Raw genomic sequence first — 57245 nt, 5'->3', positions numbered from 1 at the left:
GTTTCGCCCGACCCGGCCAGATACGCCGTCAACGTCTGGCGCGCGGTCGGATTGGTGGCGGCCTGATCCAGCATGGCCCTGACCTGCGCCACCGAGATCTGTCCGCGCGATGTCGAAGGCTGCGCCTGCGCGGCTGTCGCCAGTAAGAGAAGAGCGCAGATGGCGTGCGCCGGACAATCGAGCATGAGGTGGACCTTTCGAGGCATGTTGACTTGCAGATATTAATTATCGTAAAACAATAATATCAGGTCAACGGTCCCGAGGTCGAGCATGTCTGTGTCCCTCTCGTCAGAACTTTCCCGGTCGACACGGCCGGCCCGGCTCGCGCGCATCAGCGCGATCAGCCGCCTGCTTGCCTATGCCTGCACCGGCATCTCGTTCGTGCTCGCCGTGGGATTGCTGGCCTATTGGCTGGCGAGCCCGGATGAGGCGATCCTGCGCGATGCGGGGCTGACCGGCATTGCGTTCCATCCGATCGGCTGGCTGGTCCGCCTGATCGCTCTCGTGGTCTCGGCGCTGCCGCTGGCCGGTCTGATCTGGGGACTGTCGCGGGTGCGGCGCTGCTTCAATTCGTTCGCGGCGGGACGCTTCTTCACGGCGGATAATGTCGCGGGGTTGCGCGACCTCGCGATTGCGATGCTGGCCTCGACCGTGATGAAGCCGCTGATCGGCGCGTTGCTCTCGATCCTGCTGAGCTGGCAGACCTACGCGGTGGGGAAGTCCGTCGTCATCGCATTCGGCTCCGACACGCTGCTGGCGCTGTTGTTCGCGGGTCTGGTCGCGGTCACGGCCTGGGTGATGGCTGAAGCCAATGCGATCGCCGACGAGCACGCGCAATTCGTCTGAGGCGGTTGCGATGCCGATCCGGGTCCGGCTCAACGTGATGCTCGCCGAGCGCAACGTGAAATCGAAGGAGCTTGCTGAATATGTCGGGATCACCGAGGCCAATCTGTCCCTGCTCAAGCAGGGCAAGGTGAAGGGCGTCCGGTTCGACACGCTGGAGCGGATCTGCACCTATCTGAAGTGCCAGCCCGGCGACCTCCTGCGCCATGAAGACGACGATGCGTCAGCCTGACACGGCGATCCGTTACCCAAGCATTAACTTTCGCGCGCTACCTAAGGTCGAACTTGGGAGTACCGCGTATGGACACGATGAGCATGGTCAGCAGCATCCTCTCGATGCAGCAGGGCAATCTGCAGGGTGAGATCGCGACCCGCGTGACCAAGCAGAACCTCGACGCGGAAAAGTTCGCGGTTCAGACCCTGCTCGGCAGCCCCTCTACCGCGAATCTGGCGCCCGGCGTCGGCGGCAACCTCAACGCCGTCGCCTGATCAGAAGCCGGCCGCGGCAGGCTGTAGAGCCGCCTTCACCAGCTTGATCGCATCGTCGCTCGCCCATTCGGCGGGGCCGGCGATATTGGCGATTTCGCAGCCCTTGCCGTCGACCAGCACCGAGGTCGGCATGCCCAGCGCCTTGCCTATGTTCTTAAGGTCCTGGAATACCTTGGCTTTCTGGTCGCTGAAATAGCCGAGATTGGTCAGGTTGGCCTCTTTCAGGAAGTTTTTCGGCTTGTCCGGGTCGCGGGTGTCGATGTTGATCGCGACCACCTCGAAATCCTTGCCGCCGAGCTTGGTCTGCAGGCTGTCGAGCGCCGGCATTTCCTTGCGGCAGGGCACGCACCAGGTCGCCCACAGATTGACCAGCACGGTCTTGCCGCGCCAGTCCGACAGCTTCTTGGGCTGGCCGTTGGCGTCCTCGAAGGCGAGATCGGGCAGCCTCAAGGGGGTGGTCGCCATGGTCAGCGCCGCGACCTCGCCATGGGCCAGCGGGGCGATCTTCTTGGCCAGGTCCACCGCGCTGTTGCAGGCGACGTCGCCGCCCGCCGGATGCCTGAGGCCGGAGACCCCGACATAGCCGAGCACGGCTCCGACCAGCACGGCGCCGATCACCAGCGGGATGCGCCATTTGGCCGTCGGCTTGGCGGTCGGTTCGGACGGGGTCGTCTCGGGCATATCGTTTGTCATCCTGGGTCAGATATGGCTATGCAGTGCCGGGAATACGTTAGGAACCGCCATGCTGTTTCGCCGCCACGGCCAATGAAACAGCACGGCCTGAAATACAAATTCGTGAGCGAGATGTCATGAGCAACAAGATGTGGGGCGGCCGGTTCTCGGAGCGTCCTGACGCGATCATGGAGGAAATCAACGTCTCCATCGACGTCGACCGGCACCTCTATGCCCAGGACATTGCCGCGTCCAAGGCCCACGCCGCGATGCTCGCCGCGCAAGGCATCATCACGTCAGCTGATGCGAAAAATATCGGTAAAGGTCTAGACACGATTTTGTCAGAAATCGGCAAGGGCGATTTCGACTTCAAGCGCGCGCTCGAGGACATCCATATGAATGTCGAGTCGCGGCTGTCCGAGCTGATCGGGCCCGCGGCGGGCCGGCTGCATACCGCGCGCTCGCGCAACGACCAGGTCGCGACCGATTTCCGGCTCTATGTCCGCGATACCATCGACGAGACAAACGCGGCGCTGGCTGCGTTCCAGCAGGCGCTGGTCACCCGCGCGCTGGAGCATGCCGGAACGGTGATGCCGGGCTTCACCCATCTGCAGACCGCGCAGCCGGTGACCTTCGGCCATCACCTGCTGGCCTATGTCGAGATGGCCGGCCGCGACCGTGGCCGCTTCACCGATGCGCGCAAGCGGCTGAACGAATCGCCGCTCGGCGCCGCGGCGCTCGCCGGCACCTCCTTTCCGATCGACCGCGCCGCGACGGCGAAGGCACTCGGCTTCGACCGGCCGATGGCCAACTCGCTCGACGCGGTATCGGATCGCGATTTCGTGCTCGAGACGCTCTCCGCAGCCGCGATCTGCGCGGTTCACATGTCGCGCTTCGCCGAGGAGATCGTGATCTGGACCTCGCCCCTGGTCGGTCTCGTCAAGCTCAGCGACAAGTTCACGACCGGCTCGTCGATCATGCCGCAGAAGCGCAACCCGGACGCGGCGGAACTCGTGCGCGCCAAGACCGGCCGCGTGATCGGCGCGCTCACCGCGCTCCTGATCGTGATGAAGGGCCTGCCGCTCGCCTATCAAAAGGACATGCAGGAGGACAAGCAGGGCGCGATGGAGGCCTTCGAGGCGCTGTCGCTCGCGATCCGCGCCATGACCGGCATGGTCGAGGATCTGGTGCCTGATGAGGCGAAGATGAAGGCCGCGGCCGGCGAGGGCTACGCCACCGCCACCGACCTTGCCGACTGGCTGGTGCGCAGCCTGAAAATGCCGTTCCGCGATGCCCACCACGTTACCGGGCGGATCGTCGGCCTGGCCTCCGGCAAGGGCGTGGCACTGCACGAGCTGCCGCTTGCGGCCATGCAGGAGGTCGAACCGAAGATCACCGCCGACGCGCTCAAGGTGCTCAGCGTCGAATCCTCGGTGAAGAGCCGGACCTCGTTTGGCGGCACGGCGCCGAAGAATGTGATGGCGCAGGCCAAGGCCTGGGCCAAGCGGCTGGAAAAAGAGCGAAAATTGGGCTGAACCGCAAAATTTGGTCGTGATTTCTCAGGCCACCGCCTCTCGCCAGAGCACGCCAATGTTTGTATGGTGCCGCCCGAATTGGGGAATTCGTCGTGATTAGCAAGAACCGCCTGACCCCCTCGGGATGGGCCATGATTGTGCTGAGCGTGTCAGCGCTCGCGCTCGGCGGCTGCGGCCGCAAGGGACCGCTTGACCTGCCGCCGACCGCGAACGCCGCGCCGGGCGCAGCCGCGAGCGACACCGAGAGCGAGCGGGCGGCACAGCCCAGCGTGTTCAATCCGACCTATGGCTCGGATGCCGCGCCGGCCGCGACGCGTGGCAATAAACGGCCCTTCGTCCTCGATCCGCTGCTCGGCAATTAATATCTCGAGCATGACGCGGAAAAGTGCGAAGCGGTTTTCCGAAGAGATCATGCTCAAACAATAAAGCGCGTCATGAATCATTTCGACTATCGCAACGGCGTGCTGCATGCCGAGGCGGTCAATCTCATTGAGCTCGCGGACGCCGTCGGCACGCCGTTCTATTGCTATTCGACGGCGACGCTGGAGCGGCACTACCGCGTCTTCACCGAGGCTTTCGCCGGCGAGAAGGCGCTGGTCTGCTACGCCATGAAGGCGAACTCCAATCAGTCGGTGCTGCGCACGCTGGCCAAGCTCGGCGCCGGCGCCGATGTGGTGTCCGGCGGTGAGTTGAAGCGGGCGCTGGCGGCCGGCATTCCGCCGTCGAAGATCGTATTCTCCGGCGTCGGCAAGACCGAAAGCGAGCTGCGCGCCGCACTCGCTACCGACATTCTCTGCATCAACATCGAGTCCGAGCCGGAGCTCGAAATGCTGTCGCGGCTGGCGGTCGAGATGAAGACCACGGCGCGGATCTCGGTGCGGGTCAATCCCGATGTCGATGCCGGCACTCACGCCAAGATTTCCACCGGCAAGTCGGAGAACAAGTTCGGCATTCCGATCGCCCGCGCCCGCGAGGTCTATGCCCGCGCGGCGAAGCTGCCGGGCATCAAGGTCACCGGCACCGACGTGCATATCGGCAGCCAGATCACCGATCTCGGTCCGCTTGAGGCGGCCTTCCGGCTGCTCGCCGAATTCGTGCAGACGCTGCGCGCCGACGGTCACGATATCTCGCATGTCGATTTCGGCGGCGGCCTTGGCATTCCCTATTACATGGACCGCGCCGCGCCGCCGGAACCCAGTGCCTATGCCGCGATGGTCAAGCGCGTCACGCACAATCTCGGTTGCACGCTGATGTTCGAGCCGGGCCGCATGATCGTCGGCAATGCCGGCATCCTGGTTGCCCGCGTGATCCATGTGAAGCCGGGCGATGCCAAGAACTTCGTCATCATCGACGCCGCGATGAACGATCTGATCCGGCCGACGCTGTATGAAGCGTATCACGACATCCTGCCCGTGCGGCAGCCGGCGCCTGATACGCCCACGATGGTCGCAGACGTGGTCGGCCCGGTCTGCGAGACCGGCGACTATCTTGCGCTCGACCGCGCGCTGCCGCAGCCGAAGGCCGGCGATCTCCTCGCGATCATGACCGCGGGCGCCTATGGCGCGGTGCAGTCCGGCACCTACAACACGCGGCCGCTGGTGCCGGAGGTGCTGGTCAAGGACGAGCAGTACGCCGTCGTGCGCCCGCGCATCGACGTCGATGCGCTGATCGCGATGGACAAGCCGGCGCCGTGGCTGTGAGGCGCTGATGGCGCCTCACTAACGGCGTCGTCCCGGTGAAGGCCGGGACCCAAAACCACCGCTCCTGATTGTCATGCCGAGCTGGAGCTCCAGCCCAGCTAAACCACAAACGCCTGTGGTTATGGGTCCCGGGTCGCGCTTTGCTTGCCCGGGACGACGTCTTTTTTTTCACGGCGCTTACTTCGCGGCGTGACTACCGCCCTTGGCCCCGCCGACGATCACGCCCGCAGCTTTCTCGATCGGCTTGATCGCCGCGGTGAAATCCGACTCCGGTCCCTCGTCGCGGATGATGACCTCCCAGAGCCGGCCGACTGCTTCGGCGACTTCCATCGACAGCCCGAGCGCGCGCATCTCCTCGACGGCAAGGCGCACGTCCTTGACCATCAACCCGGTGGCGAAGCCGAAGTCGAAGCTGCGCGGCAAGACCGAGCGCGGAAACTTGTCGCGGCTCGCGGTGTTCAGCCCGGACCCGGCATTGATGACGTCGATCATGACTGCGGGATCGAGCCCGGACTTCACGCCCATCACGACGGCCTCGGATGTTGCGACCATCGCGGTTGCGGACAGGAAGTTGTTGGCGAGCTTCATGGTCTGGCCGGAGCCCGGCTTGGTGCCGATGAAGAACACCTTGCCGATGACGTCGAGCGCGGATTTCACCAGCTCGAAATCGGCGCGCGGGCCCGACACCATCACCGCCAGCGTGCCCTTCTCGGCGCCTGACACGCCACCGGAGACCGGGCTGTCGATCTGCACGATGTTCTTGTTCGCCAGCAGATCGTGGATCTTCACGGCCATCCGCGAGCCGACGGTGGAGAGATCGATGAAGCGCTTGACGCGCGTGCCCTCGATCACGCCGCCTGGGCCGGTCGCAACCTCGAGCGAGGCCTGCAGCGACGGCAGGCTCGCCATCACGGTCTCGACGCGGTCGGCGATGTCCTTCGGCGACGATGCCGCCGCAGCGCCGAGCGCAACCAGCCTGTCGAGCGCGTCCTTGCTGGTGTCGAACACGGTGAGCTTGTGGCCGGCCTCGATCAGCCGGCGCGCCATCGGGAAGCCCATCTTCCCGAGGCCGATGAATCCGATTTCCATGGGTCGTTTCCTTTTCTTTGTTATGCGCGATGTTCCGCGCCCCACATTCAGTGTCGTCCTGGCGAAAGCCAGGACCCATAACCACCGCTTTCGATTGTTGTGCGAGGCTGGCGCTCCAGCATCTCTAACCACGAAGGCCTGTGGTTATGGGTCCCGGCTTTCGCCGGGACGACGATGCGGAGGCAGCAGCGCCTCACGCCTTGTCGAGTTCGGCGAACACCTCGCGCGCGATGCGGAAGCTGTCGACGCCGGCCGGGATGCCGGCATAGATCGAGACCTGCATGAAGATCTCGCGGATCTCGTCGCGGGACACGCCGTTGGTCAGCGCGCCCTTGATGTGCGCCTTCAGTTCGTGCGGCCGGTTCAGGATCGAGATCATGGCGAGGTTGAGCATGCTGCGGGTCTTGCGCGGCAGCTCCTCGCGGCCCCAGACTGCGCCCCAGCAATATTCCGTGACGAGTTCCTGGAACGGCTTGTTGAAGCTGTCCGAGTTCTTCAGCGCATTGTTGACATAGGCCTCGCCGAGCACCGCCTTGCGGATTTCGAGCCCCTTGTCGTGCGTCTTCTGGTCCATATCGTTTCCTCGTGCGTTAAGGCGTTGGTTCGGGCCGGGAAGTTACGGGGTCGAACCGCCGCAGTCACGCCTTCGTGTTATGCGTATTTCCCGGTGTGGGTTACGCCCCGGAACGGGTGCCTCAAAGCCGCCGCCGTGCTAGGCTGACCTGCCGGCTACCCCGGAGATTTTATTGAGCGGAGCCAACATCGACCCGTCTGACAACGCCTCACGCGCGGTCCGCGACAGCGATGCGATCGCGCGGCTGAAATTGATCGAGGCTCTGCAGCGGGCAAGATTCGCGATTGCGTGGGAACGGGCCTGGCCGCATCTGGCGCGGTTCCTGACGGTCGTGGGTTTGTTCCTGGTCGCGTCCTGGGCCGGGCTGTGGCTGCTGCTGCCGTTTGCCGCACGCGTCGCCGGTGCCGGCCTGTTCGGCCTTGCCGCGCTCGCGGCGTTGGCGCCGCTGGCGCGCTTCCGCTGGCCGAGCCGCGAGGAGGGCCTGAGCCGGCTCGACCGCGGCGCCGGCATCCCGCATCGCCCCGCTACCACGCTGTCCGATACGCTCACCAACAAGGATCCGTTTGCGCTGGCGCTGTGGCAGGCGCAGCGCGAGCGCACGCTGGCTTCGATCAAGCGCATCCGCGCCGGCCTGCCGCGGCCGCGCGTCTCGCTGCACGACCCCTGGGCGCTGCGCGCGCTGGTCATCGTCATGCTGGTCGCAAGCTATATCGCGGCCGGCGACGAGCGCGGGCTGCGGGTCGCCTCCGCGTTCGACTGGAACGGCATCATGGCGCCGGCCAATGTCAGGGTCGACGCCTGGGTGACGCCGCCGAACTACACCGGCAAGCCGCCGATCATCCTGTCGAACGCCAACAAGGACGCCAACGCGGCCGACACCACCCCGCTCGCGGTTCCCTCGGGCAGCACGCTGCTGGTGCGCTCCAGTGGCGGCACCATCGACGTCGTGGTCGGTGGCGGCGTTGCCGAGGTGGCGCCGGAAGGGCAGGCGCCGAAGGGCACCAATGAGCGGCATTTCAAGATCACCGGCGACGGCACCGCGCATGTCCGCGCGCCGGCCGGCCAGCCGCAGTGGAAATTCACTGCGACGCCCGACCGCCCGCCGTCGATCGCGCTCGCCAAGGATCCGGAGCGGCAGGCGCGCGGCGCCCTGCAGATGTCCTACCGGCTCGAGGACGATTACGGCGTGACCGAAGCGCACGCGCAGTTCGCGGCGCGGCCCGCCGATGCGCCCAAAGACGCGACCAAGGATTCGACCAAGGATGCCGACGGCAAGGCCGCGCAGCCGCGGCCGCTGTTCGAGCCGCCGCAGTTCGCGCTGGTGCTGCCGAATGCGCGCACCCGCAACGGCGTCGGCCAGACCGTCAAGGACCTCAGCGAAGATCCCTATGCCGGCGCCGACGTGACGCTGACGCTGACCGCCAAGGACGAGGCTGGCAATGAGGGCAAGAGCGAGCCCTTCAACATGCGGCTGCCGGAGCGGCTGTTCACCAAGCCGCTGGCGCGCGCGCTGATCGAGCAGCGCCGCATCCTGGCGCTCGATGCCAACCAGAACGGCCAGGTCTACGCCGCGCTCGATGCGCTGATGATCGCGCCGGAAATGTTCATGCCGGAGACCGGCTATTATCTCGGCCTCCACACCGTGGCCCGCCAGCTCGAGGCGGCGCGCACCGACGATCAGCTGCGCGAGGTCGTCGCCAGCCTGTGGGCGCTCGCCGTCACCATCGAGGACGGCAATATCAGCGACGTCGACAAGGCGCTGCGCGCGGCGCAGGACGCGCTCAAGCAGGCGCTGGAGCGCGGCGCGACCGACGAGGAGATCAAGAAGTTAACCGACAATCTGCGCGCGGCGCTGGACAATTTCCTGCGTCAGATGGTCGAGCAGTTCCGCAACAATCCGCAGCAGCTCGCCCGGCCGCTCGATCCCAATGCCAAGGTGCTGAGCCAGCAGGACCTCAAGAACATGCTCGATCGCATGGAGCGGCTGTCGCGCTCCGGCGACAAGGATGCGGCGCGCCAGCTGCTCGAACAGATGCAGCAGATGCTGGAAAACCTGCAGATGGCGCAGCCCAACCAGGGCGACGACGACATGCAGCAGTCGCTCAACGAGCTCGGCGACATGATCCGCAAGCAGCAGCAGTTGCGCGACAAGACCTTCAAGCAGGGCCAGGACTCCCGCCGCGACCGCATGCGCGGCAAGCAGGGCGACCAGTCGATGGGCGACCTGCAGCAGGATCAGCAGGCGCTGCGCGACCGCCTGAAGAAGCTGCAGGACGAGCTCGCCAAGCGCGGCATGGGGCCGGAGCAGCGCGGCCAGAAGGGCCAGAAAGGTCAGAAGGGCGATCAGGCCCAGCAGGGCGAGCAAGGCGGCGATCAGGGGGATCAGGGCGACGACGGCGATGGGCTCGACCAGGCCGATTCCGCGATGGGCGATGCCTCCGGCCGGCTCGGCGAGGGCAACGCCGACGGCGCGGTGGATTCGCAGGGCCGCGCGCTGGATGCGCTGCGCAAGGGCGCCCAGAGCCTTGCCGATGCGATGCAGCAGGGTGACGGCGATCAGCCCGGCGATGGCCCCGGCAACCGCGCCGGCCGCCAGCAGAGCGGCGGCAACCAGACCGATCCGCTCGGCCGTCCGCTGCATGGCCGCGAATTCGGCGACGACTACACGGTGAAGATCCCCGGCGAGATCGACGTCCAGCGCGTCCGCCGCATCCTCGAAGAGCTGCGCCGCCGCCTCGCCGATCCGTCACGGCCGCAGATCGAGCTCGACTACATCGAGCGGCTGCTGAAGGATTATTGATCCGGCCATCATCTCGGCTGTCATCGCCCGGCTCGACCGGGCGATCCAGTATTCCAGAGACGCTAGTGCTTGAATCGAGAGGTCGCGGCGTACTGGATACCCCGCATGCGCGGGGTATGACACCGAATGTGTGTTGAACTATTGCGCCTTCCGCGCCGCCAGCGCGTCCGCCACAGCGGTGCGGATATCCGCCACCGAGAACGGCTTGGTCACCACGTCGTGCACGATCGCCTCGAGGCCGGAGGCGCGCTCGCGCTGATGGGCGAAGCCGGTCATCAGCAGGATCTTCAACTCCGGAAAGTCGCGCGCCGCGGTCAGCGCCAGCGCGATGCCGTCCATCACGGGCATCTGGATGTCGGTGAGCAAAAGGTCGAACGCGCCTTCGTCGCGCGTCAGAACCTCCAGCGCCTCGGCGCCGTCCTGCGCGGTCACGGTCTCGTGGCCGTCCATCGCGATGGCGCGCGCCACCAGCGAGCGCATCGAATCTTCGTCGTCGGCGATCAGAACACGCGTCATGGTGAGTGTCGGTTCCCGCAAGTGTTGGCGCGCAGCCTCAGGCGCGGCCGCCGGTGAGGTCATGCTTGTTGAAGAAGCGTACGTCGATATTGCGGCCTTCGGGCGGCGGCGAGGCGAGGCGCGACTTGAAGAAGGCGCGCTCGCCCGGATTGAGCACCGGCTGCTCCAGCACCGCATTCCAGGCATAGATCTCGGCGCCCTGCGCGTCGCGCACCGAGAAGCGCAGCCGCGGCAATTCGACCGGCTTCCTGGTCTGGCCGACGATCATGCCCTCGATGACCAGCACCGGCTTGCCGTCCACGGTCTCGTTGGTGATCTTGAGGTCCTTGAAGGCAAGCCCGCGCAGATTCACGTCGAGCCCGACCATCTTGTAGAACAGCGCCGTCTGCGGCAGCAGCCGCACTACGTCGTTGCGCCACACGAACAGCGCGATGATCAGCGCGGCCATCGCAGCGCAGGTGGTCGGCAGCGCGCCGATCACGGGCATGAAGGGAATCCGGGGCAGGGAAGGCAGGCGGAACAGGCGGGGAAACCGCGGCAGGCGGAAGCGGCGCTTTCCGGTGGCTTCCTGGCCGTCGGCATGGGCCGCGGCATCCGCCTCGGCCACCGCCGGCCACGCGGTCGCGGCATCGCCCTCGGGCAAATCGGCCGAAATCGACGGGCTCTCGACCACCGGGGTCTCGTCGGTCTCCTCGCGGCCCATCGCCTCCCATTCGGCGGCAAGATCGGAGCCGGCGGCCTCGTAGGCCAGGGTGGGCGCGGTCGCCCCGATCGCATCCTCCGGCCGGGCCAGCCAGACCTCGCGGCAGCGGGAACAACGGACGGTGCGTCCGGCCTCCCCGAGGGTGGCCGGATTGATGGCATAGGATGTTGTACAATGCGGGCAAACGATATGCATGGAGCCGAATCTCCACCGTGTGGTATGCCCGGATGCTACTGAGCGACCGTTAACGAATCGGAAACCATAACGGTCGCACAAGCTTTCGGTGCGGTTCGCGGCCGCTCGGCGGGGCGTTCGGGCCGCCGTCAGTGTTGGGTATTGGGCCACCAGGCCCTCTCGAACGGAGCTAGCGCATTGGTTCGGTTCGAAAATGTCGGTCTGCGCTACGGGCTCGGCCCGGAGATTTTGCGCGACCTCTCCTTCATGATCCCGGCGCACTCGTTCCAGTTCCTCACCGGGCCGTCCGGCGCGGGCAAGACCTCGCTGCTGCGGCTTTTGTTCCTGTCGCTGCGGCCGACCCGCGGGCTGGTCAATCTGTTCGGCAAGGATGTCTCCCTGCTGAGCAAGGACCAGGTCGCCGACCTGCGCAAGCGGATCGGCATCGTGCTGCAGGATTTCCGCCTGCTCGATCACATGACCACTTATGAGAACGTCGCGCTGCCGTTCCGCGTGATGGGCCGCGAGGAATCGACCTATCGCCGCGAGGTGATCGACCTGTTGAAATGGGTCGGCCTCGGCGAGCGGATGGATGCGCTGCCGCCGATCCTGTCGGGCGGCGAGAAGCAGCGCGCCGCGATCGCGCGCGCGGTGATCTCGCGGCCGCAATTGCTGCTGGCGGACGAGCCGACCGGCAGCGTCGATCCGACGCTCGGACGCCGCCTGCTGCGGCTGTTCATCGAGCTGAACAAGTCCGGCACCGCAGTCATCATCGCGACCCACGACATCACGCTGATGGATCAATACGAGGCGCGGCGGCTGGTGCTGCATCAGGGACGGCTGCACATCTATGAGTAGGAGCGGCGACGAGAAAGTGTCGTTGGTCGATCTCGGGCGCGAGCGTCCGCAAGTCCCGGCCACGGCGCGCAACATGTCGCCGATCGTGCCGCGCGCATCGATCTCCGGCCGCGCGCTGGTCGCCGTGGTCGCAATCATGACCTTCCTCGCCTCGCTGACGACAGGCACCGTGCTGCTGGTCAGCGCGTCCGCCGCCGAATGGCAGTCGGAAGTCTCGAGCGAGATCACCATCCAGGTGCGCCCTTCGCCGGGCCGCGATCTCGATCGCGATGCGCAGGCAGCAAGCGATGCGATGCGGGCGCAGTCCGGCATCCTCGAGGTCCGTCCGTTCAGCAAGGAGGAGAGCGCCAAGCTGCTGGAGCCGTGGCTCGGCAGCGGGCTCTCGATCGACGAGCTGCCGGTGCCGCGCGTCATCGTGGCGCGGGTGCAGCCCGGCACCACGCTCGATCTCGCGGGCTTGCGCGCGCGGGTGACGCAGGCGGCGCCGACTGCAAGTGTCGACGATCACCGGGCCTGGATCGAGCGCATGCGCTCGATGACCGGCGCCACGGTGTTCGCCGGCGTCGGCATCCTGATCCTCGTGATCATCGCCACGATCATTTCGGTGTCGTTCGCCACCCGCGGCGCGATGGCCGCCAACCGCCCGATCGTCGAGGTGCTGCATTTCGTCGGCGCCGGCGACAGCTTCATCGCCAACCGCTTCCTGCGGCACTTCCTCCGGCTCGGCCTCGAGGGCGGGCTGATCGGCGGCGGCGCGGCGATGCTGGCGTTCGGCTTCTCCGAGTCGATCGCCAACTGGTTCTCCGGCACGCCGGTGGGCGACCAGTTCGCGGCCCTGCTCGGCACCTTCTCGTTGCGTCCGTCGGGCTATCTGGTGCTGGCGTTGCAGGCGGTGCTGATCGCGGCGATCACGGCATGGGCGTCGCGGCGCACCCTGTTCGCCACGCTCGACGACATCGACTGACGGCCGGCGGCATCGCAATGATGGCGCCGATTTCGTGGTCGCAATTCGCGGGTTGAGTGTGATCCGGCGTGCATTCGCGCAGGTCCAGCCGCGGCAAAACCGGTTTCCACTTTTCCGGATCATGTTCTAAAATCGCCGGGGGGAAGGGTAGCCGCATCACATGAGTTTGCAGTCCGACGATACGTCGCCGAATGGCTATGCCGCGCGCCCGCGCGGCTGGCTGCGCGCCGCCATCGTCGCGTCGCTGGCGCTGGCGTTCGTCGCCGCCGCGGTCGGTTTCATCGGCTTCCTGTCGCAATTGCGCGGCGTCGAGACCGACCCGCCGCACAATGCCGACGGCATCGTGGTGCTGACCGGCGGCTCGTCGCGGGTCTCGGACGCGATGGAGCTGCTGGCGGCCGGCTACGGCAAGCGTCTCTTGATCTCCGGCGTGCACCCGACCAACGACGCCAGCGACATCTCCCGCTCGGTGCCGGACAGCCAGGGGCTGATGCGCTGCTGCGTCGACCTCGACCGCTCGGCGGTCAACACCCGCAGCAATGCGGCGGAGACGCGGCGCTGGGTCCACGAGCGCGGCTTCAGGTCGCTGATCGTGGTGACGTCGAACTACCACATGCCGCGCGCGATCGTGGAACTGTCGCATGCGATGCCGGATGTCACGCTGATCCCGTTCGCGGTGGTCGGCGACAAATGGCGCGACGAGCCGTGGTGGACGAGTGGCGGAACGTTCCGTCTCTTGCTATCGGAATACGCCAAATATGTCGCCGCGGAGATGCGGGTGCGGCTGGCCGATATCGGCCTCGACCTGACCTCCGATCTCGGCGAGCCGGCAGCCACGCCGCGCCGCCCGGCGACGGCGCAGGCGTCAAACAAGGACTGAAATGATCTTCCTGCGTTCGCTGATCTTCAACGTGCTGTTCTATCTGGTGCTGGTGCTGCTCTGCATCGTCGCGCTGCCGGCGCTGCTGCTGCCGCGGGGCGCGCTGATGGCGCTGGAAGCCCTGTGGGCCAATATCAGCCTGTTCCTGATGCGCGTGATCTGCAACATCCGGATCGAGTTCCGCGGCGTCGAAAAGATCCCGCCGGGACCATTGGTGGTCGCCTCCAAGCACCAGTCGTTCTGGGAGACGTTTGCGCTAGTGCGCTTCTTCGAGCACCCACTGTTCATCCTCAAGCGCGAGCTGATGATGATCCCGGTGTTCGGCTGGTACCTGAAGAAAGTGGGCATGATCTCGGTCGAGCGCGGCGGCGGACCGCGTTCCCTGGTCAAGACGCTGAAGCGCGCCGCAGCCGAGGTGAAGCTCGGCCGCCAGCTCGTGATCTTCCCCGAGGGCACCCGCACTGCGCCCGGCGCCGCGCCGAACTACAAGGCCGGCGTCGCGCAGATCTATGCCGAGAGCGGCGTGCCGTGCCTGCCGATCGCGCTCAATTCCGGGCTGTTCTGGCCGCGCCGCACCTTCATGCGCTACCCCGGCACGCTGGTGGTCGAATTCCTCGATCCGCTGCCGCCCGGGCTGCCGCGCGACGAGTTCATGACCCGCCTGCGCGACGAGATCGAAACCGCCACCACCCGCATCGTCGACGCCGGCCGCGCCGAGCAGGCGAAGCTTTTTGGTGGCGTGCCGGATGCGACGGAGTAGGGCGCGATCTCGTGGACGGCGACGTTCGGCGCCGCTAGCCGCGCTTTTCTTGCCGCCGGATGTCATGGTGCCGTAGCGCATCGACGATCACCTTGAATGCAGCCGAGTTCTGCCGGGACGTCGGGTAGTAGATGAAATAGCCGTCGAACTTCGGCGACCAATCGTCAAGCACGACAACCAACTCTCCCGACCGCACATGCTGCGCGGCCATGTCTTCGGGAAGATAGGCAATGCCGAAGCCTTTCACGGCGGCATCGATCATCGCGTGCGAGTCGTTGAAGGTCATTTGCCCCTCGACGCGTACCCGGAGTTCAGCATCATTCTTGGCGAACTCCCACACATAGTGACCGCCCGCTGCCAGGCGCCGCTTGATGCAGACGTGGTTGACGAGGTCCTGTGGACGCTTGGGTCGGGGATGTTCCTTCAGATAGGCGGGTGAAGCGACCGCGACCAGCCGCCAATCGGGGCCGATGCGCACCGCGATCATGTCCTTTTCCACGCTCTCGCCGAGCCGGACGCCGGCGTCGAAGCCGTCCTTGACGATGTTGCGGAATCCCGTGTCGACGCTGAACTCGACCTGGATATCCGGATATCTCTTCAGGACCGGCGACAGCTTCGGCCAGACGGCGGTCTGCAGCGCGTGGTCCGAAAGCGTGATCCGGATGGTACCCGATGGCGTGTCGCGCAGCGACATCAGCGCCGCGATATCGCGCTCGATCTCTTCGATGCGCGGCGCAAGCGATTGTTGAAGGCGCTCGCCCGCCTCGGTGAGGCCGACGCTGCGCGTCGTGCGCGTGAGAAGCCGCAGCCCCATCTGCATCTCGAGGCGCTTGATCGTGTGGCTGAGCGTCGACTGTACGACGCCCAGCTTGGCAGCGGCCTTGGTGAAGCTGCGCTCGCGGGCGACCGCCACGAAGGCCAGTAAGTCGTTGAAATCCTGGCTTGCCATGGCGCCAGTATTCATGGCCCAGGTCGATTAATGCAAGCGAATTATAGCGGCTAATCGAACGTCGTGCCGCGCTCTATGTGTGACCGCGAACAGCGCCGACGCGGGCGCCTCTCTGAACATGGATGCTCGATGGACGCCACAATCGATCAAAAGACAATGCAACCAATGACCGCGTGGAGCGCCGTCTTCGCGCTTGCACTCTGCGCCTCGACCCTCGTTGCAACCGAGTGGATGCCCGTGAGCTTGCTCACGCCGATTGCAGCAGGCCTTGAGTTGACTGAAGGACAGGCCGGGCAAGCCATTTCCGTGTCCGGCTTCTTCGCCATCCTGACCAGCCTTTTCATTTCGGCCGCAACGCGCGGCGCCGATCGGCGGGCCGTCTTGCTGTGGCTGACCGGCGTCATGCTGATCTCCGGCGTCGTCGTCGCGTTTGCGCCCACCTACACGGTTTTCATGGTCGGGCGTGCGTTGGTCGGCATGGTCGTTGGAGGCTTTTGGTCGATGTCCGCCGCAACGATGATCCGCATCGTGCCAGCCGCCGATGTGCCGCGCGCGCTCGCGATCCTCAATGGTGGCAATGCGCTCGCGACGACGATCGCCGCGCCGCTTGGTAGCTTTCTTGGCCAGTATATCGGTTGGCGCGGCGCGTTCTTTTGCGTCGTGCCGATCGCGGCGCTGACGCTGCTCTGGCAATTCGTCGCCCTCCCCAGGATGCCGAGCCATGAACGGGCGAGCGCGACGGCGGCATTCAAGGTGCTGCGACGGCCCGGAGTGCCGTACGGCATGCTCGCGGCGGGGCTGTTCTTCCTCGGGCAGTTCGCGCTCTTCACTTATTTGCGGCCATTCTTCGAGACGGTCACGCGCGTCGATGTCACGACCATTTCGGCTCTGCTGCTCGTGATGGGCGTTGCCGGTCTTGTCGGTACGACCCTGATCGGCCTTGTTATCCGCGACCGCCTTTATACGTTCCTTGTATTGATGCCGTTCGTAATGGCCGTGATTGCCGTTGCCCTCACGGCATTGGGCGGCTCGCTTGGCGCAACGACGGCGCTGATGTTCCTGTGGGGCTTCATCGGCACTGCGGCGCCCGTTGGCTGGTTTACCTGGTTGAGCAAGGCCTTGCCCGATGACGCTGAAGCAGGCGGCGGGCTGATGGTCGCGGTGATCCAGCTCGCCATCACGGCGGGTGCCGCGGGTGGTGGCGTGCTTTTCGACAGTAGCGGCTATCGCGCCACCTTCCTGTTCAGCGCCGTCATCCTTGCTCTCTCGTCGCTAGTGATTCTGGTCGGAGCGCTTCGCCGCAGGGCAAAAGTCGGCACGCAATGCACGTCTTGTGCGTCGGCAAGTCCGGCTGCGTGACGCAACGTCTTGGCGAATGCGTGCTTCACCTCCCCTCGGCGAGGAGAGGTGAAGCATAGCGCTTGCTCACCGCATCACGAACGGATTGGCCGGCACGTCGGTCGCGGTCGAGATCCAGACGCTCTTGGTCTCCTGATATTCGCGCACCGCGTCGATGCCGCTTTCGCGGCCGACGCCGGAGAACTTCATGCCGCCGAACGGCATCATGTAGCTGATGGCGCGGTAGGTGTTGACCCACACCGTGCCGGCGCGCAGCTGCTTCGGCACGCGGATGGCACGCGCGAGATCCTTGGTCCAGATGCCGGCGGCGAGGCCATAGATGGTGTCGTTGGCGATGCGGATGGCGTCTTCCTCGGTGTCGAAGGAGATGATCGACAGCACCGGCCCGAACACCTCCTCGCGCGCAATCCGCATCGAGTTGTCGACATCGGTGAAGATGGTCGGCTCGACGAACTGGCCGCCCTTGATGCCGTCGCCGGAAGCAGGCTTGCCGCCGAGCAGGCAGCGTGCGCCTTCGGCTCTTGCAATGTCGATGTAGTCGAGCACCTTCTTGTACTGCGCGGGTGTCGTGATCGGCCCGACATTGGTGTCTGATTGCATGGGATCGCCGATCTTGGCGGACTTCGCGAGCTCCAATACGCGCGCGACGAACTTCTCCTTGATCGAGCTCTGCACCAGGAGGCGCGATCCGGCGATGCAGGTCTGCCCCGTGGCGGCGAAGATGCCTGAGATCGCGCCGGCCGCAGCCGCCGTGAGGTCGGCATCCTCGAACACGATGTTCGGCGACTTGCCGCCGAGCTCGAGCGAAACGCGCTTCAGGCTCTTGGCCGCGGTCTCGTAGACCTTTGCGCCTGTCGTGTCCGACCCCGTGAAGGTGATCTTGGCGACGCCGGGATGCGAGATCAGCGCCGAGCCTGCTTCGGGGCCGAAGCCGGTCACCACGTTGAAGATGCCGTCGGGAATCCCGGCTTCTTTCGTCAGCTCGGCGAATTCCAGCGTGCTGGCCGAGGTGAATTCCGAGGGCTTGACGACCACGGCGCAACCGGCCGCGAGCGCGGCGGCACATTTCCAGGCGACGAACAGCAGCGGCGAATTCCACGCGGTCAGCGCCGCGACGACGCCGACCGGCTCATGCGTCGTGTAGGCAAACGTCTCCGCCTTGTCGATCGGCACCAGGCCGCCCTCGAGCTTGTCGACCAGACCGCCGAAATACCACCACCACTCCGGATGGTAGCGCAGCTGGCCCAGCATCTCGGCCATCAGCTTGCCGTTGTCGCGCACCTCGATCTCGGCGAGCCGCTCGGCATTGGCCGCGACGAGGTCGCCGAGCTTGCGCATCGCCTTGCCGCGGGCAGAGGCCGTCATCTTGGCCCACGGTCCATTCCACATCGCCTCGTTGGCGGCCTTCACCGCCTTGTCGGCATCGGCGGCGGTGCCGCGCGGGATTTTGGCCCAGGCCTCGCCGCGATAGGGATCGATCGATTCGAACCACTCGCCATTGGCCGGGTCGACATACTGGCCGTTGATGTAGAGCTGATAGGTCTTCATGAGATCCTCCCGCAAGAGACGCTGGTTCTGGTTGGCCAAACGGTATCATGCCTCGCGCGACGCCGTCATAACGCGGCTGCGTGAACGGGGTTGCTCGGGCCTCAGCCGTGCGGTGCGGCAAGCTCGGCTGCGATGATCGCGCCGAGCGCCATGTCGCTCTGCTGGCCGAAGCCGTGATGCACGATGTTGCCGTCGCGACCGATCAGGATGCTGGTCGGGGTTCCCTGCATGCCGTAGCGCTGCATCGTGACCGGGATCGGCGTGCCGTCGCCGGCCTCATCGACGCCGATAGGGAAGGTCAGCCGGTATTCGTGGATAAAGGCTTCCAGCGACACGGGCGTCATCGCCGCATGGTGCTCGAATACGGTGTGCAGCCCGATCACCTGCAGGTCGGAATGCTTGAACAGCTCGAAGGCGCGCTGGGTCTGCGGGGTGCCGTGCGACACGCAGCCCGGACACAGCATCTGGAACGCGTGCAGCAGCACCGGGCGGCCGCGCAGCGCCGCCAGGGTCAGCGGCTCGCTGTTGAACCAGCGGGATGCTGCGATTTCCGGTGCTGGAGTCACGGCCTGGTTCCTTGCGCCTGCCACTTCGCGTCAGGTTGGCAAGATCGACGCCGATGTGTCAACGACCGGCGGCGCCTGCCGCTGCTGCCCGCCGTGCGCGGCGGGCGGCGCGGCGGCGCTGGGTCCAGAGCCTGGCGCGGTCGAGATAGAGATAGACCACCGGCGTGGTGTAGAGCGTCAGGATCTGGCTCAGGATCAATCCGCCGAAGATCGCGATGCCGAGCGGCTGGCGCAGCTCGCTGCCTTCGCCGAGCCCGATCATCAGCGGCACCGCGCCGAACAGCGCGGCGAGCGTCGTCATCATGATCGGGCGGAAGCGCATCAGACAGGCTTCGTAGATCGCATCGCGCGACGACAGCCCGCGCTGGCGCTCGGCGTCGAGCGCGAAGTCGATCATCATGATCGCGTTCTTCTTGACGATGCCGACCAGCAGGATCACCCCGATCATGCCGATGATGTCGAAATCGGTGTGCGACAGCATCAAGGCCGCGACCGCGCCGACGCCGGCCGAGGGCAGGGTCGAGAGAATGGTCAGCGGGTGGATGTAGCTCTCATAGAGCATGCCGAGCGAGATGTAGATCGTCGCCAGCGCGGCAAGGATCAGGAACAGCTCGTTCGCCAGCGCCTGCTGGAAGATCTTCGCGGAGCCCGCAAACCCGCCATTGATGCCCGCCGGCATGTTGATCGCGTGCATCGCATTCTCGATCGTGGTGGTCGCGGTGCTCAAGGAGACGCCCGGCGGCAGGTTGAAGGAGATGGTGCTGGACACCAGGAGGTCCTGGTGGTTGACCGCGAGCGGCGTCTCGCCATGCTCGAAGCGCGCGACGCTCGACAGCGGGATCATGGTCTCGGCGTTGGTCGAGACCGCGGTTCCGGTCGAGGCGACGCCCTTGCCGGTAGCGCCGATCGAGTTGGTCGCCTGATTGCGCACCACATTGGCGGCAATCGAGTTGAGCGAGCTCTTCTGCGAGGACGAGGCCACGGTCCCGGCCACCGCATTGGTGCTCTGGGTGCCGGTCGCCGACCCGCCCGAGGTCGAGATATAAACCTCCTTCAGGGTCTGCGGGTCCTGCGAGAAGCGCGGCGCCACCTCCATGATCACGTGATACTGGTTGCGCGCGACGAAGATGGTCGAGACCTGGCGCTGCCCGAATGCGTCATAGAGCGTGTTGTCGAGCTGGCTGACCGTGATCCCGAGCCGCGAAGCGGCGTCGCGATCGATCACCAGATTGGCTTGCAGCGCCTTGTTCTGCTGGTCGCTGTTGACGTCGGCGAGGGTCGGCTCCTTCTGCAGCGCGGCGACCAGCTTCGGCGTCCACTCGTTCAGCTCCTCGAAGGTCGAGCCCTTCAGCGTGTATTGATACGCCGCGTTGCCCGAGCGCCCACCGGCGCCGAGATCGCCGATCGATTGCAGGAACAGGGTGGCGCCGGCCACGCTCGCCAACGGCTCGCGCAGCCGCTCGATCACCTTGTCGGCGCGCAGGTTGCGTTCGCCCATCGGCTTCAGCGAGGCGAACACGGTGCCGGTGTTGGTGCCGCCCGGGCCGACGCCGCCGCCACCGGTGAAGCCGACCGCGGTATCGACCGCCGGATCCGACTTCACGATGTCGATGAACTGGGTCAGCTTCTGCTTCATCAGCTGGAACGAGGTGCTCTGGTCGGCCTGGATCGAGCCGACCAGCAGCCCGGTATCCTGCTGCGGCACGAAGCCCTTGGGCACGACCCGGTAGAGATGGAAGTTCAGATAGAGCGTCGAGCCCAGGATCAGCATCACCAAGAGCGGATGGCGCAGCGCGAGGCCGAGCGTCGCGCGGTAACCGCCCAGCAGCAGCTCGAACACGCGCTCGCTGATCCGGTAGACCCGGCCATGCGACTGGTCTCCCTCCTTGCGCAGCAGCACCGAGCACATCATCGGCGTCGTGGTCAGCGAGACCACCAGCGAGATCACGATCGCGATCGTGATGGTCATGGCGAATTCGCGGAACAGGCGGCCGACCAGCCCGCCCATCAAGAGGATCGGCACGAATACCGCGATCAGCGACACGCTCATCGACAGCACGGTGAAGCCGACCTCGCGGGTGCCGACCAGCGTCGCCTCCAGCCGCGACAGCCCCGCATCCATGTGGCGGGTGATGTTCTCCAGCACCACGATGGCGTCGTCGACCACGAAGCCCGTCGCCACCGTCAGCGCCATCAACGAGAAGATGTCGAGCGTGTAGCCGAGCAGGTACATCACGGCGAAGGTCGCGATCAGCGACACGCCGACCGCCACCACAGGCACCAGCGTCGCCCGCGCATTGCGCAGGAAGGCGAACACCACCAGGATCACCAGGGCGACCGCGATCAAGAGCGTGATCTCGACATCGTGCAGCGAGGCCCGGATCGTCTTCGAGCGGTCCATCGCGAGCGTGATGTCGACCGCGGGCGAGACCGAGGCCTTGAGCTGCGGCATCAGCCCTTTCACATTGTCGACCATCTTGATGATGTTGGCGCCCGGTTGCCGGTACACGATCATCACGACGGCCGGCTTGCCGTTGGCAAGGCCGAGCGTGCGCACATTCTCCACCGAATCGATCACGTCGCCGACGTCGGTCAGCCGCACCGCCGCGCCGTTGCGGTAGGCGACGACCAGCGGCTTGTAGTCGGCCGCCTTGCGGGCCTGGTCGTTGGCGTAGATCTGGTAGCGCTGGTCGCCGACGTCGATGCCGCCCTTCGGGCTGTGCGCATTGGCGCTCGAGAGCGCGGCGCGGACGTCCTCGAGCCCGATGCCGTATTTGTAGAGCGCCGGCGGGATCAGCTCGACCCGCACCGCGGGCAGCGAGCCGCCGCCGACCGAGACCTCGCCGACGCCCTCGACCTGCGACAGTTTCTGCGCCAGCACGGTCGAGGCGGCGTCATAGAGCTCGGCCGGCGTCAGCGTGTCCGAGGTCAGGGTGTAGATCAGGATCGGCGCCGAGGCCGGGTTGAACTTGCGGTAGGTCGGATTGGCGCGGAGGTTGGTCGGCAGGTCGGCGCGCGCCGCGTTGATCGCCGCCTGCACGTCGCGCGCGGCGCCGTTGATGTCGCGGTCAATGTCGAATTGCAGCGTGATGCGCGCGGAGCCGAGCGAGGACACCGAGGTCATTTCGGTGACGCTTGCGATCTGGCCGAGGTGCCGTTCCAGCGGGCTCGCCACGGTGGAAGCGACATCGGCCGGGCTGGCGCCGGGCAGCGTCGCCTGCACCATGATGGTCGGGATGTCGACGTCGGGCAGCGGCGACACCGGCAGCTTGAAGAACGCAATGATGCCCGCCACCACAAGTCCAAGCGACAGCAGCGTGGTGCCGACCGGCCGTCGGACAAAGGGGGCGGAGAGGTTCATTGCATCAGCGAGCGATGTTTGCGGATGAGCTTCTATCCGTCCGCGCCACGATGCAAAAGCCTAAATGTCACAGGGCGCTGCCATACACCTGCCGCGATTTGCCGGGTTGCGACCAAACCACGATCGGATTTGCGGCGCGATCTATCCGAGCCGTTCAGCTGGCGTCCGGCCCGGAGCCCTGCTTTGCGCGGACGGCGCCACGCTCCAGCAGCCAGGCCACGACCTCGCGATGCTCCGCCTGCTCCGCGATGTCGAGCGCTGTCTGCCCGGTCCAGGGAGCGGGCCAGTTGAGGTCGGCCCCGTGCTCGAGCAGATATTTTGCCGCGGCGAGTTGGCCGCCATGGCAGGCATTCCAGAACGGTCCCGAGAGCTCTCCGGCCGGGAGGGGCGCGGTCCCGAGCCGACGGACGATCTCGGGCATCATGCCGAGCGCCGCCTCGTGCCACAGCTGTGTTCGCGCGCCGCGCTCGGCCAGCCGCCGTGCCGCCGCCCATTGGCCGTAACCGACAGCCGACGACAGCGCTGGACCGCCGTCGATCGATGAGCCCTCGTGCTCGATATCGGCGCCGGCATCGAGCAGTGCATCGATCAGCGCGACATCGTCATTGCTGGCGGCCCAGTGCAGCGGCGTTTCCCGATGCCACATTGCAGCCGCCGGCGCGTCGAGATCGGCGCCGGCTGCGGAGAGGATCTGCACGATCGCAGCCGCATTGGGGTTGTGACCCGGCCAGTCGGCAAACAGGTGCAGCGGGCTTCGCCCGCCGCCCTTCGCATCCTCGACCACGCAGCCCGCAAGTTCGCGATGGGATGCGAGCAGCGTGCGGAGGCGTTCGGCCTCACCGGCCTTGAGCGCTGCCGTCAGCTCGACGGCAAGCGGGTCATCGCTTTGCAATCTCGGCATCTCGGTGCTCATCATCCGCCTCTTGCAAATCCCGCACGCCGCTGGCCGGCATCCGGCCTATTTCGCCGCATTCTGGCTCGCGCCGGTGAAGTAGAAATCCTCGCTTCCCGGCACCGAGGCGTAGCTGAAGGGCTGCTGCCGGCGGTCCGTCGCGGCCATGACGTCGTCGCGCACGAGGTCGAACAGCTTGCGGATCTCGATCCGCGGCGTCTGCATGCGCTTGATCAGGGCGGTCACGAACGGGCTGTGGCCGCCGTCGCCGTCGAGCGCGACCTGGCCGTGCTTGGCGGCGTAGACGACGAGCGTGCCGCTGTCGGGCTCGACCTGGGCCAGCCCCCTGCCGATCGAGCGCGACGCGACGGTGCGCTTGATCTGGTTGGCGAACGGATTGTCGCGGCAGGCATCGAGGATGACGAGATGCAGCTTGCGCGCACCTTCGGTGGCGCCCATCACCTGGGTCAGCGCGACCGCCTCGTACGGCACGTCGCGGTCGGTCGCAAGCTTCGCGTCGACCGGGACGAGATAATTCTCACCCGCCATCTCCATGCCATGTCCGGCATAGTAGATCACCGCCCAGTCGGCGCCGTCGGCCGCGTTGGCGAAGGACTTGAGGGCTTCGACAAGGCTGTCCCGCGTCGCGTCGGTAACGAGGCGCACATCCTGAAAGCCCACAGCCCGCAGCGTCTCGGCGATCGCGGCCGCGTCCTGGCCGGGGTTCGGCAGCACCGGCACCGAGCGGTATTTCGAATTGCCCACGACCAGGGCGACGCGCCGCTCCGTCGTCGTTGTCTTCTGCCCGCCACCGACCGGCGCGATCGGAATGGCCGCGGCGACCGCGGTTGCCGGCTTGGCCGCGCCGTGATCTGCGACGACGCTCTTGTCCGTGCTGGCAATTTTATCCAGCCGTTGCAGGCCGTCCCGGGCGACGCGCTGGCCCTGGGTGCGGTCGAGCTGATCGAGGCCGATGACGTCGAGCGCGTGGCGGAAGTCGGCGCGCGCGGCGTCGATATCGCCCTTCTTCTCGTCGGCGAGGCCCCGCCGCGCGTAATTCAACGCGCCCTGGGCATTGAGCTGCGTGGCGTGGTCGTAGTCGCGCATGGCCTGATCGAGCTCGCCTTTGCCGGCCAGCGTCAGGCCGCGCAGCGAGTAGAACTCAGCCTGCCCGTCCTGGATCGCTATCGCGCGGTCGACATCGCGCGCGGCATTGTCGAGATCGCCGGCGCTGATCTCGATGACGGCGCGGCAATAATAGGGGCCGGCCGCGCGCGGCGCGAGCTTGATCGCCTGCTGGCAATGCAGCGCCGCGAGCCGGTCCTTGCCGCTGAAATCATAGACCAGCGCGCGATTGACATAGGCGTACCACGAGTTGGGATCGAGCTCGATCGACTTGCCGTAATCGGCAAGCGCGCGATCATAATCGCCGGTGGCGACGAACAGCTCGGCGCGGTTGTTGAACCAGCCGGCGCTGAACGGACCGGCGGGCTTGAGCTGGATCGCTCGGTCGAAGTCGCTCAGCGCGCGGTCGTAGTCCTGGTTTTGCAGATAGACCTTGGCGCGCTGGCCATAGGAGGGCGCAAACGACGGATTGATCGTGATCGACTGATCGTAATCGGCCTTGGCCTTCTCCAGATCGCCCTTGTTATGCCAGGCGAGCGCGCGGTTGTAATAGGTGATCGAAAGGTCGCGTCCCCTGGGATTGGCCGCGATCAGGCGGGTGCAGGCGGGGATCGCGAGCTCCGGGTGCGGATCCTTGGCGTCGCACGCCGCAGCGTCCTCTCTCAAACCGGCATAGGATGGTGTGGTGAACAGCAACAGCAGGCCGAGTGCGGCGAGCTTGGGCAGTGAGGGGCGCATTCCGGTCATTCCATTCCAGCGACCGGAAATTGAGACCACAATGTTGTTCGCGCCGTGGCAGGAATTCGCGAGCCGGGTTCCGCGCCCCGGCCCGGTTCGAGCCCATCAGCCGCGTGCGTCGCGATGCAAGGAGCCCGAATCATGCAGCATGACCGCGAGCTGGTGCAGCTGCGCGTCGCGAAGCCCCTGCTTCTCGATCGAGGCCACGGTCGAGAGCACATAGTCGCGGTTGTTGCCGGAACGGCCGTGGCCCTGCTGCACCAGGCGCAGCTGCTCGGACAGCGACAGCCGTCCGGCATATTGCACATGGCCGCGGTCGACCACATAGGCGAGCGCAGAGACGCGATCGCGCGCCGCGTTCTCCAGCCATACCGAGCGCATCACCTCGCGATAGACGTTGGTGGTCTGCTCGCGCGCCCGCAAATAGGCGATGGTGTCGTGGCGCTGGCGGGCGGCGACGCGGAATGCGATGCCGCGGCAGGCGCCGCCGCGGTCGAGCCCGAGCACCAGGCCCGGCTTCTCCGGCGTGCCGCGGTGGTCGAACGAATAGACGCAGAGCGCGCGATGCTCACCGATCAGCCGTGCCGGCACCTGCTCGAGGAACTCGAAGCCCGGCTTCCACATCAGCGAGCCGTAGCCGAACACCCAGAGGTCGCCGTCGGTTTCGGAATGGGGGGGATTTGCTGACATCGCGCAGATGGGCTAGCAGAACGGGCCGTCGAAGCGAAGCAGATTCCGTGATGTTTCCAAGAGTTGCGCAAGAGTTGCGCAAGGGTTGCAGAAGGGTCGCAGAAGGGTTGCGTGAAGGTTGCGTGAGGCTTGCCCGCGGCTTGCTGCCGCTTAGATTTTGACAAATTCGCGCTCCAAAGGACGCCGCATGTCCGATTTGACCTCCGCCCCCCGCCGCCGCTCGCGCTTCGGCCTCTATGCCGTCCCCGTCGCGGTCCTGATCGCCGCGGTGCTGTGGAGCGGCTTCTGGTTCTTCGCCGCCTCGCAGGTCGGCGTGCAGGCCGATGCCTGGCGTGCGCAGGAGGCGAAGGCGGGCCGGGTCTATGATTGCGACAAGCGCTCGGTGGCAGGTTACCCGTTCCGCTTCGAAGTCCGCTGCACCGATCCGAGCGTGATGCTGGTGTCACAGACCGCCTCGCCGCAAATGGCGTTCGTGGCGCGGCTCGCCGAGATCCTGGTCGTCGCGCAGGTCTATGATCCCAAGCTGGTGATCGCGGAGTTCAAGGGCCCGGCGACGATCGCCGAGCGCAATGCGCAGCCGACGTTGTCGGTGAACTGGAGCCTCGGCCGCAGCAGCGTGGTCGGCTTGCCGGCGGTGCCGCAGCGCGCCTCGCTGGTGTTCGACAATCTCGCGATCGACCGCACCGGCGGCCCCGCGCCGACGCCGCTGATGCGGGTCAATCACATCGAACTGCACGGACGGCAGGTCGACGGCTCGGCTCCTGACAGCCCGGCGATCGAGACCGTGCTCCAGATCAATGGCGGCACCTTGCAGGAGGTGCATCCGCTGCTCACCCAGCCGTTCAACGCCGACATCCACGCGCGGCTGAACGGGTTGAAGGATTTCTCGCCGAAGCCGTGGCCGGATCGCTTCCGCGAGATCCAGGCCGCCGGCGGCAGCGTCGAGATCCAGCAGTCGCGGATCGAGCAGGGCGATGTGCTCTCGGTCGCGGCCGGTACGCTGCGCCTCAACGCGCAAGGCCGCATCGAGGGCGAGCTGCAGATGACGGTCGCGGGCCTCGACCGCGTCATCCCCGCGCTCGGCATCGACAAGATGCTGGAGGACGGCGTGCCGCAGGCAACGCTCGATCGCGTTGCGCCGGGCGTGAAGAGCCAGGACCTCAGCAATCTGTTCGGCGCGCTGGACCGCGCCATTCCCGGCCTCGGCAAGGTGATCAAGCAGAACGCCAATGCCGGCATCTCGGCCGGGATCAATTCGCTCGGCACCGAGGCCACGCTCGAAGGCAAGAAGGCGCGCAGCTTCCCGCTCCGCTTCGCCGACGGCGCGGTGTTCTTGGGCCCGCTGAAAGTCGCGCAGATCCCGCCGCTGTTCTGAGCAGCGCGCTCAGTCAGCCGGGATGAAGCGGAGCGTTCCGGCGCGACGCGTTGGCTTGCCGGTGTCGTTGGTGTGGTTGACGCCGTCCATGACCGGCACGTCGGGGAAATCGAACGGGCTGACCCCGTCGAGGCAAGCGACGTTGACGGCATAGAGGTTCTGGTCGGAGCGCCGTTGATGATGGGTGTAGATTCCGCAGCGGGAACAGAAGAAGTGCTGCGCCGTTCCGCTATGGAAGCGGTAGCTCGTCAGCGCGTCCTCGCCCTGCAGGAATCTGATCCCGCCCATCTCGGCCATGGCGACGACGGCGCCGCGCATGCGGCAGTAGGAGCAGGTGCAGCGGCGGATCGAGTTGAAGCCGTCGCTGAGCGCCACCTCGAAACGCACGGTGCCGCAATGGCACTGGCCGGTCCGAATGCTCGTGTCGTCAGCCATGTTGCGTGCCCCTGTTGATCGCCTGATCACGACATGGACGTATCGCCAAAATCCGAACCGGACAACCCGGTAAAAACTCGCGCATAGCGCGAGAAAAACTCACGCGAAGGCGCGACGTCGGTGTTGTCGCTTCGTAGGGCGCATTAGCCGCAACGCGCAATCCGCCGTCCTTCAGCGCCGACAGTGCAGTGGATCACGCTTCGCTGATGCGCCCCACGATTCATTGATCCCTCGCGCGTGATATCGTTCATCACGGCAAACTATTCCCGCGGCAGCGATGAGAAAAACGTGACCGCAATATTGCGGGCCGCCGCGAATATCATTCCCCGAGTACCGCTCTCTCTCGCCTGAGGAAACAACCTCGTGTGGAGGAAGCGATGCGAGTTCTCGGGGGAATTCTGCTCGGCAGCATGCTGTTGTCGGCAGGTTCAGCGTTGGCGGACGACGATGCGTCGGAGCTGAAGGCGTTGAAGACGCGCCTCAAACAGCTCGAGCAGAAGATGGAAGCGCAGGCGCGCAAGGAGGAGGCGCTGGCGGCAAGGCAGAGCGCCATGCAGAACACCCAGATGGCGGCGAAGGCGCCGATACCGTTCGATCCCTGCGCATCGGGCAAGCTCTGCTACAAGGGCGTCACCTTCACCTTCGGCGGCTGGGTCGATCTCACCGGCATCTATCGCAGCCGCAATCTCGCCTCCGACACCGGCTCGGTCTACAACTTCATTCCGTTCCGGCAGAGCAAGAACTTCAACACCGACGAAACGCGTTTCTCCGCGCGCCAGAGCCGGTTCTCGCTGCTCGCGGAAGCCGATGTGTTCGCCGACACGCACGTCGCGGGCTATGGCGAACTCGACCTCGAAGGCGCGGCGCAGACCGCAAATTCCGTCGCGACCAACTCGTTCAACCCGCGGCTGCGCCAGGCCAGCATCGAGATCGCGCGCACCGATCTCGGTCTGCATTTCCTTGCCGGCCAGAGCTGGTCGTTGAATGCGCCGAGCAAGGCCGGCATCGATCCGCGCGGAGTCGATGCCCCCGGTGTGATCGATTTCGAATCGGTGCCGGGCTTCCTCGCGGCGCGCCAGCCCGGCGTTCGCGTCTGGCAGGATTTCGGGCCCGAGTTCAAGCTCGCCTTCTCGGCGGAAAATGCGCAGACCTCGTTCTTCGGTGGCAACGCGCCGCTGGTCGGGACGCCCGCGGTCGGTCCGCAGGGCGTGCTGAACCCGAATGTCCTCGTCAACCTCACCGGTCCGGGCGGCAGCTTCTTCAACAATGCCAACAACGTCAGTCTCAACCACGTGCCTGACTTCACCGTGAAGGGGGCGTGGGATCCGCGGCTCGGGCCCTACAAGCTGCATCTCGAGGGTTGGGCGATGTATCGCGACTTCTACGACCACTTCAACTTCGCCAACCACGACGTCAACACGGTGAGCTTCGGCGGGCATTTCTCGGCGGAGATCGTGCCAAAGCTCCTGGAGTTGCAGGGCTCGGCGTCACACGGCGCGCTCGGCCGCTTCACCGCGACGCCATTCCCGGACGCGACGCTGCGCCAGGACGGCTCGATCCAGCCGCTGCCGATCACGGCGTTCCTGCTCGGCACGGTCTGGCACACGACGCCGTCGCTCGATCTCTACGCCTATGCCGGCCTCGAGAAGACCAAGGCGACGTTCTCCAATGTCGGCTCGGTGCCGTTCGGCTACGGCAATCCGCTCTACAACAATCTCGGCTGCAACATCGAGAACTCGCCGACGGCGACCTGTAACGGCAACACCTCGGAGGTCAGGCAATATACGGTCGGCTTCTACGACACGATCTTCAAGGGCAATTACGGGGCGATCAAGGCCGGCGTCCAGTACTCCTACAACCAGCGCTTTGCCTTCGAAGGTGTCGGCGGTGCGCCGAGGACCGACGACCACATCATCATGTCGCAGATCCGCTATTACCCGTTCTAGGGCGGGAAGACGTGACTTCGGGTCGGGCAGCAGGCTCCGCTGCACCTCGCCCCGCATGCGGGGAGAGACAGAGGCCGCCTTCGGCGGCCGTTCTCAAGAACGCCGAAGCGGAGCTCAGCTACGCTGGATCGGAGATGCAATCCGGGTGAGGGGGAGTCTCCGCAAGCGCAACGCTCACCGCATCTGCGGAAGCGGCCCCTCACCCCAACCCTCTCCCCGTGAGAACGGGGAGAGGGGGCTTCGCAGGAAAGGAGACCGCACATGAGGATCGTGACCAGGCCGAAGCAGCGGGCCGTGATCGCCCGCGAGTTGATGATGGTCAGCCGCGCGGCGCATGTATTGCAGCGAACGGGCCTGGCGATGGCCGGTGCCATGGCCGGCACCTTCGTCGCCGCCCAGCTCGCGAAGGGGCACGTCGTTCTGTTCGGGACACTTGCCTTCATCGTGACGACGATCGTGATCGGTGCCGTCGGCTTCTATCTCGGAATCGATATTCCAAGGCCCGCTTTGCGCGCGACCGGGCGCATCGATGCCGTCGAGCTCATGAGTGCGGGCGGCAGCTTCCTCGCGGCGCTGGCGGCGCTGGTGTCGGTCTACGGCATCATCTTCGACGAGATCCCGCCGCGGGCCTGGGAATTCGTGATCGGCTCATGGTGGTTCGGCGGCGCCGTCATGCTGGCAACCGCAGGCCTCGTCGGCCGCCAGCGGCTGATGCAGAAGGTTGGGCCGATATCGGCGGGACCGATCAGGGATCAACGGTTGCGACGCTGAGCGAGCCCGCTGCGCCAATCTGTCCCGTAGCTGAGATCGGCCGATGCGCTACCCTCGCTGAAAAATCGGGGAGGGACCAAGATGCCAGCGAAGATCAGCCGCCGTCACGTCATCGCCGCCGGAGCAGCCGCCGCCGCAATGCCACTGCTGTCGCGCGGGGCCTCGGCGCAGGCGGCCTGGCCATCGCGGCAAATCCGCATGATCTGCAGCTACCCGGCCGGCGGGCAGACCGACCTGCTGGCGCGCGCGTTCGGCGAATTCATCGCGAGGCAGGTCGGGCAAACCGTCGTCATCGAGAACAAGGCCGGCGCCTCCGGCTCGATCGGCGCCGCGGAAGTGGCGCGATCAGCGCCTGACGGGCACACCATCCTGTGCTCGATCTCGACCACCTATGTCATGAACCGGGCGATGATGAAGAATCCTGGCTACGACATGGACAAGGATCTGACGCTGGTCAGCGTCATTCCTGGCGCCGGCCTCCTGCTGGTCGCGAGCCCGAAACTCGGCGTCAAGACGCTGGCGGAATTCGTCGCCCATGCGCGGAGCAGCGGCAAGATAAACTTCGGCACCTACAGCGCGGGCTCCGCCCCGCACATGACGATCAACGAGCTCAACAAGCAATACGGCCTCAATATCGAGCCGATCCATTATCGCGGTGAAGCGCCGATGTGGACAGGCCTGGCGGAAGGCACGCTCGACGTCGCGATGGGCAGCTACACCGCGGCGCAGAGCGTCCTGCAGAGCAACCGCGGTGTCGTGTTCGGAGTGCACTCCAAGAAGGTCGATGTGATCCCCGAAATTGCGACCCTGCCCGAACAGGGCGCGACCTCGAAATTCTTCACCGTGAGCGGCTTCTCGGGCTGGGCGCTGCCGAAGGCGACACCGCAGCCGATCGTCGACCGGCTCTCCGAACTCTGCGTCGCAGCCAACAACGATACCAAGGTGAAGGAGGTGCTCGCGACCTTCGTGCTGGAACCCGCGATCGGCTCCAAGGAGAGCAATGCGCTGTATCAGCGCGAGCTGCCGGTCTGGATGGAGGCCGCGCAATCGCTCGGCCTGCCGCCGGCGTAGAGATCCTGAACCGTAGAATGGGTAGAGCTAACGGGGCCGCGCAAGGTGCGGACCCGTTGATAAACTCCGCGAACCCATCAACGGCCCTCCGCGACGCCAGTGATGGGTTTCGCGGCGCTGGAAATCGCAGGAGCCAGCGGCTGCTTGTCTGCGTGACCATCGAGCGCGGCGCTTTGCCATGCCTCCATGAGGTCGGCCAGTTCTTCTGCTTCCAAACCGTAAGTATCGGGAAGCCTGTCGTTCGAAAATCCGAGGCTTGCGTTTGCAGCGCTAATGTAGCGCGAACGAGGCCTTATCGCCTCGAATTGGACACCCGACGAGGACTTGAAGCGATATGGCTGGAAGTCGGACACTTCCGCCCAGAGATATTGATTTCGTCCAAAGAGAGTGACTCGAAATCCATTGCTGTCGAGCTGCAGAGCTCCGACCTGCAGAGTGCGGGCGGACATCACAACTCCAAAGCCGAAAAAGGCTACGCCAAGCATAGACATTCCTATGCCAACACCGGCACCCTTGTTGCCGGCCTGAAGACTCAAAAATGCAATGACGCAGACAAAGATAGATGCGGCAGTCATCACGGCGCTCAGCATCATCACTACCCACCACTTGAGCCGCGAAGGGGTCAACGTGACAGGTCCGGGATACTCCGCGAGGAGCTTGCCTATTTTAGTAAGATTTTCAGACCGACTGCGTCTCGGCGCTCTACCTGTTTGAGCGGAGATTTCAGCCCTGGCGCGCTTCTGGGCGCGAGCGTTCAAGGCCATCATCACGACAATTATGCCGACGCAAATGAGCACACCGGCCAATCCAGGCCAGAAACCGTGATCCATCAAATGCCGGAGTTCTCCCTTCATCAAGGCAACGACGAAGCCTACGACGAACAAAGAAAAAACTATTCTTACGATCTTCATGCTATGACCAATGAATAGCGCGAACGGAGTCAAAGGCGCGGCCCGCTGCGTTTGAGTTCTAGCCTATCCGAAGCGGCAATGCACGCCCAGCGTGTATTTCCCATTGGTGATCTGTTACTAGCCGTCCCATCGCTCGGCCGGTGCCGGCTTAGCTACCCTAGAATGGGTAGAGCGCAGCGAAGACTTCAATTACGTTCACGGGTGAGGCGATGGGTTTCGCTTCGCTCTACCCGTCCGAGCTGCAGAATGTGCGGAGTTTCAATCGTCCCGCTGCACCAACTCGAAGGTGATGCCCTCGGGGCCCTCGAACAGCCGGAGCTAATGGGATGGTCCACTCCGTCCTCCCAGTGCAACAATGGCGGTGCAGACAAGGAGGAGTGGTCATGGCAAATCGCGAACCAACGAACGTGGCGGTCTATGGAGTCGATCTTGGCAAGAACGTCTTCCACATCGCAGGAGCCGATGCCGATGGCGCGATTATCGGCAACTGGAAATTCCGACGCGATAAGCTGCTGCAGTTCTTTAGAGAGGCTCAACCAGCGCTGATTGGTATGGAGGCCTGCCCCGGTTCACAATGGCTGGCACGTCACCTGCAGACATTTGGGCATCGTGTTCGCATCATTCCGGCCCAATTTGTGAAGCCCTATGTCAAGTCGAATAAGAACGACGTGATCGACGCGGCTGCGATCGCCGAGGCTGTCACGCGGCCGACCATGCGCTTTGTTGAGATCAAGACGGAGACGCAGGCGGAGCTGCAAGCGCTTCACCGTATCCGCGACCGCATGGTAACCGGGCGAACCCGGCTGATCTGCCAGATGCGAGCGCTGTGTATCGAGTTCGGCGTCGCAATCCATCAGGGTGTGGGTAAATTCAAGGCAGACATGCCGCGAGTACTGGCCAACGAGGAAAACGACCTGACGCCGATGATGCGCCGGCTGCTGGGAGATCTGTTCGGCGATCTGCGCCATCTCGAAGAGCGGATCACCGAAGTCACCCGTGAGATTGAAGCAAATGCTGCACAGGACGAGCGATCTCGACGGCTGATGACCGTACCCGGCATCGGCCCACTCATCGCCACCGCAATCCTGGCTTCGGCTGGAGACGGTCGGCAGTTCCGCACGGCACGAGACATGGCAGCTTGGCTGGGCCTCGTCCCAAGACAGCATTCCACTGGCGGAAAGACGACACTGCTGGGAATCAGCCGCCGAGGGAACCGCTACTTGCGGCGCTTGCTCATCCACGGCGCACGATCCTGTGTCATCCACCTTGATCGCAGCCGAGACCGGCTCGGCGCCTGGATCGACACCTTGCAGAAGCGCATGCACATCAACAAAGTCACGGTTGCATTGGCAGCAAAGATCGCTCGCGTCGCATGGGTGATTCTCAATCGGCCGGGAGCAACCTACGAACGCCGTGATCCCACGGTGGCGTAGAGTTCTAGGTCGACAGACTGCGAGGCTCGAGGAAACGATGACGAGACAGTTGATCGGCGCACTGTAAGCCTTCCTGCCGAAAGCGTGCTCCAGCACGACGAAGCTATCCAGGAACAGCGCGCGCGTATCTCATCTTGGCCTGGCTGCAACCGCAGCTCACTCGCGAGAGGCCGGATACATTTAAGCAGACTGTGCTCGTTACGAGACCGAAAAGCCTTGCACGGACGGAGTGGACCATACATTTCGGCTGATGTAGTCCATCTCCTCGCTCAGCATCTTTACACCGTTGGCCACCAGATGCGCGGTGGCCGCCTCGATGTCGTCGACGCGGAAGGCGAGGTGATTGAAGCCGAGTTTTCGCAGATTGGTCGGGTGCACGCCCGGATCGGTCCCCGGGGGCGGGTCGAACGCGAGCAGCTGGATCTCGAAACCTGCTCCTTCGAGTGCGAGGGTGATGTGCTGCGCTTTCATCGCCGGCATGCCCATGTACCGGGCGGGAACGCCACCGTCGATAGTAGCGACGTGAGTCTTTTTGAAACCAAGCAGCGCGAAGAATGCGATCGCCGGGCCGGCGTCTGCCACCGCGATCGTCACATGATCCGGACTGAGTATCATCTGATGGCTCCCTGTCATCGATGCCGCGTCAGCTTACAGCCCTTCGGGCAACTCGGGAATGACGGCAGGAGCTGCGAAAAAGCAACCCGATGGGCAGCTCAGAACCGCAATTCGGAGTCGTCCTGGCGAAGGCCGGGACCCATAACCACGGATGGTCATTGTTGCGCGACGCTGCAACGCCGAGTCCCGTTTACGACATCTGCTGTGGCATACGGGTCCCGGCTTTCGCCGGGACGACGAATGGAGAGAGCCCGCTTACTTCTTCAAATTCGCGTGCGGGCGGCCGAAGTCGGGCGCGGCGGAGTCCTGGCCGATCTCGACGATGCCGCGGCGGATGGCGCGGGTGCGGGTGAAGTGCTCGAACAGCGCTTCGCCGTCGCCGCGGCGGATCGCGCGGGTGAGCTTCGACAGATCCTCGGTGAAGGTGCCGAGCATCTCGAGCACGGCGTCCTTGTTGGCGAGGAACACGTCGCGCCACATCGTCGGGTCGGAGGCCGCGATACGGGTGAAGTCGCGGAAACCGCCGGCGGAGAACTTGATCACCTCGGACTCCGTCACCTGCGCCAGCTCGTCGGCGGTGCCGACAATGGTGTAGGCGATCAGATGCGGCAGATGGCTGGTGATCGCCAGCACGAGGTCATGATGGTCCGGCGTCATGATCTCGACCTTGGCGCCGAGCGCGGCCCAGAACGCGCGCAACCGGTCGGTCGCGGCGGGGTCGGTGCCTTCGGGCGGCGTCAGGATGCACCAGCGGTTGATGAACAGCTCGGCGAAGCCGGAGTCCGGACCGGAGTTCTCGGTGCCGGCGACGGGATGCGCGGGAACGAAATGCACACCAGCGGGCAGATGCGGCGCCATGTCCTTGACCACGGCGCCCTTCACCGAGCCGACGTCGGAGACGATGGCGCCGGGCTTCAGATGTGCGGCGATCTCGGCCGCGACCGGGCCGCAGGCGCCGACGGGGATGCAGAGGATGACGAGATCGGCATCCCTGACCGCTTCGGCATTGGTCGCGACGACGCGATCGACGATGCCGAGCTCGGCAACGCGCGCCCGGGACTTCTCCGAGCGCGCGGTGGTGACGATCTCGCCGACGAGGCCCTGCGCGCGCGCGCCGCGCGCGATCGAGCCGCCGATCAGGCCGAAGCCGATCAGCGCGATGCGGTTGAAGAGCGGAGCCGTGGTCACGTCGTCACTTTCCGGCCAGGAAGTCGCGCAGCCCCTCGACCACGAGGCGGTTGGCTTCCTCGGTGCCAATGGTCATGCGCAGCGCATGCGGCAGCTTGTAATTGTTGAGCGCGCGCAGCACGAGGCCGCGCCGCGTGAGATAAGCGTCGGCTTCCGCCGCGGTCCTGCCCTTGTCGGTCGGGAAGTGGATCAGCACGAAATTGGCGACGCTCGGCGTCACCTTCAGCCCGAGCTTGCCGATCTCCTCGGTCAGCCAGTTGCGCCACCGTTCGGTGTGGGTTCGCGACATCTGCACATGCGCAGTGTCCTCGATCGCTGCCACCGCCGCCAGCATCGCCGGCGTCGTGACATTGAACGGGCCGCGGATGCGGTTGCAGGCATCGACGATATGCGCCGGGCCGAACATCCAGCCGACCCGCAGCGCGGCAAGGCCGTGGATCTTGGAGAAGGTGTGCGTCACCACCGTGTTGTCGGTGGTCGCGACCAGCTCGATGCCGAGCTCGTAATCGTTGCGCGAGACGTAGTCGGCGTAGGCGGCGTCGAGCACCAGCAGCACATGCGCGGGCAGGGCTGCGCGCAGCCGCTTGACCTCGTCGAACGGGATATAGGTGCCGGTCGGATTGTTCGGGTTGGCGAGCCAGACCAGTTTTGTGCGCGGCGTCACCACCTTGAGGATGGCGTCGACATCGGCGGTGAAGTTGGCTTCGGCCGCGATCACGTTTCTGGCGCCGTTCGCCATGGTAGCGATCGGGTAGACCAGGAAGCCGTGGGTGGTCGAGATCGCCTCGTCGCCGGGCGCGAGGTAGGTGTGCGCCAGGAGATTGAGGATCTCGTCGGAGCCGGCACCGCAGATGATGCGGTCGGGATCGAGCCCGTAGGCCCGGCCGATCGCCTCGCGCAGCACCCGCGAGGTGCCCTCCGGATAGTCCTCGAGATGGTCAGCCGCGGCCCTGTAGGCGGCGATCGCCTTCGGCGACGGCCCGAACGGCGTCTCGTTGGCGGACAGTTTGAACACCTTGCGGCCCGGTTCCGGCACCGGGCTCTTGCCGGGCGTGTAGGGCGCAATATCGAGGATGCCGGGGTTCGGCACAGGGCGGGACATCATCTACTCCGGATATACAGATGGCCAGTTCTGACTTCAGGTCTTGTTTCAGGTCTTGGCCGATCCGTTAGAGGGCACCGTATAGCGCGTTGCGTGGCTGCCGACGAGGGCCGAAGAGCGCACCGAGGCGCCGGCCTTGATCAAAGCGAGCTTGATCTTTTCGAAATCGTGCCCGGTAACCGAGACCAGCAGGGCTGCGCCGTCGAAGGCGGTGTCGGGGACCGCGACGATCTCGGCGAGTGGCGCCAGGGCGCGGGCGACATCGGCGTTCCAGCCGGAGACGCGTACGCTCCAGGTCTGCACCTCCGTCACCATGGCGTCGTCAGCGACCCGCGAGATCAGGAACACCGGCAGCGCGGCGGGATGGTCGGCGCGCTCGAGGAACGGCAGCCGCGCGATGATCTTCGGCGCGCCATCGGCCTCCAGCGCATTCCACCACGGCGTGCGGCTCGCGATTGCGGAGACCAGCGCGAGGTCGCCCCTCGATTTAGCCACCGCCTCGACAGCGGCCTGGGCGCTGAAATGTGACACGTAGGGCACCACGAAGCCGAAGTGAAACCGCGCCGAGTCGCGCATCGCGGACTCGCCGACCGAGACATCGGCATGCACGGCGAATGGCGCCTGCACATAGGTGAAGGTCGAGATGATGACGCGCCAGATGCCCTCGATGGTGTCGAGCGGGAGAATGCCGCGATGGCGCTGCACCAGCTCGCGCATCATGCTGGCCTCGCGCGCCGGGCGGAACGCCGAGCCGACCTCCTGGGTCTTCTTGACCTGGATCAGGCGGTCGATGATGTCGCCGCGCGCCATCAGCAGGCGGTGCACCTGCTCGTCGATCGCATCGATCTCCTTGCGCAGCTCTTGCAGCGAAGGCGGCGACGGGGGTGGGTTGGACATGCTCTCAAACCTTGTCGTCCGGGCGGCCCGATGCCGTGCCGGACAGGGTCCCTGATTAGGAAAGACGGGCAGCGAAAGCAAAGAGAAACGTCGCAGCCGTGCCTTGCGCATTCGGTTAACCATGGGCGCCCGGCAAGGGGACGTTCGCTGGCCGCCTTGACGGCGGGGGGCCTGAGGACTACGTTCCCCTCACTCCGTGGTCATTTGAGCCGGCCGGCTTGCAGCCACGTTAAACAACTCGCTAAACAGGCCGGGGACAGATCAGCTCCCGGCCGAACCTTGTTCAGGCCGGGTTTTTTATGGCCTGATTTTCTGTTCGAGGCCTCCCCCGCGGAGGCAGGGTCGCCTAGATGAGCAACGTGCGTCCGATACCGAGCCCGCAAACCCAGAGCGATGATCGCGCCCATGAGGCCGATCATCCGTCGTCATTGGTGGCGAAGTTCGGCATGGACCAGCCGCTGAAGCTCGATTGCGGCGTCGATCTCGCGCCGTTCCAGATCGCCTATCAGACCTATGGCGTGCTCAATGCGGACAGGTCCAACGCGATCCTGATCTGCCATGCGCTGACCGGCGATCAGCACGTCAACAACACCCATCCCGTCACCGGCAAGCCCGGCTGGTGGGACACCATGGTCGGCGTCGGCAGGCCGATCGATCCCGAGAAATACTTCATCATCTGCTCCAACGTGATCGGCGGCTGCATGGGCTCGACGGGTCCTGCGTCGCTGAACCCCGCGACCGGCAAGGTGTGGGGGCTCGATTTCCCGATCATCACCATCCCCGACATGGTGCGCGCGCAGGCGATGCTGATCGACCGGCTCGGCATCACGACGCTGTTCTGCGTGGTCGGCGGCTCGATGGGCGGCATGCAGGTGCTGCAATGGACCGCGGCCTATCCGGAACGCGTGTTCGCAACGCTCGCGATCGCCTGCTCGACCCGCCACTCGGCGCAGAACATCGCGTTCCACGAACTCGGCCGCCAGGCCGTCATGGCCGATCCGGACTGGCGCGGCGGCCGCTATGTCGACGAGGACACCCACCCGCATCGCGGCCTGGCCGTGGCGCGGATGGCCGCGCACATCACCTATCTCTCGGACGCGGCGCTGCACCGGAAATTCGGCCGGCGGATGCAGGATCGCGAGCTGCCGACCTTCTCGTTCGACGCGGACTTCCAGGTCGAGAGCTATCTGCGCTACCAGGGCTCGTCCTTTGTCGAGCGCTTCGACGCCAACTCCTATCTCTACCTCACGCGCGCGATGGATTATTTCGACATCGCCGCGGATCACAACGGCGTGCTGGCGAAGGCGTTCACCGGCATCAAGACCCGGTTCTGCGTGGTGTCGTTCACCAGCGACTGGCTGTTCCCGACCTCGGAATCGCGCGCGCTGGTGCATGCGCTGAATGCATCGAGCGCGCGGGTGTCGTTCGCCGAGATCGAGACCGATCGTGGGCACGACGCCTTCCTGCTCGACGTGCCCGAATTCCTGGAGATCTCCCGTGCCTTCCTGCTGGCCGCGGGCAAGGCGCGCGGACTGAACGAGGGCGGTACCCAGTCATGAGCATGCAGCAGACATTGCCGTTGCCCGGTGTCGCGCCGGAGCGGACCGGCGGCGGCTATCGCAGGGATCATCTCTTGGTCGCCGAGATGGTGCGGCCGGGCTCGCGCGTGCTCGACGTCGGCTGCGGCGATGGGGAACTGCTGCAGCTCCTGGAGAGCCGCGGCATCGACGGCCGCGGCATCGAATTGTCGCGCGAGGGCGTCAATGGCTGCGTCGCCAAGGGCCTCGCGGTGGTGCAGGGTGATGCCGACACCGACCTCGTCAACTATCCCGATGATGCGTTCGACTACGTGATCCTGTCGCAGACCCTGCAGGCCACGCGGCAGCCGAAGGTGGTGCTGGAAAACCTGCTCCGGATCGGCCAGCGCGCGATCGTCTCGTTCCCGAATTTCGGGTTCTGGAAGATGCGGCTGCAGCTCTTGATCGGCGGTCACATGCCGCGGACCGAGAATCTGCCGGCGAGTTGGTACGACACCTCCAACATCCATTTCTGCACCATCAAGGACTTCGTCGAGCTCTGCGAGCAGATCAACGTCAAGATGGAGCGCGCGGTGGCGCTCGATCTCTATGGCCGCCCGGTGCCGCTCAACCTGCCCTGGTGGGTGTGGAACATGTTCGGCGAGCAAGGCGTGTTCCTGCTCAGCCGCGGCAGCGGGAAGTAGAGGCGCGTAGAAATCGACCCTCGTCTTTCCGGAGCTCGCCAACGGGTCCGCGCAAAGCGTGGCCAGGTTCCGCGAGGGCCCGGAATCCATTGGGCCGCAATCTCCATGGATAAATGGATTCCGGGCTCGATGCTGCGCATCGCCCCGGAATGACGGCCTAGACCACCAGCGACCGCGGATCGCGCACCGGCCAGCCTCGACCAGCGTGATGAAGCGCTCCACCATCTCGTTGAACAGCGCCGGCATTTCTACCTGTGGCTTTACCGATCAAGTGTGTCGTGCGAAAATGGAGCGAGCTGCTCAGAGGCAATGGACATCAATAGCGGGCTGATGGTGTTCGTTGCAGGCTGACGTGGGATGCTTGGTTGCTGGGGAATGCAATGCGAACTGGTTTATCGATTGCGCTGGTGCTCATTGCGGTACTGGCCGCAGTCTTTTGGGCTGTCGATTTTACCACCCCGGATGGACGCCAGCCGCATCACATGGTGCAATCGCATGGCGCCTGCGACACGCAGGCGTCTGAGCATGCCGCGGGTCACATGCCCGATCTTGCGCGCCATCGCGAGCATTCGGCGGCGCTTGACCTGGTGGCCTTGTGTTCGGAGACCCATCTCGCCGTGAGATCGGGCGACTGGAGCGCCCCCGCCACCTGGGCCGAGGGCAAGCCGCCCGCTGCCAACGCAAGGGTCCGCATTCCATCCGGACTGACCGTCAAGGTCGATCGGGAAATCCCGGCCAAGATCGACTGGATTCGTGTCGATGGAGCGCTGGTCTGGAGCACCGATCAGGCAACCTCCGTGAATGTCGGAACCATCGTCGTCACCCCCGAAGGGGCGCTCGAAATGGGGACCGAACAGCAACGCGTCTCAAAATCCGTTGTCGCAAAGCTCACCTTTGCCGCGCGAACCTTCCGGGACCGAAAGCGCGATCCGTTCGACATGGCGGGCGGGTTGATTTCGATGGGCGCCATCCGGATTCATGGTGCCGAAAAGACCGCCTGGAAAATACCGCAGACCCAGCTCCTATCGGGAACGGCAGTATTCAAGTTCGATCAGCCAGCGTCGAACTGGTCGGTCGGCGATGAATTGATCGTGCCGGGAAGCAGCGACGCAAATAACGAGGATGAAACGCCGGTCATCGTCAGCATCGCCGGCGAGCAAGTCACGCTCAATCGGCCGTTCAAATATTCGCATCTGACGCCGGACGGCACGTCCGTTCCCGTTGGCAACCTCACGAGAAATGTCCGCATTGCCTCCGAGGTGGCGGCGCCGCTATCGGCGCGAGGCCATATCATGTTCCTGCATCGGCAGACCGGTGTGGACATCGACGGCGCCGAGTTCCGCGACCTTGGCCGAACCGATGCGAAGCGGGCGCAGACCGTGCCCGATCTCGATGAGAGCGGAAATCTGATCGCGGGATCAGACGATAATACCGTCGGCCGATACGCGCTTCATTTTCACATCGTCTCAGGTGCGCGCATCGATAATCCGCCTCATGTCGTGCGCAACTCTGTCGTCAGGGGGAGTCCGAAGCACGGCATCGTCAACCATGGCGGCCATGTGCTGGCGGAAAACAACGTGACGTTCGCGATCGCCGGGTCGCATTTCTTTGCCGAGAACGGCACGGAGATCGGAGCGTTTCGACACAATCTCGCGGTCCGGTCGACCGGATCCGGCGAAGATCTCGTCAGTCGAATGGGGATATTCGACAACGGCCATCAGGGGCACGGCTTCTGGATGCAAAGCGCCGGCGTTCGCGTAACGGACAATTGGGCCTTTGGCCACGCCGGGGGAGCGTATGTCGTGTTCGGCTATGCCTTCGCGGAAGGAAGCAGCCGTACCTATTTCGACGCGCGCAATGCCGATAATCGCGTCAATGCCGATGCGGAAGGCCGCATCGCGACGTCGGATGTCGATCTGTATTTCGCACGCAACTACGCGGCCGGTTCGACCGATGGCGTGGAGATCTGGAATCACAAACTACTTGCGCCGCATCCTTCGCAGAGCGTGATCGAGGATGTCACGGTCTGGAACGTCAGCCGGCATGCGCTCTTCATCCCCTACGTCCGGGACACGCTCATACGAAATGTCTACGCCTATGGCGGCGAAGGCCACATGGACACCGATTTCGCGATCGGAGGTAATTCCCAGACCGAGAACATCACCCTCCAGAACGTCTCGGCCGAGCGGTTTCCCACCGGATTGCTGTTGCCGAGGCGAGGTATCAACACCGTCGATGGTGCGTTCCTGCGCAATCGTACCAACATCCTGATCGAATCGGCGAATCGCCCGTTCCGCATGGTCACGCTCAAGAATATCCACGTTCCATCCGAGGGAGCGACAACGAATGTCGATCTAAAGGATATGGCTGTGCCGGCGAATGGTGACATCGCCATGCTCTTCGAAAATGACCGGATTCTTTGGACCAATGCCGGCGGCAAGACGCTCCAGTTGTACTTCGGATCCCAGAACGAGAACTTTGTCCCCTTTGCGGACAAGGGACCGGCGGACCTCAAGGGACTGACCAGCGGGGAGATCAAGGCCCGATTTGGCCTCGCGTTCGGCGGCCAGCTGGCGCCGAACGATGCGAAGCCGATGCCGCGCAGCAACGCGACAATGGCATACGTCGATGCGGACGGTCTGGTGCCGACACCGAAGGAATTGGAGTTTGCGCAAAATCCCTCGAACGAACTCTATCCCCTGGCGGGGCAGCACATCGTCAACACGGAAGACCAGGCTGCAAAAAGCCGCTGGACGTTCGCGGACGGAGTTTCCGGCCCGGAGCATCCCAACTTTGTCTTCGTCAAGAAGACCAGCCCCAAGCTGATAGTACATCCGATGCTTCGCAAACTGGAAATTCACCCTGATGATGTGCGCTACGGCTATCGGCTTGAGGGCATCGTTGCCGATATGGTCGGCAACCGGATCACCGAAATGGCGTTCATACAGGACTTCCCGCAATTGCGGCCCGACGGGCAAGGCCAGATCGCACTCGACGTGAAGTTTCCGGATCCGGCTGGAGACATGACATCCCTGCCGCTGTCGCTCACCGTGACGAAACAGGCCGTGAGGCGCGGAAAGAACTACGAATTCTACAAGCAGGCGCAATATTGCGGGAAGTGCAGCTTCGAAGCGGAGATGGAAAGCGACATACGCGCGATGTTTCCTCAGGCGCAATGACGTCGCGGCGCAGGTGCGGACCCCCGTCGATCGCGGTGCGTCCAGGGTAAAGTGCCGGCGCTATTCGAGGGAATAGCGCCAGGAAGTCAGGCGCTGATTGTAGTTGAGTTGTGCCGGATTGTAGGTGTTGCCGGCGTTGAAGAACTGGAGCTTCGGCACCGAATGCATGCCGTTCTTGTCGGGTTGTGCGACCGAAATGCCATATCCAGCCCCGAAGGGCGTCGGCAGGTAGACCGGCTCGGAGAAGGTCTGGAGGTCTTTTGACCAGATGACGCCGATCTTGGAATAACTCGTCGCGGGGTCATCGTCGCGGGCGTTGGCGAAGATGACGAATTCTCCATTGTCGAGACGGGTCATCGTCATGGCATGGATGTGGCACGCGCTTTGCGGCCGGTAGCAAGGATGCTGCGGGTCGGTAAAATATTGTGGGAAGTAGGCCGCTAGGTCGGGTACGATCGGGCTGTCGTCGCGATAGAGCTTGAACGTTCGTGAAAAGCGAGTGTTTGACTCCACCTTGTTGGTGGCATCGACCCCATCGAGGTCAGCGCTGCGCACGATCGAATACACCGCCTGCGACTGCTTGTCCCAGAAATGCGCCAGCGGATAGCGGTCCGCGCCGAACAGGCAGCTGTCGCCGTGGTTCGCAGGATCGGTGACGGTGTCCGCCGTAGCATCGCTCCATCGTGCGGCGAACGATCCACCATAACGTCCCTCAAAGGCGATGACGTTCTTGTAGACGGAATAAGTCACCTGATTCTCTGGGCACGGCGTATAGTTGGCGAGCACGGTCAAAATGCTGATGCTGCCATCGTCGCGGATTGCGACATGCGGATATTCCGGTGCGTAGGCGGGAGAGGGATATTCGGCGATGAGCTGCTTCGGCATCCACGGCCCGGTGTATGGCGGAAGTATCTTGATGATTTCGAGCCGGTGGCTTCGCGCAGGTCCACCGGTCCCATATCCGGCGATCACGATTTCGCCGGTAGGGCCCATCGCCCCTCCGAGGTAGCTAAGAAGCTCATCACCACGGTTCTCAAATGTTGAAAGCAAGGTCCATGGAGCGGGACCCGGAGATTTCGGATCGAGCGAAAGTAACTGGATGATGGAGCGGTGATCCTTCGCGCGGGCCCAATAAGCGACCAGCAGCCTGGTCCCGTCGGTGAACAGCAGCGGAGGATGATAGGCGAGGTCGGCCTGAAAACCCGCCGGCGCGAAGGCATGCCCCATGTCGAGCGATTCGGAGAACGTCGTGCCGTTTCTCAAAATTTCGACACAGTACAAGCCCGGATTGGCAGGGTCGCAAGGAGCGAAAATCGGCGAATACTGATCGCCGTCGATGACTACGATCATGGGGCTCATCACGGCCCAGCCGATCGGGATCGAAGGTTGCGCCTTTCCATCCCGGACATAGGACGAGTCCGCCGCAGCGCCGGCGGCTTGCCATTGCATTTCCTTGACGAGGCCCTGAGCGCGGACGTTGGTGGAGACGATGGCAAGCCCAACCGCAACGATGCCGATCAGTAGACGGTAGCCCGCTCTCATAGTTCGCCCCGCGCTGCGCCGGCGTTGACGGAGTCTTTCGTCGCCAATTCCGGACGCATACTGCTCGCCCTGTCCGCGTGCATCGTGCGGGCACTGGCTGCGTCCGCCGGCCAGCCAAGAAACAGGATAGTCATCCCGCCACCAGCGACCGCGGATCGCGCACCGGCCAGCGGCCGGCCTCGACCAGCGTGATGAAGCGCTCCACCATCTCGTTGAACAGCGCGGGCTCCTCGAGGTTGAGCACATGGCCCGACTTCGGGAAGAAGGAGAGGCCGGCGGCCGGCAGATGCTGCTTCAGGAACATGCTGGGCGCGATGCAATTGTCGTCCTCGTCGCCGCACAGGATCAGCGCCGGCGTCGCCGCGCGCTTGATGGCGTCGGTCATGGTGTAGATCGAGGGCCTGCCGCCCTGAAAGCTGCGCATCGTGTTGGCCGAGCCCTTGGCGTCGTGGCGGGCGAGCGCAGCATAGAAGTCGGCGTGGCCGCGCGGGTCCTTGACCAGGAACGGAATCCGGCTCGGCGCCTCGCGCGTCACCTTGGCCACCTCGATCGAGCCGATCGCCTCGTACTGCTCGGCATTGGCGCGGCACTGCGCGCGAAAGGCATCGAGATTTTCCAGGCTGGAGCCGGAGCCGACGGCGGCTAGCGTCATCGACAGCGCGCGCTCCGGCGCGTTCAGCGCGATTTGCAGCGACGAATAGGAGCCCATCGAGAGGCCGACGAAGTGCGCTTTGGCGATGCCGAGATGATCAAGCACCGCGAGCGCGTCGGTGTAGAAGTGCTGGTAGGTGTAGACGTCGGCATTCGTTGGCACGTCCGATGGCGTGTAGCCGCGCGCCGAATAGGCGATGCAGCGGTGGCCGCGCGCGAAGTAGCGCAGCTGTGGTTCCCAGTTGGTGTGGTCGGCTGCGAACTCGTGCAGGAAGATGATCGGGGTGCCGCTGCCGGCCTCTTCGAAATGCAGCCGGACATGATCTTTCGTGACGGCGTAGGGCATTGAAATTCTCCTCTCGTTGGCCGGCCCCAGAGTTGCAGTTAATTTCCGCGGCGGCAATGCGGCAGTTCCGGTTCCTTTCTCGTCATCGAATCCACGCGGAATGACCCAGAAATCGTTGTCCGGGCGCCGCATCAAATCTTCCTCTCGCCACATCCCGACTTTCAAAACGCCCGCCGCATTCCCTGAGGGAACGCGACGGGGAGTTGGGGGGCGTTACAGAGGATCTCGTGAAGTATGGTTCAGTTGCTTGCGTATCGCCGGTCGCTTCGTGTCTTGGCGCTGGCTCTGTGTTCGCTCACTCTCGTCGTGGTTTCGGTTTCTTCGGCATCCGCTCGTCCGCGTCATTCGCATCACGCGCATTCGGCCCATGGCGGTCATCACGCGCGGCATTCCACTCATCATCACGGCCGGCACATCGCGCGGCTGTCGCGCGCCGAGCGCCGCGCACAGGCGGAGGCGAGCGAAGGTTTCACTGAGGCCAACGCGGCCGTGCTGCCCGGGGGTGCCGAGGCCGTGCCCAACACCGGCGGCGTCAGCATGGCAGGCGGCTTCGGCTCGCCCGGCATCGTTGCCGCGGCGCGCCGCTATCTCGGCGGCGGCAACCCGACCGGCCGCTCCAGCCTGTGGTGCGCCCGCTTCATGAACATGGTGCTGCAGGAGACCGGCCATCGCGGCACCGGTTCCGACATGGCGAGCTCGTTCGCCAGATACGGCACGCGCGTGTCGGGGCCGCAGGTCGGCGCCATCGCGGTGATGGGTCGCCGCGGCGGCGGTCATGTCGGCATCATCACCGGCGTCGACGCCAAGGGCAATCCGATCATGATCTCGGGCAACAGCAGCCATCGCGTCCGCGAGCTGCCGGTCTCGCGCGGCCGGATCTATGCCTATGTGATGCCGGCGAACTGAGGCGGGACGGTCCACCTCTCCCCCAGGAATGCGGGAGAGGTGGTCACACGCGGTGAGCTCAACCGGGGCTGCCGGCCGACCTCACTTCTCGTGTTCCTTCGCCTCGATCGTGCCGACGTTGGTGACCTCGAGGTTGCTCAGGGGGACTTCGACCGCAGCGGGTTGATACCAGGCGAACTGCGAGAAGTAGTTTGCGAGCACCTGATCCTTGAAGAACCGGCCATGCCGCGCGAAAATCTCGTTTCGCGCGATGCGCAGCTCGACCGCCGACATGTCCTTGAGATCGGCTTCACTCAGGAATCGCCGATCGGAATCGGGAAAGAGAAAGCCGTCATGCGCTTTGGCGCGCTGCGTGACGGAGGCCGGCACGGCGGGCGGCGTGGTGCGCCCGACGGTGGTCTGATCATCCGATCCGCCTGACTTCACCACGGTATGTTCGAACGCGGGGCCGACGGTCCAGACAGCGAGCGCCAATGCTGCGGCGGCTACGCCTGCGCCGTACTTCCAGTAGCGCTTGATCGGCGACGTTTCACGTAGCGGCGATCGCCCGGCTTCATTCAGGACCTCGTTGATCGTGTCGATCAGGCGAGTCATGTGCATGCGAAAGTCCTGACCCGAGTCGACCCGGGCCGCGTTGCAGAAGTGCAGGAAGCGAAGCGATTCCGGCAGCTCGGCTTGCTCCGGCATGGTTGCGCCGTTCACCAGTAGCGGCAGCAGCGTCTTGTCGTGTTTCAGCGCCGTCTCGATCTCGAAACGCACGGAATCGTTGGGATCCTCCAGACGCGTGGGTTTCCCATCATCGCTCCTGCCGATCCAATGCGGACCGATCACGGCGATCACGACGTCGCAGGCGATGATGGCCTTGGCGATCCGGTCGACGAAGTTGGCGCCGGTGCGAATGCTGTTGACGTCGAAGAATACGGATTTCTCGCCGTACCTCTCGATCAGATGGTCTGCGATGCGGCCCGCTGTATCCTGATCGACCCGCCGGTACGAAACCATGATCATGCTCATGGCGACCCCGTGCAATCAATTTCGATAAATTTGCTGCAGTTCAAAACGTCGAGTGAAGTGTATTGCACGCAACCGAACATTGCAATGCAAGGCACGTTGATGCCGTGTTCAAGAAATACGGCACTCGCCGTGACCTACTGCGGCTCCGCCGCGATCGTGTCGCCGACCGCCGCGCCGCCATCGCTGATGATCTCGGCATAGATGCCGCATTCATTGTTGCCGAAGCGCTGCATCAGCGTGTTCGGGACCGAGAGGTCGCGCGCGCCGGTATCGGGATCGACATTGACCGCGGCACAACGTGTGATCCGCTTCACAACTTTTGCCCGCGCACTACCGATCGCAATGGTCTGGTCGAGCAGGCTGGCTTCATGCCAGGCCGGCCAGCCCTCGACATAGAGGTTGGCGCGGAAGCGCAGCGGGTGCACCGGCGCCTGCACCATCTCCTCGATCGCCCGCAGGCTCGCCAGGTTGATGATCGAGACCACCTTGCGCGGCACGTCGGAAAAACTGTGCCCGGGGCTGACGAGGACCTTGGGCGGTCCCTTGACCTGGCTCGCATGACGATCGGCAAAGTAGCGCTCGATCGCCGCGCGCCCGGCTTCGGTCTCAAGATCGCCCTGCGCGACCATCGCGCCATCCCGGTGCAGCGTCAGCACGTGGCTGTCGTCGTCGAAATGGGCGCGCAGCGGCGCCAGCCATTCGTCCCGCTGCAGCATCAGGAAATGCGGCTTCGCCAGCCATTTCGGCGCCGAGGGGTCGAAACCGCTCGGACCGTTCTCGATCGCGTAGCGGCGATCGGAGCGCAGCGTCTCGCCGACCTTGAGCTCGGCGCGGGGCAGCGGCTCGGGTGTCAGGCCCTTGACGGGATAGCGATAGATGCCGGTGATCCGGGCGGAGGAGGCGTGTGCGTTGTCCATGTGCCCGCTCTAGCCTGTTTGGCGGGCGAGGAGAACCGCCGCCAATGCGAAGGCTGCTAGTCCGGGCGCGACGCTCCCGGTGCATCCAGCACGCGCTGCATGAAGACGAGTTCGAGCCAGCGGCCGAACTTGCGCCCGACCTCCGGCATCCGAGCGACCTCGACGAAGCCGGCCTGGGTGTGCAGCCGGAGCGAGGCCGGATTGCCGCCGTCGATGCCGGCGATCATGACGTGCTTGCCGAGGGCGGTGGCAGCAGTGATGAGCGCATCGACGATGACGCGGCCAAGGCCGCGGGCACGATGATCGACATGGATATAGACGCTGTGCTCGACGCTGTAGCGGTAACCGGGGAACGCCCGGAAGTCGCCGAACGTGCCGTAGCCGAGCACCACAGGCCCGTCGGCCGCGACCAGCACCGGGTAGCCCAGCGCCAGCCGGGCCTTCATCCAGGCCAGCCGCTCGGCCTCGGTGTCCTGCTTCTCCGTCCAGATCGCGTTCGAGTTGACGACCGCCTCATTGAAGATCGCGGTGATTGCGGGGATGTCCTGCTCGGTGGCGGGGCGGATAATCATCGGTCTTCCTCGACAAGCCTCTTGTATAGCCCTCATCGTCTACTATATAAGACGCCATGTCAATTATAGAAGACAGGGCCGATGAGGTGCTCGGGCGGCGGGTTCGCGCCGAACGGGAGGGCCGCGGCTGGTCGCTGGCGGAACTCGCCGGGCGGGCAGGCGTGTCCAAGGCCATGCTGAGCAAGATCGAGCGGGCCGAGGCAAGCCCGACGGCGGCGACGCTGTCGCGGATTGCCACGGCCTATGGCCTGACCATGGCCGCGCTGTTCGAGGTCGCCGTGAGCAGTTCCCGCTTGCAGCGGGCCAAGGATCAGCCGGTCTGGCGCGATCCGAAGGCGGCCTATCTGCGGCGGCAGGTATTCCTGCATCCGGCCAATCCGCTGGAGCTGGTCGAGGTCGAGCTACCTGCCAACCAGGAAGCCGGCTTCCCGGCCAGCGCCTATCATTTGATCCGTCAGGTGGTCTGGGTGATCAGCGGCCGCCTCGTCTTGATGGAGGGGGCGGAGCGCCATGAGCTCGCTGCGGGTGATCGCGTCGAGCTCGGCCCGCCGTCGGACATCGTCTTCCGTAACGAAACTGCTCAGCCCTGCCGCTACCTTGTCGCCATCGTGCGGCGCTGAGCTCCACCGGGCGAAATCGCAGGCTGTGGCCCTTCCGTTTTGGAACCAAGTGCCCACATCTGCGGCAAGCCTGAAAAATGATGGCGACGACCAGAGGCTGGTTGAGGAACGTCAACGCGGCCCGCGGAAACCCAATGAAGATGCCGTTGTCATGCCTGAATGGGTGACGATGGCAGGCCGAGGGAAAACGAATGAACATCGAGAAGTACACCGAGCGCGCGCGCGGATTCATCCAGTCTGCCCAATCGCTCGCAATGCGCGACGGTCACCAGCAGTTCTCACCGCTGCATCTGCTCAAGGTGCTGCTGGACGACAATGAGGGGCTCGCCGGAGGTCTGATCGACCGTGCGGGCGGTAATTCCAGAGCGATCCTGAAATCGACCGAAGAGGCGCTGAACAAGCTGCCGAAAGTTTCGGGAGGTGGTGCCGGACAGGTGTACCTGTCGCCGGAGCTGGCGCGCGCCTTCGATGCTGCCGAAAAGGCCGCCGACAAGGCCGGCGACAGCTTCGTCACCGTCGAGCGGCTGCTGCTCGGGCTGACGCTCGAGAAGGGCAGCGAGGCTGCGAACATCCTGAGCAAGGGCGGCGTCACGGCGCAGAACCTGAACGCGGCGATCGAAGCGCTGCGCAAGGGCCGCACCGCCGATAGCGCAACGGCTGAAAACGCCTATGACGCGCTGAAGAAATATGCCCGCGACCTGACCCAGGCTGCGCGCGACGGCAAGCTCGACCCGGTGATCGGCCGTGACGAGGAGATCCGCCGGACCATCCAGGTGCTGTCGCGGCGGACCAAGAACAATCCTGTCCTGATCGGTGAGCCCGGCGTCGGCAAGACCGCGATCGTCGAGGGCTTGGCGCTGCGCATCCTCAACGGCGACGTGCCGGAGAGCCTCAAGGACAAGAAGCTGCTGTCGCTCGACATGGGCGCCCTGATCGCCGGCGCGAAATATCGCGGCGAGTTCGAGGAGCGGCTGAAGTCCGTCCTGCAGGAGGTCTCGACCGCCGAAGGCGGCATCATCCTGTTCATCGACGAGATGCACACCCTGATCGGCGCCGGCAAGGCCGACGGCGCGATGGACGCGTCCAACCTGTTGAAGCCTGCGCTCGCGCGCGGTGAGCTGCACTGTATCGGTGCGACCACGCTCGACGAGTACCGCAAGCATGTCGAGAAGGACGCGGCGCTGGCCCGCCGGTTCCAGCCGATCTATGTCAGCGAGCCGACGGTCGAGGACACCATCTCGATCCTGCGCGGCCTGAAGGACAAATACGAGCAGCATCACGGCGTGCGCATCACCGACTCCGCGTTGGTGGCCGCGACCACGCTGTCGAATCGCTACATCACCGACCGCTTCCTGCCCGACAAGGCCATCGACCTGATGGACGAGGCGGCGGCGCGGCTGAAGATGCAGGTCGATTCCAAGCCTGAGGAGCTCGATTCGCTGGATCGCGACATCATCCGGCTGAAGATCGAGCAGGAGGCGCTGAAGAAGGAGAGCGATGTCGGCTCCAAGAGCCGCTTGCAGACGCTGGAGAAGGAGCTCGCCGGGCTCGAGGAAAGATCGGCGGCGCTGACGGCGCGCTGGAGCGCGGAGAAGAACAAGCTCTCCAACGCCCAGAAGCTGAAGAGCGAGCTCGATGCGCTCCGTGTCGAGCTGGCCAATGCGCAGCGTCGCGGCGAATTCCAGAAGGCGGGCGAACTGGCCTATGGCCGGATCCCCGAGCTGGAGAGGAAGCTCGCCGACATCGAGGCAAGCGAAAGCGGCAAGCCGAACGGCGGCGAGATGATGGAGGAGGCGGTCACCGCCAACCACATCGCGCAGGTCGTCTCGCGCTGGACCGGCGTGCCGGTCGACAAGATGCTCGAAGGCGAAAAGGACAAGCTCCTGAAGATGGAGGACAGTCTCGCCAAGCGCGTCGTCGGCCAGGCCGAAGCCGTGCGTGCGGTGGCAACCGCCGTGCGCCGTGCCCGCGCCGGCCTGCAGGACCCGAACCGGCCGACCGGCTCGTTCATGTTCTTAGGCCCCACCGGCGTCGGCAAGACCGAGCTGACCAAGGCGCTCGCCGCTGACCTGTTCAACGACGAGACCGCGATGGTCCGCCTCGACATGTCCGAGTTCATGGAGAAGCACTCGGTCTCGCGGCTGATCGGCGCGCCTCCCGGCTATGTCGGCTACGACGAGGGTGGTGCACTGACCGAAGCCGTGCGGCGCCGGCCCTATCAGGTCGTGCTGTTCGACGAGATCGAGAAGGCGCATCCCGACGTCTTCAACGTGCTGTTGCAGGTGCTCGACGACGGCCGCCTGACCGATGGTCAGGGCCGCACCGTCGATTTCCGCAACACGCTGATCATCATGACCTCGAATCTAGGTTCGGAGTTTTTGGTGAATCAGCCGGAAGGCGAGGACACCGGGGCGGTGCGCGATCAGGTGATGGGCGTGGTGCGGGCGCATTTCAGGCCGGAATTCCTGAACCGCATCGACGAGATCATCCTGTTCCACCGACTGCAGAAGAGCGAGATGGGCCGCATCGTCGAGATCCAGTTCGCGCGGCTGACCAAGCTGCTCGAGGATCGCAAGATCGAGCTCACGCTCGATCCCAAGGCGCGGGACTGGCTCGCGGAGAAGGGCTGGGATCCGGCCTACGGCGCTCGCCCCTTGAAGCGGGTGATCCAGCGCAGCGTGCAAGATCCGCTGGCCGAAATGATCCTCGCCGGCGAGGTCAAGGACGGCGATCGCGTGCTGATTTCGGAGAAGGGCAATGTGCTGACCTTCAACGGTCAGGTGCCGAAAACCGCCGAGATCGTGCAGTTCGATGCCCCGGTCTCGAAGCGCAAGCTGAACTGAGCGCGACAATCGCGACAATAAGGGCCCTCTCCGCACGCCGCGGGGAGGGCCCTGTCCTATGGACTACTCCTGCGGAACGATCGGCGGACTGGGGGCGCCCGCATCGTCGTCGGGTTCGAGCTCCGTGAGGATGTCGACCAGCTCGCGGGCGCGGCCCGTTGCCAGCGGCCTGCCGGCATTGATCAGCGGCTCGTCATTGGCGAGCCAGGCCTGCGCTTCGGCAAGTTCGGCGACGGTTGCCCCGGATGCGATGATTCTCGCGATCGTGACGTCGTCGGCGTTGCTGACGGCCTTCAACACGTCGTCACGGGTGAGGCTGGCCATGCGCGCCTCCTCTGCAAGGGGTTGCCTGGCCGGGACAAGCCGAATCGGACGCGAATCGTTCCGTTTGGAACGCTCGGGGAGATCGGCTATCAGCGGTTGGTGGTGATGGAGCGCGTCTGCGAGGTCGAACTCGTGGCGTCCGAGACGATGCGCGAGCTGCCGCGGCTCGACATCTGGGCTTCGATCCGGTCGCGCTCCTTCTCGAAGTTCGCCAGCATCGGGCCTTCCAGCGAGCGGCCGCGCGGCAGTTTCACGCGCATCGGATCGACGAATCGGCCGTTGACCAGGATTTCGTAGTGGACGTGCGGGCCGGTCGACTGGCCGGTCGAGCCGACGAAGCCGATCACCTGGCCCTGTCGCACCTTCTTGCCGATCTCCATGCCCTTGGCAAAGGCCGACATGTGGCCGTAGGCCGTCTCGTAGCCGTTGGCGTGCTTCATGCGGATATATTTGCCGTAGCCGCCCTCGTATCCGACCTTCTCGAGCACGCCGTTGCCGGAAGCGAAGATCGGCGTGCCGTAGGCGGTGGCCCAGTCGACGCCGGTGTGCATCTTCACATAGCCGAGGATCGGATGGCGGCGGCCGCCGAAGCCCGAACGCATGATCGCGTTGTTGACCGGCTTGCGAACCAGGAACTTCTTCGCGCTCTTGCCGGTCTCGTCATAGTAGTCGACGAGGCCGTCATCCGAGCTCTGGAAGCGGTAGTACTTCTTGGTTTCGCCGCCCACGGTCAGCGCGGCGTAGAGCACTTCGGTCTTTTCGGTGCTGGTGACGCCTTCGTCCTCGCCGGCAAAGAACACGTCGAACGAGTCGCCGGGCTGGACCTTGCGCTGGAAATCGACGTCATAGGAGTAGATCTTGACCATGTCCTCGATGACGGTCGGCGGCACCTTGTTGCGCAGCGCGGTCTCGTAAATGCTCTGATAGAGCCGCACGCCGCTGCCATCATCCTCGTCGTCGTCGCTGGAATTGTCGGCGGTATCGGTCGTGGTGTTCATGCTCTGCACGTCGACGGCAACGTATTTGCCGAGATCGGACAGCGCGGCGACGGCCTCAACCACGGAATCATTGGCGACGATGACGCGATAGGGTTGCAGTCGGGCGCCGGGTGCTGCCGGCGCCATCAGGATCCGCACCTTTTGGCCTTCCTTCAGGCCGCCGTCGCGGCCGCGCGGGCCGAGCGTTGCGGCAATCGCCTTCGCCTCGTCGGGCGTTGCGCCCTGGTCGCGCAGGATCGAGGTGATGCTGTCGCCCTTCTTGACGAGGTGAACGCGTTCACCGACCGGATTGCCGCCGGTGACCTGCTCTTTGGTCTTCGGCAACAGGGTGACGTTCTCCGGCACGACGCGGGTCTCGAAGCCCGCATAGGGATCGGAGACATTGCCCTCGGTCGCGTAGGCCATCCGCATATCGGGACCGGCGCCGGTGGCATCGGCCGCCGCATTGGCGAGCGAGGCGTAGCGCACCGAATTGCCGGAGCCACGCCAGTTGGCGGCGTCGCGCACCCGCATCAGGATGTCGTCGAGCCCGACGCCGGCGGCGAGCTTCGCCTTCGGCAGCACGGATCCGAGATCCTTGGTGACGAAAGAGACCTCCGCATCCGGCTCGGCGGCATCGGCCGCATTCGGATCCTCGGCTGCCGCCGGCGTGTCGGAGCCGACATCGGTCAACAAGCGCTGTGCATTGAAGGCAGGTATCTTTGACGACAGATCGCTCGTAGTCATCGAGAGATTGCCGGAAATCCGGATGAAGGGCCGCACCCGCATCACGTCGCGATTGCCGACGCGGGTCACGGTCGACACGCGAACCAGGCTGCGGGAGGCGGAAGATTCGCTCGGCGGCGGGAGGCGGTCGCCCTTGTGCAGGCTGACGACGCGATCGTTGCCGGTGAAGGCGCCGCGGAGCGCGCCCTCGACGCGCTCAGGCACCTTGGCGAAGGTCATCTCGCCGTCGAGCGAGGCAAAAACGGCGCCGCCGATCAGAGCTGCGCCACAGAGACCAGTGAGGATGGTGCCGCTGAACCATTGGACGGAGACACGGCGGCGATCGATCACCGCGGCCTCGGTGCCGTCGACTGAAAGCGGCGGTTCGTGACCGAGATCGATCATCCCGGTCTCGCGCCCAATGCCGCTTCCGCGTGACGCCCGTTGGCTCAACCCTGCATCCCCCCAAATTCCAGCAATTGCGATCGACCTCTGCTCGTCCTTGTCCCCACCTTGATCCCCTCAGAGAGGAATCCCGGCAGTGTGGCGAGCCACACGCATCGAAATCGAGAAGACGATGGCCACTAGCTAGCCGTACTCTCGAACGTCAATGGTGTGCAGATCTCTCGATGTTGCTCGGCCGCGAAGGGAAGAGGCGACGGGTTCTCGGAGAAAATCGCCTGGTCCCTCAGAAAAACCACCCGTGCCCCCACAGGTTACGAGCGGTTCAGTGCATCTCTTATAGCCAGAACGTCGCAGGATTGTGGCTCAAGTGCGGCATTTAGGGTGGAAAAGTTTCCTGAAGCAGGGCGGGTGCCGCCGCCCCGGCTGGAGCGGCCTGGAACCCGTTCCGAGGGGGCTGACGGGCGCTTCGGCGGCAAACTTTTTTTCAAGTTTTTTACCACGTGCGCCGGGTGGCGGATTTTTACCTCCGGACTAAGTCACGGAAAGCACGAGGATTTCTTCGCGCTGCCCAACGGATTTGGGCGTGCGACGATTTGTTGACAATGGCCGTTGACAATCCGGAGGGGTGGGGACTATAAACCAACCACTGAGCGCGGCGCCGCCGGGTCACTGACCAAGGCGAGCGAACGCGCCTCTGATGCTCCTCACTTAGATGAGTGACACAACAGCCGACATAAATCGGTTGAGGTTCACTGTCTGCCGGTGAAGGGTAGAACCACCCTCTAAGGGTGTGGGGTCGTCTGATCCCGGGCTGTTTGACAAGTGAAGATGAAGAAAGAGAAACGTGGACGGCGGAGTCCTTGCGTCTCTCGGAAGACTTGAAAGCTTCGGCTTTTGACTTCTGAGAGTGGACGAAAGACTTCGGCGGTACACGTTTTAAAGGTTACACCATCGCTGCCAACGATGTGAATCGCAGGCGGCTCGTTGACTTCGGTCGACGAAGAATGGTGGGACCTCGTCAAACGTTGTGATCAGCCGGTTCAAGGTTTCAAGTCCAACTTGAGAGTTTGATCCTGGCTCAGAGCGAACGCTGGCGGCAGGCTTAACACATGCAAGTCGAGCGGGCATAGCAATATGTCAGCGGCAGACGGGTGAGTAACGCGTGGGAACGTACCTTTTGGTTCGGAACAACACAGGGAAACTTGTGCTAATACCGGATAAGCCCTTACGGGGAAAGATTTATCGCCGAAAGATCGGCCCGCGTCTGATTAGCTAGTTGGTGAGGTAATGGCTCACCAAGGCGACGATCAGTAGCTGGTCTGAGAGGATGATCAGCCACATTGGGACTGAGACACGGCCCAAACTCCTACGGGAGGCAGCAGTGGGGAATATTGGACAATGGGCGCAAGCCTGATCCAGCCATGCCGCGTGAGTGATGAAGGCCCTAGGGTTGTAAAGCTCTTTTGTGCGGGAAGATAATGACGGTACCGCAAGAATAAGCCCCGGCTAACTTCGTGCCAGCAGCCGCGGTAATACGAAGGGGGCTAGCGTTGCTCGGAATCACTGGGCGTAAAGGGTGCGTAGGCGGGTCTTTAAGTCAGGGGTGAAATCCTGGAGCTCAACTCCAGAACTGCCTTTGATACTGAAGATCTTGAGTTCGGGAGAGGTGAGTGGAACTGCGAGTGTAGAGGTGAAATTCGTAGATATTCGCAAGAACACCAGTGGCGAAGGCGGCTCACTGGCCCGATACTGACGCTGAGGCACGAAAGCGTGGGGAGCAAACAGGATTAGATACCCTGGTAGTCCACGCCGTAAACGATGAATGCCAGCCGTTAGTGGGTTTACTCACTAGTGGCGCAGCTAACGCTTTAAGCATTCCGCCTGGGGAGTACGGTCGCAAGATTAAAACTCAAAGGAATTGACGGGGGCCCGCACAAGCGGTGGAGCATGTGGTTTAATTCGACGCAACGCGCAGAACCTTACCAGCCCTTGACATCCCGGTCGCGGACTCCAGAGACGGAGTTCTTCAGTTCGGCTGGACCGGAGACAGGTGCTGCATGGCTGTCGTCAGCTCGTGTCGTGAGATGTTGGGTTAAGTCCCGCAACGAGCGCAACCCCCGTCCTTAGTTGCTACCATTTAGTTGAGCACTCTAAGGAGACTGCCGGTGATAAGCCGCGAGGAAGGTGGGGATGACGTCAAGTCCTCATGGCCCTTACGGGCTGGGCTACACACGTGCTACAATGGCGGTGACAATGGGATGCTAAGGGGCGACCCTTCGCAAATCTCAAAAAGCCGTCTCAGTTCGGATTGGGCTCTGCAACTCGAGCCCATGAAGTTGGAATCGCTAGTAATCGTGGATCAGCACGCCACGGTGAATACGTTCCCGGGCCTTGTACACACCGCCCGTCACACCATGGGAGTTGGTTTTACCTGAAGACGGTGCGCTAACCGAAAGGGGGCAGCCGGCCACGG

General features: G+C 64.5%; 49 protein-coding genes, 1 rRNA gene and 1 riboswitch (2 of these 51 running past the window's edge). Of the genes, 24 read left to right on the top strand and 26 right to left on the bottom strand.

Annotation, left to right across the window (positions count from 1 at the left end; all coding sequences use genetic code 11):
* On the bottom strand, nt 1-185 hold the 5' portion of the coding sequence (locus tag CK489_RS01590) for a chlorophyllide reductase (protein ID WP_095731045.1). The gene continues 184 nt to the left of window position 1, outside the view; the window shows 185 of its 369 coding nt (coding positions 1-185); it begins with the start codon at nt 183-185; its stop codon lies beyond the left edge, outside the window.
* A gap of 85 nt (nt 186-270) precedes the next feature.
* On the opposite strand from CK489_RS01590, the gene CK489_RS01585 reads away from it, so the two are divergent.
* The 3 genes from CK489_RS01585 (at nt 271) to CK489_RS01575 (ending at nt 1332) form a co-directional block, all read left to right on the top strand.
* Entirely contained in the window at nt 271-846 is a 576-nt protein-coding gene (locus tag CK489_RS01585; protein WP_050629454.1) for a DUF2975 domain-containing protein, read from the top strand.
* A gap of 10 nt (nt 847-856) precedes the next feature.
* Nucleotides 857-1075, top strand: a complete 219-nt coding sequence (locus tag CK489_RS01580) for a helix-turn-helix domain-containing protein (RefSeq protein WP_021079458.1) — start codon at nt 857-859, stop codon at nt 1073-1075.
* A 68-nt stretch (nt 1076-1143) separates the two neighbouring features.
* Nucleotides 1144-1332: a putative motility protein gene (locus CK489_RS01575; protein WP_050629455.1), complete on the top strand. Its 189-nt coding sequence runs from the start codon at nt 1144-1146 to the stop codon at nt 1330-1332.
* Here CK489_RS01575 and tlpA read toward each other — a convergent pair whose 3' ends face one another.
* Complete coding sequence (gene tlpA, locus CK489_RS01570) at nt 1333-2013, bottom strand: thiol:disulfide interchange protein TlpA (RefSeq protein ID WP_050629509.1); 681 nt, start codon at nt 2011-2013, stop codon at nt 1333-1335.
* Between the two features lie 128 nt (nt 2014-2141).
* Between tlpA and argH the strand changes: the two genes are divergently transcribed.
* The 3 genes from argH (at nt 2142) to lysA (ending at nt 5239) form a co-directional block, all read left to right on the top strand.
* Complete coding sequence (argH, locus tag CK489_RS01565) at nt 2142-3539, top strand: argininosuccinate lyase (RefSeq protein ID WP_095731044.1); 1398 nt, start codon at nt 2142-2144, stop codon at nt 3537-3539.
* A gap of 92 nt (nt 3540-3631) precedes the next feature.
* Nucleotides 3632-3901 carry an LPS translocon maturation chaperone LptM gene (gene lptM / locus CK489_RS01560; protein WP_050629457.1) on the top strand — a complete coding sequence of 90 codons (270 nt, stop codon included), beginning with the start codon at nt 3632-3634 and terminating at the stop codon, nt 3899-3901.
* Nucleotides 3902-3973: 72 nt separating this feature from the next.
* Complete coding sequence (lysA, locus tag CK489_RS01555; protein WP_095731043.1) at nt 3974-5239, top strand: diaminopimelate decarboxylase; 1266 nt, start codon at nt 3974-3976, stop codon at nt 5237-5239.
* 177 nt (nt 5240-5416) lie between these two features.
* On the opposite strand, the gene CK489_RS01550 is transcribed toward lysA, so the two are convergent.
* Complete coding sequence (locus tag CK489_RS01550; protein WP_095731042.1) at nt 5417-6328, bottom strand: NAD(P)-dependent oxidoreductase; 912 nt, start codon at nt 6326-6328, stop codon at nt 5417-5419.
* Between the two features lie 193 nt (nt 6329-6521).
* Nucleotides 6522-6902 carry a carboxymuconolactone decarboxylase family protein gene (locus CK489_RS01545; RefSeq protein WP_050629459.1) on the bottom strand — a complete coding sequence of 127 codons (381 nt, stop codon included), beginning with the start codon at nt 6900-6902 and terminating at the stop codon, nt 6522-6524.
* Between the two features lie 172 nt (nt 6903-7074).
* On the opposite strand from CK489_RS01545, the gene CK489_RS01540 reads away from it, so the two are divergent.
* Nucleotides 7075-9702, top strand: a complete 2628-nt coding sequence (locus CK489_RS01540) for a TIGR02302 family protein (RefSeq protein WP_198960797.1) — start codon at nt 7075-7077, stop codon at nt 9700-9702.
* A gap of 138 nt (nt 9703-9840) precedes the next feature.
* Here CK489_RS01540 and CK489_RS01535 read toward each other — a convergent pair whose 3' ends face one another.
* A complete protein-coding gene (locus tag CK489_RS01535; protein WP_095731185.1) occupies nt 9841-10218 on the bottom strand; it encodes a response regulator in 378 nt (125 codons plus the stop codon).
* Between the two features lie 37 nt (nt 10219-10255).
* Nucleotides 10256-11116, bottom strand: a complete 861-nt coding sequence (locus CK489_RS01530) for an MJ0042-type zinc finger domain-containing protein (protein WP_095731041.1) — start codon at nt 11114-11116, stop codon at nt 10256-10258.
* Between the two features lie 177 nt (nt 11117-11293).
* On the opposite strand from CK489_RS01530, the gene ftsE reads away from it, so the two are divergent.
* From ftsE to CK489_RS01510, 4 genes are all read left to right on the top strand, one after another.
* Nucleotides 11294-11953 carry a cell division ATP-binding protein FtsE gene (gene ftsE, locus CK489_RS01525; protein WP_021079468.1) on the top strand — a complete coding sequence of 220 codons (660 nt, stop codon included), beginning with the start codon at nt 11294-11296 and terminating at the stop codon, nt 11951-11953.
* Nucleotides 11946-12917, top strand: a complete 972-nt coding sequence (locus CK489_RS01520) for a cell division protein FtsX (RefSeq protein WP_095731040.1) — start codon at nt 11946-11948, stop codon at nt 12915-12917. Before ftsE ends, CK489_RS01520 begins: the two co-directional genes overlap by 8 nt.
* 160 nt (nt 12918-13077) lie before the next feature.
* The gene (locus CK489_RS01515; RefSeq protein WP_095731039.1) at nt 13078-13797 is read left to right on the top strand and encodes a YdcF family protein; all 720 of its coding nucleotides are present in this window, start codon (nt 13078-13080) and stop codon (nt 13795-13797) included.
* 1 nt (nt 13798) lies between these two features.
* Complete coding sequence (locus CK489_RS01510; RefSeq protein WP_050629464.1) at nt 13799-14557, top strand: lysophospholipid acyltransferase family protein; 759 nt, start codon at nt 13799-13801, stop codon at nt 14555-14557.
* Between the two features lie 34 nt (nt 14558-14591).
* On the opposite strand, the gene CK489_RS01505 is transcribed toward CK489_RS01510, so the two are convergent.
* Entirely contained in the window at nt 14592-15506 is a 915-nt protein-coding gene (locus CK489_RS01505) for a LysR family transcriptional regulator (protein ID WP_050629465.1), read from the bottom strand.
* Nucleotides 15507-15635: 129 nt separating this feature from the next.
* Between CK489_RS01505 and CK489_RS01500 the strand changes: the two genes are divergently transcribed.
* On the top strand, nt 15636-16865 hold the full coding sequence (locus CK489_RS01500; RefSeq protein ID WP_095731038.1) for an MFS transporter: 1230 nt from the start codon (nt 15636-15638) through the stop codon (nt 16863-16865).
* 66 nt (nt 16866-16931) lie between these two features.
* Here the strand turns inward: CK489_RS01500 and CK489_RS01495 are convergent, their stop codons facing one another.
* The 6 genes from CK489_RS01495 to CK489_RS01470 form a co-directional block, all read right to left on the bottom strand.
* The gene (locus CK489_RS01495; protein WP_095731037.1) at nt 16932-18413 is read right to left on the bottom strand and encodes an aldehyde dehydrogenase; all 1482 of its coding nucleotides are present in this window, start codon (nt 18411-18413) and stop codon (nt 16932-16934) included.
* Nucleotides 18414-18514: 101 nt separating this feature from the next.
* Nucleotides 18515-18979, bottom strand: a complete 465-nt coding sequence (locus CK489_RS01490; protein ID WP_050629510.1) for a peroxiredoxin family protein — start codon at nt 18977-18979, stop codon at nt 18515-18517.
* Between the two features lie 58 nt (nt 18980-19037).
* Nucleotides 19038-22340 carry an efflux RND transporter permease subunit gene (locus tag CK489_RS01485; protein ID WP_095731036.1) on the bottom strand — a complete coding sequence of 1101 codons (3303 nt, stop codon included), beginning with the start codon at nt 22338-22340 and terminating at the stop codon, nt 19038-19040.
* 154 nt (nt 22341-22494) lie between these two features.
* The gene (locus tag CK489_RS01480; RefSeq protein ID WP_095731184.1) at nt 22495-23241 is read right to left on the bottom strand and encodes an ankyrin repeat domain-containing protein; all 747 of its coding nucleotides are present in this window, start codon (nt 23239-23241) and stop codon (nt 22495-22497) included.
* Between the two features lie 57 nt (nt 23242-23298).
* Entirely contained in the window at nt 23299-25095 is a 1797-nt protein-coding gene (locus CK489_RS01475; RefSeq protein ID WP_158226395.1) for a caspase family protein, read from the bottom strand.
* A gap of 105 nt (nt 25096-25200) precedes the next feature.
* Nucleotides 25201-25785, bottom strand: a complete 585-nt coding sequence (locus tag CK489_RS01470) for a gamma-glutamylcyclotransferase (RefSeq protein ID WP_095731034.1) — start codon at nt 25783-25785, stop codon at nt 25201-25203.
* A gap of 187 nt (nt 25786-25972) precedes the next feature.
* Here CK489_RS01470 and CK489_RS01465 point away from each other — a divergent pair, with 187 nt between their 5' ends.
* The gene (locus CK489_RS01465) at nt 25973-27160 is read left to right on the top strand and encodes a DUF2125 domain-containing protein (RefSeq protein ID WP_095731033.1); all 1188 of its coding nucleotides are present in this window, start codon (nt 25973-25975) and stop codon (nt 27158-27160) included.
* Nucleotides 27161-27169: 9 nt separating this feature from the next.
* Here the strand turns inward: CK489_RS01465 and CK489_RS01460 are convergent, their stop codons facing one another.
* Nucleotides 27170-27595, bottom strand: a complete 426-nt coding sequence (locus CK489_RS01460; protein WP_095731032.1) for a GFA family protein — start codon at nt 27593-27595, stop codon at nt 27170-27172.
* 377 nt (nt 27596-27972) lie between these two features.
* On the opposite strand from CK489_RS01460, the gene CK489_RS01455 reads away from it, so the two are divergent.
* From CK489_RS01455 to CK489_RS01445, 3 genes are all read left to right on the top strand, one after another.
* Nucleotides 27973-29541: a hypothetical protein gene (locus CK489_RS01455; RefSeq protein WP_245350218.1), complete on the top strand. Its 1569-nt coding sequence runs from the start codon at nt 27973-27975 to the stop codon at nt 29539-29541.
* 261 nt (nt 29542-29802) lie between these two features.
* A complete protein-coding gene (locus CK489_RS01450) occupies nt 29803-30312 on the top strand; it encodes a hypothetical protein (protein WP_095731030.1) in 510 nt (169 codons plus the stop codon).
* Between the two features lie 81 nt (nt 30313-30393).
* Nucleotides 30394-31383 (top strand): Bug family tripartite tricarboxylate transporter substrate binding protein, encoded by a 990-nt coding sequence (locus CK489_RS01445; protein ID WP_095731029.1) that lies wholly within the window; start codon nt 30394-30396, stop codon nt 31381-31383.
* Between the two features lie 77 nt (nt 31384-31460).
* Here the strand turns inward: CK489_RS01445 and CK489_RS01440 are convergent, their stop codons facing one another.
* Nucleotides 31461-32294, bottom strand: a complete 834-nt coding sequence (locus CK489_RS01440; protein WP_095731028.1) for a hypothetical protein — start codon at nt 32292-32294, stop codon at nt 31461-31463.
* 383 nt (nt 32295-32677) lie between these two features.
* On the opposite strand from CK489_RS01440, the gene CK489_RS01435 reads away from it, so the two are divergent.
* Complete coding sequence (locus tag CK489_RS01435; protein ID WP_095731027.1) at nt 32678-33727, top strand: IS110 family RNA-guided transposase; 1050 nt, start codon at nt 32678-32680, stop codon at nt 33725-33727.
* Nucleotides 33728-33925: 198 nt separating this feature from the next.
* Here the strand turns inward: CK489_RS01435 and CK489_RS01430 are convergent, their stop codons facing one another.
* The 4 genes from CK489_RS01430 to CK489_RS01415 form a co-directional block, all read right to left on the bottom strand.
* Nucleotides 33926-34342, bottom strand: coding sequence for a VOC family protein (locus CK489_RS01430; RefSeq protein WP_095731026.1), 417 nt, complete (start codon nt 34340-34342; stop codon nt 33926-33928).
* Nucleotides 34343-34597: 255 nt separating this feature from the next.
* Entirely contained in the window at nt 34598-35530 is a 933-nt protein-coding gene (locus CK489_RS01425; protein ID WP_095731025.1) for a prephenate/arogenate dehydrogenase family protein, read from the bottom strand.
* 4 nt (nt 35531-35534) lie between these two features.
* Nucleotides 35535-36632: a histidinol-phosphate transaminase gene (gene hisC, locus CK489_RS01420; RefSeq protein WP_095731183.1), complete on the bottom strand. Its 1098-nt coding sequence runs from the start codon at nt 36630-36632 to the stop codon at nt 35535-35537.
* 48 nt (nt 36633-36680) lie between these two features.
* Nucleotides 36681-37529, bottom strand: coding sequence for a chorismate mutase (locus CK489_RS01415; RefSeq protein ID WP_095731024.1), 849 nt, complete (start codon nt 37527-37529; stop codon nt 36681-36683).
* Between the two features lie 186 nt (nt 37530-37715).
* A riboswitch (SAM riboswitch) is annotated at nt 37716-37795 on the top strand.
* An 84-nt stretch (nt 37796-37879) separates the two neighbouring features.
* Between CK489_RS01415 and metX the strand changes: the two genes are divergently transcribed.
* The 3 genes from metX to CK489_RS01400 all read left to right on the top strand — a co-directional run bounded on the left by metX (nt 37880) and on the right by CK489_RS01400 (nt 42929).
* On the top strand, nt 37880-39088 hold the full coding sequence (metX, locus tag CK489_RS01410; RefSeq protein ID WP_095731023.1) for a homoserine O-acetyltransferase MetX: 1209 nt from the start codon (nt 37880-37882) through the stop codon (nt 39086-39088).
* Entirely contained in the window at nt 39085-39750 is a 666-nt protein-coding gene (gene metW, locus CK489_RS01405) for a methionine biosynthesis protein MetW (protein WP_050629478.1), read from the top strand. Before metX ends, metW begins: the two co-directional genes overlap by 4 nt.
* A 365-nt stretch (nt 39751-40115) precedes the next feature.
* Nucleotides 40116-42929: a G8 domain-containing protein gene (locus CK489_RS01400; RefSeq protein ID WP_143278065.1), complete on the top strand. Its 2814-nt coding sequence runs from the start codon at nt 40116-40118 to the stop codon at nt 42927-42929.
* A 60-nt stretch (nt 42930-42989) separates the two neighbouring features.
* Here CK489_RS01400 and CK489_RS01395 read toward each other — a convergent pair whose 3' ends face one another.
* Both CK489_RS01395 and CK489_RS01390 read right to left on the bottom strand, forming a co-directional pair.
* Nucleotides 42990-44471 (bottom strand): hypothetical protein, encoded by a 1482-nt coding sequence (locus CK489_RS01395; RefSeq protein WP_095731021.1) that lies wholly within the window; start codon nt 44469-44471, stop codon nt 42990-42992.
* Between the two features lie 130 nt (nt 44472-44601).
* A complete protein-coding gene (locus tag CK489_RS01390; RefSeq protein ID WP_050629482.1) occupies nt 44602-45468 on the bottom strand; it encodes an alpha/beta fold hydrolase in 867 nt (288 codons plus the stop codon).
* 234 nt (nt 45469-45702) lie between these two features.
* On the opposite strand from CK489_RS01390, the gene CK489_RS01385 reads away from it, so the two are divergent.
* A complete protein-coding gene (locus tag CK489_RS01385; protein ID WP_095731020.1) occupies nt 45703-46374 on the top strand; it encodes a TIGR02594 family protein in 672 nt (223 codons plus the stop codon).
* Nucleotides 46375-46455: 81 nt separating this feature from the next.
* On the opposite strand, the gene CK489_RS01380 is transcribed toward CK489_RS01385, so the two are convergent.
* The 3 genes from CK489_RS01380 to CK489_RS01370 all read right to left on the bottom strand — a co-directional run bounded on the left by CK489_RS01380 (nt 46456) and on the right by CK489_RS01370 (nt 48877).
* Complete coding sequence (locus CK489_RS01380) at nt 46456-47388, bottom strand: YARHG domain-containing protein (RefSeq protein ID WP_050629484.1); 933 nt, start codon at nt 47386-47388, stop codon at nt 46456-46458.
* A 134-nt stretch (nt 47389-47522) separates the two neighbouring features.
* Complete coding sequence (locus tag CK489_RS01375) at nt 47523-48305, bottom strand: MOSC domain-containing protein (RefSeq protein ID WP_095731019.1); 783 nt, start codon at nt 48303-48305, stop codon at nt 47523-47525.
* Nucleotides 48306-48361: 56 nt separating this feature from the next.
* Nucleotides 48362-48877: a GNAT family N-acetyltransferase gene (locus CK489_RS01370; protein WP_095731018.1), complete on the bottom strand. Its 516-nt coding sequence runs from the start codon at nt 48875-48877 to the stop codon at nt 48362-48364.
* A 56-nt stretch (nt 48878-48933) separates the two neighbouring features.
* Between CK489_RS01370 and CK489_RS01365 the strand changes: the two genes are divergently transcribed.
* Both CK489_RS01365 and clpB read left to right on the top strand, forming a co-directional pair.
* A complete protein-coding gene (locus CK489_RS01365) occupies nt 48934-49497 on the top strand; it encodes a helix-turn-helix domain-containing protein (protein ID WP_095731017.1) in 564 nt (187 codons plus the stop codon).
* Nucleotides 49498-49688: 191 nt separating this feature from the next.
* Complete coding sequence (gene clpB, locus CK489_RS01360; protein WP_095731016.1) at nt 49689-52340, top strand: ATP-dependent chaperone ClpB; 2652 nt, start codon at nt 49689-49691, stop codon at nt 52338-52340.
* A gap of 63 nt (nt 52341-52403) precedes the next feature.
* Here clpB and CK489_RS01355 read toward each other — a convergent pair whose 3' ends face one another.
* Entirely contained in the window at nt 52404-52664 is a 261-nt protein-coding gene (locus tag CK489_RS01355) for a hypothetical protein (protein ID WP_050629489.1), read from the bottom strand.
* A gap of 89 nt (nt 52665-52753) precedes the next feature.
* Nucleotides 52754-54820: a M23 family metallopeptidase gene (locus tag CK489_RS01350; RefSeq protein ID WP_095731015.1), complete on the bottom strand. Its 2067-nt coding sequence runs from the start codon at nt 54818-54820 to the stop codon at nt 52754-52756.
* A 1007-nt stretch (nt 54821-55827) separates the two neighbouring features.
* Between CK489_RS01350 and CK489_RS01345 the strand changes: the two genes are divergently transcribed.
* Nucleotides 55828-57245: ribosomal RNA gene (locus tag CK489_RS01345) — 16S ribosomal RNA — on the top strand (it continues 71 nt past the right edge of the window).

Origin of the sequence: Bradyrhizobium sp. UFLA03-84 (genome assembly GCF_002289535.1) — a bacterium.
GTDB classification, from domain to species: Bacteria; Pseudomonadota; Alphaproteobacteria; order Rhizobiales; family Xanthobacteraceae; genus Bradyrhizobium; species Bradyrhizobium viridifuturi.
Note: the sequence above shows the minus strand (reverse complement) of the source record. Positions and strands in the feature narration are given on the sequence as shown.

Coding starts and splice junctions, on each gene's coding strand:
- CK489_RS01585 (WP_050629454.1), top strand. CDS start 271: ATGTCTGTGTCCCTCTCGTCAGAACTTTCCCGGTCGACACGGCCGGCC.
- CK489_RS01580 (WP_021079458.1), top strand. CDS start 857: ATGCCGATCCGGGTCCGGCTCAACGTGATGCTCGCCGAGCGCAACGTG.
- CK489_RS01575 (WP_050629455.1), top strand. CDS start 1,144: ATGGACACGATGAGCATGGTCAGCAGCATCCTCTCGATGCAGCAGGGC.
- tlpA (WP_050629509.1), bottom strand. CDS start 2,013: ATGCCCGAGACGACCCCGTCCGAACCGACCGCCAAGCCGACGGCCAAA.
- argH (WP_095731044.1), top strand. CDS start 2,142: ATGAGCAACAAGATGTGGGGCGGCCGGTTCTCGGAGCGTCCTGACGCG.
- lysA (WP_095731043.1), top strand. CDS start 3,974: ATGAATCATTTCGACTATCGCAACGGCGTGCTGCATGCCGAGGCGGTC.
- CK489_RS01550 (WP_095731042.1), bottom strand. CDS start 6,328: ATGGAAATCGGATTCATCGGCCTCGGGAAGATGGGCTTCCCGATGGCG.
- CK489_RS01545 (WP_050629459.1), bottom strand. CDS start 6,902: ATGGACCAGAAGACGCACGACAAGGGGCTCGAAATCCGCAAGGCGGTG.
- CK489_RS01535 (WP_095731185.1), bottom strand. CDS start 10,218: ATGACGCGTGTTCTGATCGCCGACGACGAAGATTCGATGCGCTCGCTG.
- CK489_RS01530 (WP_095731041.1), bottom strand. CDS start 11,116: ATGCATATCGTTTGCCCGCATTGTACAACATCCTATGCCATCAATCCG.
- CK489_RS01520 (WP_095731040.1), top strand. CDS start 11,946: ATGAGTAGGAGCGGCGACGAGAAAGTGTCGTTGGTCGATCTCGGGCGC.
- CK489_RS01515 (WP_095731039.1), top strand. CDS start 13,078: ATGAGTTTGCAGTCCGACGATACGTCGCCGAATGGCTATGCCGCGCGC.
- CK489_RS01510 (WP_050629464.1), top strand. CDS start 13,799: ATGATCTTCCTGCGTTCGCTGATCTTCAACGTGCTGTTCTATCTGGTG.
- CK489_RS01505 (WP_050629465.1), bottom strand. CDS start 15,506: ATGGCAAGCCAGGATTTCAACGACTTACTGGCCTTCGTGGCGGTCGCC.
- CK489_RS01500 (WP_095731038.1), top strand. CDS start 15,636: ATGGACGCCACAATCGATCAAAAGACAATGCAACCAATGACCGCGTGG.
- CK489_RS01495 (WP_095731037.1), bottom strand. CDS start 18,413: ATGAAGACCTATCAGCTCTACATCAACGGCCAGTATGTCGACCCGGCC.
- CK489_RS01485 (WP_095731036.1), bottom strand. CDS start 22,340: ATGAACCTCTCCGCCCCCTTTGTCCGACGGCCGGTCGGCACCACGCTG.
- CK489_RS01480 (WP_095731184.1), bottom strand. CDS start 23,241: ATGCCGAGATTGCAAAGCGATGACCCGCTTGCCGTCGAGCTGACGGCA.
- CK489_RS01475 (WP_158226395.1), bottom strand. CDS start 25,095: ATGCGCCCCTCACTGCCCAAGCTCGCCGCACTCGGCCTGCTGTTGCTG.
- CK489_RS01470 (WP_095731034.1), bottom strand. CDS start 25,785: ATGTCAGCAAATCCCCCCCATTCCGAAACCGACGGCGACCTCTGGGTG.
- CK489_RS01465 (WP_095731033.1), top strand. CDS start 25,973: ATGTCCGATTTGACCTCCGCCCCCCGCCGCCGCTCGCGCTTCGGCCTC.
- CK489_RS01460 (WP_095731032.1), bottom strand. CDS start 27,595: ATGGCTGACGACACGAGCATTCGGACCGGCCAGTGCCATTGCGGCACC.
- CK489_RS01455 (WP_245350218.1), top strand. CDS start 27,973: ATGCGAGTTCTCGGGGGAATTCTGCTCGGCAGCATGCTGTTGTCGGCA.
- CK489_RS01450 (WP_095731030.1), top strand. CDS start 29,803: ATGAGGATCGTGACCAGGCCGAAGCAGCGGGCCGTGATCGCCCGCGAG.
- CK489_RS01445 (WP_095731029.1), top strand. CDS start 30,394: ATGCCAGCGAAGATCAGCCGCCGTCACGTCATCGCCGCCGGAGCAGCC.
- CK489_RS01440 (WP_095731028.1), bottom strand. CDS start 32,294: ATGAAGATCGTAAGAATAGTTTTTTCTTTGTTCGTCGTAGGCTTCGTC.
- CK489_RS01435 (WP_095731027.1), top strand. CDS start 32,678: ATGGCAAATCGCGAACCAACGAACGTGGCGGTCTATGGAGTCGATCTT.
- CK489_RS01430 (WP_095731026.1), bottom strand. CDS start 34,342: ATGATACTCAGTCCGGATCATGTGACGATCGCGGTGGCAGACGCCGGC.
- hisC (WP_095731183.1), bottom strand. CDS start 36,632: ATGTCCCGCCCTGTGCCGAACCCCGGCATCCTCGATATTGCGCCCTAC.
- CK489_RS01415 (WP_095731024.1), bottom strand. CDS start 37,529: ATGTCCAACCCACCCCCGTCGCCGCCTTCGCTGCAAGAGCTGCGCAAG.
- metX (WP_095731023.1), top strand. CDS start 37,880: ATGAGCAACGTGCGTCCGATACCGAGCCCGCAAACCCAGAGCGATGAT.
- metW (WP_050629478.1), top strand. CDS start 39,085: ATGAGCATGCAGCAGACATTGCCGTTGCCCGGTGTCGCGCCGGAGCGG.
- CK489_RS01395 (WP_095731021.1), bottom strand. CDS start 44,471: ATGAGAGCGGGCTACCGTCTACTGATCGGCATCGTTGCGGTTGGGCTT.
- CK489_RS01390 (WP_050629482.1), bottom strand. CDS start 45,468: ATGCCCTACGCCGTCACGAAAGATCATGTCCGGCTGCATTTCGAAGAG.
- CK489_RS01385 (WP_095731020.1), top strand. CDS start 45,703: ATGGTTCAGTTGCTTGCGTATCGCCGGTCGCTTCGTGTCTTGGCGCTG.
- CK489_RS01380 (WP_050629484.1), bottom strand. CDS start 47,388: ATGAGCATGATCATGGTTTCGTACCGGCGGGTCGATCAGGATACAGCG.
- CK489_RS01375 (WP_095731019.1), bottom strand. CDS start 48,305: ATGGACAACGCACACGCCTCCTCCGCCCGGATCACCGGCATCTATCGC.
- CK489_RS01370 (WP_095731018.1), bottom strand. CDS start 48,877: ATGATTATCCGCCCCGCCACCGAGCAGGACATCCCCGCAATCACCGCG.
- CK489_RS01365 (WP_095731017.1), top strand. CDS start 48,934: ATGTCAATTATAGAAGACAGGGCCGATGAGGTGCTCGGGCGGCGGGTT.
- clpB (WP_095731016.1), top strand. CDS start 49,689: ATGAACATCGAGAAGTACACCGAGCGCGCGCGCGGATTCATCCAGTCT.
- CK489_RS01355 (WP_050629489.1), bottom strand. CDS start 52,664: ATGGCCAGCCTCACCCGTGACGACGTGTTGAAGGCCGTCAGCAACGCC.